The organism is Intrasporangium sp. DVR (assembly GCF_040365325.1).
Lineage (GTDB): Bacteria > Actinomycetota > Actinomycetes > Actinomycetales > Dermatophilaceae > Intrasporangium.
Map to the genome: position 1 here is coordinate 171,589 of NZ_BAABZW010000024.1, position 56,102 is coordinate 227,690.

Here is a 56,102-nt window from a genome sequence, read left to right on the forward strand (position 1 = left end):
CGCGGCTGGAGACCCAATGTCCGGCCGGCAACCGCACCTGCGGCTGGGGCATAACTGGGGCATAACTGGAGTCACGTCGCGGCCACTTCTGGCCAGCCCTCCGCCCCCCGCGGGCCGCACGTTGTTGCAGGTCAGGCCCTCTTTGGCCGCTCATGTCACGTTCTGCCTCGAGGCGCAGAAACTGTTTCAAATCGTGTCCCCCGACATATCGGAACAGGGCTCTGACCTGCGGAAACGCGGTCAGGGCCCTCTCCTTGGGCGCCGCAGATCACGGTCCCTTGTCACCAGTTCAGTCTCTCGAAAAGTCGCGAGCCGATGTGAGGTTGGCCAGCACGACGACGTCCGCGCGGTGGCGCGCGGTGAGCGGGTTGGTTTGTCAGGCGGATCCGAGACCTACGGACCTCCTGTGATGCCGTACGCGGTGAACTCATCATCGCCTGTCTTGACGTAAAGCCCCATCGCGCAGGGCACACCCAACTTCTCGCGTTGGGCCTCAGGAGTGACGGCGGCCACCATCTTCGCCCCGAGGACAGGTGGCGCCTTGCCGATGGGCACGACGGCGTACGGCTGATCGCCGGGCAACGCGGTCTGGCTCTCGCGTTGACGAACTTCCGCGAGGCTCAGGTGCGCCGTGACCGGGATGTACGTCCGGCCGCAGTAGGGGATGCGTGCTGGCGCCTGCCACCAAGTCCCGTACGCATAGCGGTAGGTCGCGGTCGTGACCATCAGCAGTGTGCCGACGAAAATCAACACGGCCCGGAGCCACCTGCGCATGCGGGCGATGCTAGACCTTGGCGCGAGAATCGTCACCGCGACCGGCGGCAGATGGAGAGGCCCTCGGATACAGGCTCATGGGTTGGCTGGATGTTTGTCGTGAGCCTGTTGGAGTTCTGTCCGACTACGGTCCGGGGCCGTTGTGGACCGAGGAGAAGATCCCAGTCGACGACGACGGCGACAGTGCTTGGCCAGTGGAGCACCGTCAGACCCGCGAGCTCAGCGGTGGCGGCGATGAGCAGGTTCGGGATCGATAGGGCACGGTGACGAACCCTGTCGGGCAGCAGCGGCGGGACCGCCTGCTGGTCCGGCCGGGTCTGGTGACCAGAGCTTGGCTAGAACCTGAAGCGGGTCAGTCCGCCCGGTTCCGTCGCCAGGACCACAGTGGCTGAACGTGGCTCGATGCGATAGACGTTCCACGGCGGCGCCCCTTGCGACGGCGCATTGAACGGCGCCGTGATGCCCGTCCCGGTCTCGTCGGGCTGCGCGGGCCAACCACTGTCCGCCCAGACCTTGGCGATGCGTGCCACGACCGCGGGGTCGGTCACCCGGGTTGCGTCACCCTCGATCACCACGTCCGCGTCACGGATGGACACCGCAACGGAGCACCGCGGATCACGCGCGACGTTGCGTCCCTTGCGTGTACCAGCACCCGTTTGGAACCAGAATGCGCCGTCCACCCAGACGGCACCGACAGCAGTGACGTGCGGGCTGCCGTCGTGGTTGATGGTGCACAACCACGTCGTGCGCGCGTTCGCTGCATCCGCAGCCGGCGCCGACCCCGCGTCGAGCTTCGCCGCAACGACGGTCCAATCCACCGGCGGCAACCCTTCTGCCTTTCCCAGATTGATGGTCTGCATCGTTTCAACGTACCTGCCCCCACTGCACTCCGGCAGGCCGCATTTGTGGCGGGAGGCCGGGCACTGCGGCGCAGGTCAGTGGCGCACCCGTGGGGCCCCTTGGGCAGGATGAACGGCCCTGACCCGCTCGCAGCACAGGCGACCAGGCTCCCAGAGCCCGCACCTCGCGACAGGAACGAAGCTGGTGTCGCGAGGTGCGGGAGGATGCTCGCGTGCCGATCGAGATGATCCGAGCGCCGAGACCGAAGCGGGCTTGGCGGACTTCCCGAAGGTCGAGGCCACGGCGCCACCGCGCCACGGCGCCACCGGGCCCTCGCGCCACGGCGCGAGGGCGCGAGGGCCCAGCGCCGGCGCCGCTTCGAATGCACGCCTACGGGGTATGACGAGAGTGTCGCCGACATCTGCAGACCACTGATGACACCGCTCCCATGGGGACGGTGCGAGGAGGTGCCTGATGGCGCGCAGCAACCGGATCTCCGAGCCCTGGGGGACGCGGACACCGTACGGCCGCGCAGAGCGCTGGCCCAAGCGGGTGGACTCGTACCTCGCAGACGGCCTGTCGGAGGCCGACGTCGACCGATGGGTGCAGAGCGCGGCGATCCTGCACTCGAACGGCGACGGGCTCGACATCGCCGTGAAGGACGGGCGGATCGTCGGGGTGCGCGGCCGCGCAGATGACCGGGTGAACCATGGCCGCCTGGATCCCAAGGACGCCTTCGGCTGGCAGGCCAACGCATCAGCCCACCGACTCACGAGACCACTGGTGCGCCGGGACGGTCGGCTCGTGGAGGCGAGCTGGGACGAGGCGATGGGCCGGATCGTGCAGCGCAGCAACGACCTCCTCGCGGAGCAGGGCCCGAGTGCCGTTGCCTTCTACACGTCAGGTCAGCTCTTCCTCGAGGAGTACTACACGCTTGCGGTTGTGGCACACGGCGGCATCGGGACGAACCACGTCGACGGCAACACGAGGCTCTGCACGGCGACGGCGGCCGAGGCGCTCAAGGAGTCCTTCGGGTGCGACGGCCAGCCCGGTTCGTACACCGACATCGACCATGCGGACGTCATCGCGCTCTGGGGCCACAACATGGCCGAGACCCAGGCCGTCCTGTGGAGCCGGCTCCTGGACCGGCTGGCAGGCCCGAACCCCCCGACGCTGATCTGCGTCGACCCTCGACTGACACCTGTCGCCGCCGCGGCGACCCTCCACCTCGCGCCGCGGCCGGGCACCAACGTGGCCCTGATGAACGGCATCCTCCACGAGCTGGTCGCCAACGACTGGGTCGACCACGCGTATGTCGACGCGCACTCCGTGGGCTTCGACGAGCTCGTTGCGCAGGTCAAGGACCACACCACGGCGGAGGCGGCACGCATCTGTGACGTGCCCGAGGACCAGATCCGGGAAGCCGCGCGGATCCTCGGGACGGCAGAGTCCCTGTTCTCCACGGTCCTGCAAGGGTTCTACCAGTCGAACCAGGCGACCGCGGCAGCCGTTCAGGTCAACAACATCCACCTGCTGCGCGGCATGCTGGGCAAGCCCGGCTGCGGACTCCTGCAGATGAACGGCCAGCCGACGGCGCAGAACACCCGTGAGTCCGGCGCTGACGGCGACATGGCGGCCTTCCGCAACTGGAACAACATGTCGCACGTGGAGGAGCTCGCCCGGATCTGGAACATCGAGCCGAGCCAGATCCCGCACGCCACCCCGCCGACCCATGCCATGCAGATGATGCGGTACGCCGAGGAGGGCTCCATCCGCATGCTGTGGGTCTCGGCGACCAACCCGGTCGTCTCACTGCCCGAGCTCGGACGCATCAGGTCGATCCTCGCCCAGGAGCGGCTCTTCCTCGTGGTGCAGGACATCTTCCTCACAGAGACCGCGCAGCTCGCCGACGTCGTCCTCCCCGCTGCCGCGTGGGCGGAGAAGACCGGGACCTACACGAACGCCGACCGCACGGTTCACCTCTCGGAGAAGGCCGTCGACCCGCCGGGTGAAGCGCGCCCCGACCTCGACATCTTCCTCGAGTACGCCCAGCGGATGGGCCTGAAGGACAAGGATGGTCAGCCGCTGGTCAAGTGGGGCGACCCGGAGTCGGCCTTCGAGGCCTGGAAGGAGTGCTCTCGCGGGCGTCTCTGTGACTACAGCGGACTCAGCTACGAGAAGCTGCGCGGGAACAGCGGCATCCAGTGGCCGTGCACAGCCGAGTCTCCCGACGGGACCGAGCGTCTCTACACGGACGGATCGTTCTGGGCCGCACCGGACGTCTGCGAGAACTACGGCCGTGACCTGCTGACCGGCGCCCCGATCGAGGCGGACGAGTACAAGGCGATGAACCCCGACGGCAAGGCCATGCTCAAGCCGGCGGAGTACTCGCCCCCACAGGAGATGCCCAGCGCGGAGTACCCGTTCCAGCTCATCACCGGTCGAACCGTCTACCACTTCCACACCCGGACCAAGACCGCTCGGGCACCGCAGCTCGACGCGGCGGCGCCGGACGTGTGGGTGGAGGTGTCCGAGCCGGACGCGGCCACCTTGGGCCTCGCCGAGGGTGACCTCACCGAGATCCGCACTCCCCGGGGACGGGTCCAGGCGAGGGCCCGAGTGAGCGGGATCCGCAAGGGTGTCGTCTTCCTGCCGTTCCACTACGGCTACTGGGACACCGACGCCGGGCACGAGCCGGACGGCGCCGGCCGCGCTGCCAACGAGCTGACCATCACCGCGTGGGACGCCGCGTCGAAGCAGCCGATCTACAAGACCGCGGCGGCGTCGGTGACGAGGCTCGCTCCTGCCGACGGCACGCCGTCGCCCGCCCCCACGACGACAGCCTCGGCGCCCGTCGCCGGCAGTCCTCCGCCGACGCAGGGCGGGGAGGACGCGTATGTGGAGGAGACCCCGGCGCCGGCCACAGGAGGTGTGAGGTGAAGATCGGGACCGTCCTTCGCGAGCTGCACGAGGCAGAGAACGACCTCGTCAAGAACCTGCTCACCGTGGCCGAGCGACACCGCGTCGACCACGACATCTTCCACCTCGGTCGCACGCTCGCCGAGTGGTCGCGGCGCCACGTGGGCGAGATCGCCGCCATCGCCCGCAAGTACGGCGAGCAGCTCGACCCCGAACCCCACGGCGAGCTCGGGCCGGTCGCCGCCCTCCGGGAGAAGGGCAGCGAGCTCCTGGGCCGGACACCCGACGCCGGGCTCCTCATGCTCCGCGATCTGCGTGACGTCTACCTCCACGCGGCTGCGGTGCTCGCCGACTGGGAGATGATCGGCCAAGCCGCTCAGGCGATCAAGGACGAGGAGCTCGTATCCCTCGCGCACCGGTGCCAGCAGGAGACGACGCGCCAGATGAAGTGGGCCAACTCCAAGATCAAGGAAGCGTCCACCCAGGTACTGGTTGCCTGAGCAGAGTGGGCGCCTCTGGCCCTGCCCCGCCGGGCGACCGTGGCCAGGGCCGCGCCGGAAGCCGTGGCCGGCCCGAACCGCGCTCCCCGACCTGACCCTTCGGCTGCAGCACGGGGGACGTGTCGCCGACAGGCCCGGGGTTCACCCCCGGGGCCGGACCGGCTCGATATGCCTCCTCCTGCGCCCGGCGCCACAGCGGGTTGCACATTCGTGGCTCACTCAGTCCGCTGAGCCGGCAGAGCCCATGGAACCGGCCGACAGCCGTGCCGCGCGGAGCGTGATCGAACGATCGACGTCATGTGCCCACGCTAGGAGCGGTCCGGGCGCGGCCGCTTCTCGATTCCTGACCGGTGGGGACGTCTCCGCGACGATGCCGTATGCCGCTGAGCTGGCTTCGCGGGTCACCTGCCCCGTGGAGCCCTCCCGCAGTGTTCCGGCGGCGCCGGTCAGAGGCTGGTGAAGAACTCGACGACGTCCCCCACGAGGGTGGTGGTGTCGTTGTGGGCGGCGTAGTGGCTCCCCCCGTCTCGGACGTTCCACCTGACGATGTTCGAGTGGTCGCGCTCGGCGAACCGGCGGATGGCCTGGAAGTCGTTCCGCCAGGACGACAAGGCTGTGGGCACGGTGGTCGGACTGGTGGGCCGGTGCTGGGCGAGGTGGTTCTCCCGATAGAGCCGCAGGGACGAGCCTGCGGTCCGGGTGAACCAGTAGGTGGCGACGTTGCCCACGACGAAGTCGTCGTGCTGGTCGAGCATGAGCTGGTAGTTCCACGCCAGCAGGCCGACGGGGGAGTCGGCGAGCGCGTGGGCGAGCGTCAGCGGTGCCTGCGAGTGGAGCACGTTGAAGGCGCCGATGTTCTCCCAGAACCACGTGAGTACGTCGAGGGCGGCCTGCTCGTCGGCGGTGAGCTCCGTGAGCTCGCTCGGGTCGCCGCTCGGGAAGGAGAAGAGCTGCGTCACGTGGACGCCGATGCAGTGCTCGGGGTCGAGGCGTCCGATCTCCGGCGAGATCATCGAGCCCGCGTCGTTGCCCATCGCCCCGTACCTCTCGTATCCAAGCCGACTCATCAGCTCGACCCATGCGCCGGCGATCCGGACGTTGTCCCAGCCGGGCTCGGTCGTCGGGCCGGAGAAGCCATAGCCCGGCAGGGACGGGATGACCAGATGGAAGCCGGCACTCGTGAGCGGCTCGATGACGTCGAGATACTCGAGCACGGAGCCGGGCCAGCCGTGCGTGAGGATGAGCGGGAGCGCGTGGTCGCGGTCGGAGCGGGCGTGGATGAAGTGGATGTTCTGGCCGTCGATCGTCGTCGTGAACTGCGGGTGCGCGTTGATCCGGGCCTCGAGGGCGCGCCAGTCGAAGCTGCCGAGCCAGTGGTCCGCGAGCTCACGAACCCTGGCCAGGGGCACGCCGTACGAAGGCTGCGTCGCGTCCATCTCGTCGGTCCAGCGGGTCCGCTGGAGTCGGTCTCGGAGGTCGTCGAGGTCGGACTGCGGCACCTCGACGCGGAAGGGGCGGATCTCAGTGGTGTCCATCAGGCTTCCTTTCAGAACGGAATGGATCGTTCCGTTCAAACGTACCGGAATGCTCCGTTCCGCGCAAGCTCTATGATGGCGTCCGTGAGCGAGACGCCGACCCTCCGCCTGCCGGGCCGCAAGGCCCAGGCGGCGCGCAACGACGCGCTGATCCTCGATGCCGCGCGGACGGTCTTCCTTCGTGACCCCTCCGCCCCCATCGCCGCCGTGGCAGTCGAGGCCGGCGTGGGCATCAGCGCTCTCTACCGGCGCTACGCCAACAAGGAGGGCATGATCGCGAGCCTCTGTGCGGAGGGGTTGGAGCGTTACATCGCAGCGGCAGAGCGCGCCTTGGCGAGCACCGCCCGTCCGTGGCAGCGCCTGCTCGGGTTCATCACCGAGGTCGTCGACGAGGACGTCCACTCCTTGACGGTCCGACTGGCCGGCACGTTCACGCCGACACGAGAGCTCGCCGAGCTCGCAGAGCGAGCGACGGCCCTGGGAGCCAAGGTCTTCGACGCGGCCCAGGAAGCCGGCGCACTGCGTCCCGGTCTCGTGTTCAACGACCTGGCGATGATCCTCGAACAGGCCACTGCCGTGCGTGTCTCCGACCCGGCTCGGACGCGGGTGCTCCGGCGCCGCTATCTCGCGCTCCAGCTCGATGCCCTGAGCGCCCGCAGGTCACGGGGCGCTCCGGCGGACCTTCCCGGACCGCCCCCATCGGACGCGGAGCTGGGCGAGCGCTGGATCCCGCGCGACTGACTCGTCGGTGCGTCGCTCGGCGTTGGGCGTGGAGGCCAGCACCGCCCGGGTCCGCTTCGAGCGGGTCCCCAGCCTGCCCGCGAACCGTGCCACGGTCCGCATTCTGCGCAACGATGCATCCATGGACCTCTCTTCCCGACTGGCTCGGTTGGACGCGAAGGTGGGGGACGGGCTCGAGGCGGTGCTGCGCCGGCATCACGTCCGGAGGCTGCGCCGGCTCGGCTGGTCCGACGCTCTCGGAGTTCCGGCGGAGCCCGCGTGGTGGTCGCCTCGGGTTCCGGTTCGCTCGGGGAACGCCTTCGACGTCCTCGTCGACGGTGCGGCCGCGCTGCCCGCGATCGAGGAGGCGGTGCGCGGCGCTCGCGACCACGTCCACATCGCCGGATGGCACTCCTCGCCGGACTTCCAGCTCTCTCGCGGGCCGGCTGCTCCCCGGCTCCGAGACCTGTTGGCCGAGGTCGCGGAACGGGTCCCTGTCCGGGTCCTGCTCTGGGCGGGGCCGCCGCTGCCCGTCTTCGAGCCGACGAGGACGATGGCCAGGGCGGCACGAGAGGGCTTCACTCGGGGCAGCAAGGTCGAGTGCGTGCTCGACCGGCGGGAGCGCACCCTGCACTGCCATCACGAGAAGATCGTCATCGTCGACGGCGAGGTGGCGTTCGTCGGCGGGATCGACCTCACGGCGCTTCAGGGGGACCGTCACGACGAGGACCGCCACCCGCCTCGTGACCCCCTCGGCTGGCATGACGTGGCAGTGCGACTCGCCGGTCCCGCCGTGGTCGACGTCGCCCGGCACTTCGTCCAGCGGTGGAACGACGTCACGGGCGACCAGCTGCCGGAGCCGGCGCCGCCTCCACCACCGTCGGAGGCTCCCCAGGGGGTCGAGGTGCAGGTGCTGCGGACCGTTCCCGAAGGGATCTACGGCTTCTCCCCTCACGGCGAGTTCACCATCCTCAGCGCCTACCTGCAGGCACTCTCCTCCGCGCAGGACTACATCTACCTGGAGAACCAGTTCCTCTGGTCCCCCGAGATCGTCGACGTGCTGTGCGACAAGTTGGAGCGTCCGCCTCGTGAGGAGTTCCGCGTGCTGCTGCTCCTGCCTGCCCGGCCGAACAACGGTGCGGACACAACCCGGGGCCAGCTGGCTCGGTTGCTCGAGGCCGACGGTGACGCGGGTCGGCTGCTGGCCACGACGATCTCGGCGCACGACGAGAGCACGTCCGCGCCGGTCTACGTGCATGCCAAGGTGGGCATCGTCGACGACCGCTGGCTCACGGTGGGCTCCGCCAACCTCAACGAGCACTCCCTCTTCAACGACACGGAGATGAACGTGCTCACGTGCGACCGGGAGCTCGCGCGATCGACGCGACTGCGCCTGTGGAGCGAGCACACCGAGCAGCCCGTCCAGGCCGTCGACGGCGACCCCCACACCGTGATCGACGCGGTCTGGCGGCCGATCGCCGAGGAGCAGGCCCGGCGCCACCGGGACGACCTGCCGCCGACCCATCGGCTCCGACTTCTCGAGCACGTCTCACGCCGAGCCGACCGGCTCCAAGGGCCGCTTCGCGGACTGCTCGTCGACGGGTAGTCGTGTGGGAGAGTTCCGGTCATGAACCCACCGCAACCCCCGGCGGCACCACCGGGGCCCTGGCAGGATCGGATGGGGCGGGCCGCGACCCGCAGCATCCAGGTGCTCGCCGTGCTCACGCTCGTCGTCATTGCCGTGTGGGTCGGGGTGCAGCTTCGGCTCGTCGTCGTTCCCCTGCTCATCGCCGTCCTCATCGCCGCAGCCGCCAGCCCCATCGTCGCGTGGCTGAACCGCCGCGGTCTGCCCCGTGCCCCGTCCGTCTGGATCACCCTCCTCGCGGGCTTCGCCATCCTGGGCGGACTGATCTGGGCCGTGGCCCGCGAGGCACAGGACCAGTGGGGCGAGCTCGCCGAGGGCGCCCGTCAGGGCGTGCAGGAGCTCGAGCGTTTCCTCGCGCAGTCGCCCTGGGGGCTGACCCCGGAGCGACTCGAGGAGCTCTGGAACCAGGCCGGCGAGGTGATGGCCGGCCCTCGAGGCCAAGGCGTGATCAGCGGCGCCACGTTGGTCATGGAGATCATCGCGGGGATCTTCCTGGGGCTCGTCCTGCTCTATTTCCTGCTCAAGGACGGCGAGCGCATCTGGAGCTTCCTGCGAGGCGAGCTGCTGCCCGATCGCCACTCCCAGCGCTTCGATCGGGTCGCGGAGGAGGCGGTGTCCACGCTCGGCGGCTACGTGCGGGGCACGGCCTTCATCGCCCTGGTCGAGGCGACGCTCATCGGTGGCACCGTCGCCGTTCTCGGTGTCCCCTTGGCGCTGCCCATCGCGATCGTGGTGTTCATCGGTGCGTTCGTCCCGTTGCTCGGCGCGACGACCGCCGGCACGCTGGCCGCGCTCATCGCGCTGGTCAGCAACGGCCTCGTGGCGGCACTGATCCTCGTGGCCGTCGTGATCGTCGTCAACCAGCTCGAGGGGGACGTGCTCGCTCCGTACGTCCTCGGCAAGACGCTCTCGCTGCACCCCCTGGTGGTCCTCCTGGCGCTGTCTGCCGGCACGATCTCCGCTGGCATCATCGGGGCGATCCTCGCCGTGCCCTTCGCCGCTGTCGCCTGGTCGGCGATCACCACGTGGCGCAGCGTCGAAGAGGCCGACACGACCACTGCGGCGCCGGACTCCGCCTGAGCCGCCTGCTGACACGGGCGGCCCCACGGGGCTGTACTGGAGGCTCCCCACGAAAGGTGACGACATGTCCCGCGACACCAAGGCGTTCAGCAGCTTCTCGGTCGATGACGTGGGCCGGGCCCGCGCCTTCTACGGCGACACCTTGGGACTCGAGGTGACCGACGAGAACGGCATGCTGACCCTCCACCTCGCCGGCGCCGGTCGGGTGCTCGTCTACCCCAAGGGCGACCATGCGCCGGCGACCTACACGGTCCTCAACTTCCCGGTCGACGACATCGAGCGAGCGGTCGACGACCTGGTGGCTGCCGGGGTCACGTTCGAGCGCTACGAGGGGACGCCGGTGGAGACCGACGCCAAGGGCATCTTCCGGGGTGGGGGCCCACTCATCGCCTGGTTCACCGACCCGGCGGGCAACATCCTGTCGGTCCTCGAGGCCCCGGGCCCGGACTGAGCAGGGCTCAGATCAGGACAGCAGGCGCCGCAGGTCGCGGCGGCGCAGCTTGCCGTTGCCGGTCCGCGGCAGCGTGTCGACGTAGACGACCTCGCGTGGGCGCTTGTAGGCGGCGAGGTGCTCAGCCGCGTGGGCCAGCAGGCCGGCAGCGTCGACGTGATCCGGGTCGTCGGCGTCGACCGGCACGACGAATGCCGCGATGATGCGCACCCCCGGCCGTACCTCGACCTCGGTCACGCCCACCTCCGCGACCGAGGGGTGACGCGCCAAGCAGTCCTCCACCTCGAGCGGGGAGACGCGGTAGCCCATCGCGTTCATCACGTCGTCGGCTCGGCCGTGGAACATCACGTAGCCATCGGTTCCGATGTCGACGAGGTCCCCGCCGACGAACCACTGACCGCGCAGGACCTGGGCCTCCTCGTCGGAGCGGCGCCAGTAGCCGAGCATCAGCCCCGGGTCGGTGCGATGCACCGCGAGCAGCCCGGTCTGCCCGTTCGGGAGGGGCTCGTCGCCACCGTCGACCGGCAGCACCGCCACGCACCGTCCGGGTTGCGGCTTCCCGGGACTGCCGGGCTTGACCGGCGTGCCCGGCCCGGACGAGATGAAGGTCGACACCTCGCTCATCCCGAGGGCTTCGTAGAGCTCCAGCCCGGTGCGCTCCCGCCACTCCTCGAGGAGCGCGGGGGGCAGCGCCTCCCCCGCTGTGACGCCGTGCCGGAGGGACGTGGTGTCGCTGGCCTCCAGTGCGCCGCTGCGCAGCAGCTGCCGGTACACGCCGGGCACAGCGGCGAAGATGGAGGCACCGTGCGCCTCGACGAGGCGCGCCCACACCCCCGGGTCCCGAGGGCCGTTGTAGATCAAGGCCGTTGCCCGGTTGGCCCACGGGTCGGTGAGGCCCACGCCGAGGGTGTAGGTCCAGTTGAACGCCCCGGCGTGCAGGAGCACGTCGCTCTCGCGGAGCCCGAGCCAGGCGTCGTGCATCGGCCTGCGCCCCCAGGCGGAGCGGTGTGCGTGGAGAACCCCCTTCGGTCGACCCGTCGTCCCGGACGTGTAGACGAGGAAGGCGGGGTCGTCCGCACCAGTGCTGCCGTATGCCGCTGGGCTCGCTTCCCCTCGCCAGCGGGCGACGTCCTGGGGCGAGACCCGCAACACCCCGGTGGGAAGGTCGACCGCGAGGGCGTCGCTCGTGGCGGCTGCTCGGGCGCCGCAGTCGGCCAGCAGGAAGGCGACCTCCTCGGCGGTGAGCTGGGGTGACGTCGGAACTGAGACGAGACCGGCCGCCATCGCGCCGAAGTGCAGGAGCGCGTAGTCGCTCGTGTTCCCCATGCGGATGAGCATCCGGTCGCCGGGCTCCAGGCCGCAGTCGAGCAGTCCGGCGCCGACGCGGCGGACGGCGCCGTCCAGCTCGGCGAAGGTCCATCGCTCGGCCTGCTCTGCCGGCGCACCGGCGTCCGTGACGACGACCAGCGCGTCTCGCCCGGGGGCCGCAGCCGCGGCCCGGCCGATGGTCAGCTCGGCGAGGTTGAGCTCACTCGGCGCCGGCTCACCGGTGTAGCCCGTCGAGGGGGACATGCCCGTCAGCGTAGACACCCCGACGCCACCTCGAGTGGGCACTCCGTGCCGGCACGAAGTGCCCACTCGAGTGGGAGAGCGGAAGGGCTGGGAGCGAGCGTGTCCCGGGGGGCGAGCTCAGCGGCATACGGCCGTCGCGCACCGAGCCCGTCCGGGTCGTCAGCTCGCCAGGGTCTCGCTCGGGGCCTCGCCGTAGGCGTCCCGGTAGTACGACGTGAACCGGCTCGACCCGCCGAAGCCCCACTTCGAGGCCACCTCGGTCACCGTCACGCCGTCGTCGGGGGCTGCGTTCTCGAGCTCCATGTGCACCCGCTCGAGACGAACCCGGCGCAGGTGCGCCATCGGCGTGGTGTCGAGATGGCGCCGGAAGGCGAGCTGGATCGCCCGAGGGGTGACACCGGCCGCCGCAGCGATGTCCGCCACGGTGAGGTCGTGGTCGGCGTGCTGCTCGATGTAGGCGACCGCCTCGCGCACCGTCTCGGCCGTGATCGGCAGGTCGGTGGCGCTGGTCGACCCGCGCGGGTGCGCCCGGCCGGCCGTCTCGGGGCCCTCGTCCCGCCCGGTCCCGTGTGCGGCCGAGCGGCGCACCGACTCCATGGTCGTGTTGGGGAAGGTCGCCAGAGCGACCGCGGCGAGGAACCGCGCCGACTCGCCGACGATGAGCCGTGTCACCGGGATCCCGGGCGCCCCGACGAGGGTGCGGCTGACGTGGTCGACCGTCTCCTGCCAGTGTCGCTCGGCGGCGCGGCTGACCGGCCGGCTGCCGGTGAAGACGACGTCGGCCACGCCGGTCGTCGCGGCGGCGATGTCCCGGATCAGAGCCAGGTCGAGCCGGACGCAGTGCGCCCGCGGCTCGTCGCCGGTCCAGTCAATTCGACGGGTCTCGGCGGCGCGGACGACGCAGGCTGACTCGCCGGGTCCGATCTGCTCGACGACGCCGGCCGCGTCGAGGGTGATGACCCCGCGCTCGCCGGTGACGAAGAGCGCCGACTCAGGGGCCCGATGCGACTCCTCGACGGCAGTGCCATCGTCGGTGCCCGGGTCGAGGATCGCCGACAGGCCGGCACCGGACAGCACGTCGATCGAGAACCGACCAGCGTCGGTGTGCGCCAGCGAGAAGTAATACTCGTCGGGGCAGCCGACCAGACGGAGAGGGACGCCGAGCTCCTCCGCGCAGATCCGCTCGATCTCGGCTGGATCGGTCGCCGTGAAGGTGACCTTGTGGGTGGTGCTCGGGGTGATGGTCGATAGGGACATGTTCAACTCCAAGGCTGACGTGTCCGAGGGCCGTGGTTTGACCCATCAGCAGCCGTCTCCGGCCACCGACTCTCCGACCTTATCCCAAGTTTCCACACGATGGGAGATACGCGGCGCGGCTCTTGCGGGACCCGGACAACGGTGAACGCGCCGACAACCCGTCGGCGCGTTCACTCGTGGTTCTGTCGGGGGGTCGCTCCGGTGGTTGCGGAGCGGCCCGTTCCGGTCAGGCGGCGGCGGCCCCGCTCGAGTCGTCGACCGTGACGCCCATCTGGGCGCGGAGCTTGTCGAGGACCGCCCGCACGAGGCGGGAGACCTGCATCTGGCTGACGCCGAGGGCCAGCCCGATCTCCTTCTGCGTCATCCCGTCGACGAACCGCATCTGGAGCAGCTCACGGTCCTTCGGCGACAGGGTGCTCAGGGCTGCCCCGAGCGAGACGCGATCGGCAGCCGACTCCAGCTCCTCCTGGGGCTCCGCGAGGCTCTCCGCGAGGGAGCGGGACTCGTCGTCGCCGAAGGTGAGGTCGAGCGAGAGCGGGTGGTAGCTGTGCTCAGCCGACAGGCACTCGGACACCTGGTCGGGGTCCACGCCGATCTCCTCGGCGAGGTCCCGCGCGGTCGGGGCCGTGCCGTGCTCCTGCTCCCAGTGCTCACGCGCCAGGCGCAGCACGGGGCCGAGCTCCTGGAGCCGGCGGGGCGGGCGAACCATCCACCCGTGGTCCCGGAAGTGCCGCTTCAGCTCTCCCGAGATGGTCGGGAGCGCGTAGCCGATGAACGACGTGCCGGGCCCGGGCTGGTAGCGCTTGATCGCGACGAGGAGCGCGAGCCGGGCGACCTGGACGAGGTCCTCGGTCGGGATGCTGCGACCGGCGTAGCGCGCTGCCACGCCATCGCACAGGTCGAGGTGGAGCCGGACGATCTCGTCGGTGAGCCTTTCGCGCTCCGCGCAGTTCTTTGTACGCGAGAGCGTGAGGAGCAGCTCCTCCGCCTTCCGGTCCCTCTCGACGAATCGGCCGCGACGGCGGCTGATCGGGGTGGGCATCGTGGTGGGGGTAACGGACTTCATGCGTGACATGACTCATCTCCTGCTTGTGCGGGTGACGGAGTCAGCTCGTGGTTGAACCGCTCGTGAAGTCCCCTCAACCTTCTCGGGGATGCGCCTCGGCTCACCACCACCAGAACGAACACTTTGCCGCCGTTGACCCCCGAAAACGAAGTTCGCGCCCGAATTGCCCGAGTTCGCTGGTGCCCTCCCCCACATTCGGGTAGACGCCGCTCGCAGGGCTCTCTGCAGTGCCGACCGATGGACGAGAGGAGTCACCGTGAGCGTGACGAGCTTCCAGGACCTGCCGCTGGCGGACCGGGACCGTGAGTGGGACGGTGATGCAGCGGAGCGTCGCGTCCGGGACTGGGCCGGCGCCGAGGACGGTCCCAACGAGAAGTACCGGGACGCGCACGTCTGGTACGACGCCGACAACAAGGACAACTTCACCGCGTACAAGCTGCTCATCGCTGATGTCGTCGACGGCCGGCTGAAGGCCGTGCCCCGGGGCGTCATGGCCGCTGCCGCGGTGATGCAGGGCTCGCGCGGGGGCGTCGACCTGCCGGACCAGGACCGGGATCGGGTCCGCAGCCACCTCGCGAAGTACTACGCGAAGTGGGGCGAGCAGGCCCCGTGGGAGCGTGACGAGTGAGGCGACCGTGAAGGGGTATGCCGCTGACCTCGCTCCGTGGCGAAAGGGCCTGCCGGCCCTCCCGAGGTCAGCCGCGGTCCAGCAGGGTCCTGGCCACGACAAGATCCTGCACCAGCGCGGCCCGGTCCACCTCACGCTGCCTCGAGCGCAGGACCGCCGACGGGTGCGCGGTCGCCACCGCGACGGGCATCGGATCGACTGACGCGGCCCTGCCCCGTGCATTGGGAGGGCGCGGCCAGTCGAGGGGTCGGCCACGGGAGGTGCCGACCCGGAAGCCCGGGCCGTAGATCGCCTGACCGGCGGTGCCACCGAGGATGACGACCACCTCGGGTTTGACGATCGCCAGCTCCGCGAGCAGCCACGGCTCGCAGGCGGCGACCTGCCATCGCACCGGCGACGTGTGGATCCGCTTGCCGCCCTTGTCGACGTGTCGGAAGTGCTTGACCACGTTGGTGCGGAAGGTGTCGGCCGGGTCGATGCCGGCCTCGGAGAGAACCTGGTCGAGCAGGCGGCCCGCAGGACCCACGAAGGGCACCCCGGCGAGGTCCTCCTTGTCGCCGGGCTGCTCGCCGACCAGCATGAGCCGCGCCCCCGCCGGGCCATCACCCATGACGCCCTGCGTGGCGTCCCGGTAGAGGTCACAGCCCCGGCAGCCGTCCACGGCCTCCTGCAGTCGTCGCAGGGTCGGCCGCTCGGGCACGAACGGCCCGGCGCCGGGGTAGTCGGCCCGGGCCTGCCGCGAGGCGGGTGGCGGCTCGGCCGGGGACGTCGGGGACGTCGGGGGCGTCGGGGGCGTCGCGGGCACCGTCAGTCCTCCTCCTCCTGACCAGCGGTCACCCGGACCGCTTGCGCAACGACGTCGATCAGCTGGCCGGTCCGCTCCATCGTGCGGGTCTGCAGCTGGGCACCATTGCCGCGCAGCCGAATCCGCTCCAGCCCCTCCTTCACCAGCTCCATGTCGCCGGAGTGCGACAGCGCGGGGCCGACGTGCTCGACGAGGTGGTCGATGACGTCCCAGGCGGGCCGTGGCCGCGAGGAGAACGGGTCGAGGAGACGCCCCGAGGTTCCCTCCCGGGCGGCCTGCCAGGTCCCGAGCCGGACCATCGTCGTCGGAACCTCCGGCACCGGCAGCGACCGGGCCCAGTCGCGCGCGGCCGTCTCGACGAGACCACGGCAGAGCGCCGCGATGAGGACCGCGTCACCGGCGCGGAGGCACACGTCGGCCGCCCGGATCTCGACCGTCGGGTAGTGCTGGCTCAGGCGCGCGTCGAAGTAGATCATCCCCTCGTCGAGGATGACCGACGACATCGTCATGTCGCGCACCATGCGGTGGTACGCCTCGGCCGAGCGGAAGATCTCGGTGGGGCCGTTCGACGGCCAGCGACCGAACGACTGGGAGCGCCAGCTCGCGAAGCCGGTCGCCTCGCCGTTCCAGAAGGGGGAGTTCGCGCTGAGGGCGAGCAACGAGGGCAGCCACACGCGGATCCGGTCGAGGACGCCGACCCCCTCCTCGTCGGACTCGATCGCCACGTGCACGTGCAGGCCACACGTCAGGTGCTGACGGGCGACGATCTGGTAGCGCTCGTGCATCCAGGCGTAGCGGCTCGACTCGACGGGGATGGGGGTGACGGGCAGCGGCGACGTCGCGAGGGCGGCGACGCTCGAGCCCAGCTGCCGGGCAGCGGAGTTCGCCTCTGACCTCCAGTGCCGGACCTCACGGTCGAGGTCGTCCAGCGACTCGACGGGTGACGTGTGGGTCTCGATCATCTGCTGCTGGAACTCGCCCTCGAGGGCGCCGTGGACACCGAGGCCCGCGACCGCCTGCTGCTGCATCGCGGCGCGCAGGACGAGCTGCCCGGACACCGACTTCGGCCGACCGTTGCGCACGTCGACGAGGAGCATCTCCTCCTCGACACCGACTGTCCTGACCATCCCTACCTCCAACCCACAGGGGGTCAGCCCACCATGAGCGCCGCCTCCGAGGGGGCCGGTCCACGATCGGCTTCGCCGTTTCGACATTACGCCTCGGGAACCCTCGGCGCCCGTGCGCTGGCAGCCAGCCCAGCGGCATACGACCTGGTTCGGCTAGAACACCGCTCCCCCGCCCGTGACGCCGAGGACGGTGCCGGAGACGTAGCTGGCGTCCGACGGCGACGCGAGGAACACGAACGCCGGGGCCACCTCACCGGGCTGACCGGCACGCCCCAACGGGGTGTCGGAGCCGAACGTCTCGATCTTCTCCGTCTCCCGGGTCGCCGGTTGCAGCGGCGTCCAGATCGGGCCCGGTGCCACCGCGTTGACGCGAATCCCCTTGGGACCCAGCGACTGAGCGAGGTTCACGGTGAGGTTGTTCAGGGCTGCCTTGGTCGCCGCGTAGTCGAGGAGAGCGGGCGACGGGTCGTACGCCTGGATCGAGGTCGTGTTGATGATCGACGACCCCTCCCCCAGGTGCGGGAGCGCGGTGCGGCACAGCCAGAGCACCGCGTGGAGGTTCGTGCGCATGACCCGCTCGATGTTCTCGTCCGTCAGCCCTTCGAGCCCCTCGCCCGGCCCCTTGTCCCAGTGGAAGCCGGCGTTGTTGACGAGGATGTCGAGGCCGCCGAGGCCCTCGACCGCCACGGCGACGACACGGTCGCAGGTCGCGCGCTCCGTGAGGTCACCGGGCACGAGGACGGCCGCGCGGTCGGCCTTGCGGACCCAGGACGCGGTGTCCTCGGCGTCGGACTGCTCGTCCGCGAGGTAGTTGATCGCCACGTCGGCCCCCTCCCGGGCGAAGGCGATGGCGACGGCACGGCCGATCCCCGAGTCGCCGCCCGTGATGAGTGCCTTGAGCCCCTCCAGCCGACCGTGACCGACGTAGGTCTCCTCGCCGTGGTCCGGCACCGGATCCATCCGCTTCGTCAGGCCGGGCGGGTCCTGCTGCTGGGGCGGGAACCCGCCCTTGTCGTCCTTGCGGACCATCGAGGCTGCGTGCTCGCCGATGCTGCTGGTCACGACGTGCTCCTTCCGGACAGGTTTGCGGTGGTGAACTGCGGGAGCACCCCGGCGCCGAAAGCCTCGATGAAGGGCGACTGGTCGGTGCCGACGAAGTGCACCATGACCGCGTCGAAGCCGTCGTCGAAGGCCTGTCGGATCCGGGCCGCATGCGACTCGAGGTCCGCCGAGACGTGCACGGACCGCCGGACGTCCTCCTCGGTCGCGTGCCGCCCGAGCTCGTCGAAGGCCTCCACGGAGTCGGTGTCCCACGCCACCGGTGAGCCGAAGACGTTGCTGCGCCACTGCCGCATCGCGATGTCGAGGGCCTCGTCCTCGGACGGCGCCCAGCTGACGTGCAGCTGGAGCCGGGCCGGGCCGCGACCGCCGTGCTCGCGGTACGCCTCGACCGCGCGGCGGTCAGCGCCCTCCTGCTGGTTGACCGTGATGAGGCCGTCCGCCCAGGTCGCGGCCCGAACCGCCGTCTGCGTGCTCACGGCCGCCGCGACGAGGCCCGGCCGCGTGCTCGGACGGGACCACACCTTGGCGCGGTCGACCGTGATGAGCCCGTCGTGGGAGACACGCTCCCCGTCGAGCAGCCGGCGGATGACGTCCGCGCACTCGACGAGCCGCTGGTCGCGCAGCTCCTTGCGCGGCCAGCCGTCGCCGGTCACGTGCTCGTTGACCGCCTCGCCCGAGCCCAGCGCAGCCCAGAACCGGCCGGGGAACATCTCACCGAGGGTGCCGATCGCCTGCGCGGTGATGGCGGGGTGGTAGCGCTGGCCGGGCGCCGTGACGACACCGAACGGCAGCCGCGTCGCGTTCAGCGCGGCGCCGAGCCACGACCAGGCATAGCCCGACTGACCCTGGTCGGTGCTCCACGGCTCGAGGTGGTCGGAGCACATCGCGGCCGTGAAACCCGCCGCCTCGGCGTGCTTCACGTCCTCGAGGAGCTGAGAGGGGGCAATCTGTTCGTGGGAGCAGTGGAAGCCGATGATGGCCATCCGGGTCCGTCCTTGGTCGAGGTCGTCGAGGTCGTCGAGGTCGTCAGCTTCGCCAGCGTCGTCGGCATCGAGCCGTCGTCACCGTGCAGCACCCGTCTACCCGCGGCACCTCGGGCAAAACCTCGAACGCCGCGGGCAAAGCGGTGGGTCACACACCATTCGTGGGTAACCGGCAGCCATGAGGATGAGCCAGACGGGTGACCTGTGGTGGAAGACGGCGGTGCTCTACTGCGCCGACGTCCAGACCTTCTACGACTCCGACAGTGACGGGATCGGCGACCTGAGGGGGATGACGGAGCAGGTCGAGTACCTCGCCGACCTCGGCATCACCTGCCTCTGGCTCATGCCCTTCTACCCCACGCCCTCGAAGGACGACGGCTACGACATCGTCGACTTCTACGGCGTCGACAAGCGGCTCGGCACGCACGGCGACTTCGTCGAGCTCGTGCGCACCGCCCGAGCCCACGGCGTCCGGGTCATCGTCGACTTCGTCATGAACCACACCTCCAACCAGCACCCCTGGTTCAAGTCCGCGCGCCGCAGCAAGGACGACCCGTACCGGGACTACTTCGTGTGGAGCCCGACCAAGCCGAGGACCAACCCGAAGGACATCGTCTTTCCCGACCAGGAGGACAGCATCTGGGAGCTCGAACCCCGGACCGGCGAGTACTACCTCCATCACTTCTACAAGCACCAGCCCGACCTCAACGTGCTCAACCCTGCGGTCCAGGAGGAGATCGCGCGGACGATCGGCTTCTGGCTCGAGCTCGGTGTGTCCGGGTTCCGGGTGGATGCGGTGCCGTTCCTCTTCACCCCGGACACCGTGCCGGCCGACCACCACCACATCCCCTTCGACCCGAAGCGCTACCTCGGTGACGTGCGGAAGTACGTCACCCGGCGGGTCGGCGACGCGCTGCTCCTCGGCGAGGTCAACCTGCCCTACCAGCAGCAGAAGACCTACTTCGGCGGCGCGGACGGCGACGGGCTCAACATGCAGTTCGACTTCGCCGCGATGCAGGCGCTCTACCTCGCCCTCGCCCGCGAGGACGCCCGGCCGATCGAAGGGGCACTCCGGCGGCGGCCAGACCTCGATGTCACCAGCCAGTGGGCCAACTTCGTCCGCAACCACGACGAGCTCACCCTCGACCAGTTGACCGACGACGAACGCCAGGAGGTCTTCGACGCCTTCGGCCCCGACCCCGGCATGCAGCTCTTCGGCCGCGGGCTGCGCCGGCGGCTCCCCTCGATGCTCGGCGGGGACGGCCGGCGCCTGCGCCTGGTCTACTCGATCATGTTCTCCCTGCCCGGGACGCCCGTCCTCTTCTACGGTGAGGAGATCGGGATGGGAGAGAACCTCGACGTGCCCGGCCGGCTCGCCGTGCGCACGCCGATGCAGTGGGGTGACGACCGGACCGGTGGCTTCACCGATGCCCCACCGCGCAAGCTGACCCGGCCGATGCCGGACGGGCTCTACTCCCCTGAGCGCGTCAACGTCGCGAGCCAGCGCCACGACCACGACTCCCTGTGGTGGTTCATCCGCAACCTCATCCGGCTGCGACGGCAGTACCCGCAGATCGGCTGGTCGACGGTGGAGGTGCCGCGGACCAAGCCGCGCAGCGTGCTCGCCCACATCGCCAGGGAGGCGGACGGCTGGACGATGCTCGCCCTGCACAACCTCTCCCCCGAGAGCGCCCTGGTCGACGTGTCGATCGGTGAGGTGGAGCCGGGCTCCTCGCTCTTCGACCTCATCAACGACCGCACTGAGCACCCAGTCTCGAAGCAGGGTGACGCCCAGCTGGAGGTGGAGGGCTACGGCTACCGCTGGCTGCTCCTGCACCGACCGGGTGACCGACCGCCGAAGTGACGGCGAGCCGGGGCCCCGGGTGGGTAGGGGAACGGGGTGGAGACCATTGACACCTTCGACGAGGTGGTCGAGCTCGCCCGGCTGCGAGCCCCCCTCTACGTCCGGCTCTCAGCCGGACCCGGCCCTGACTCCGAGCAGCCCAGCCGTGACGTCGAGGCGGACGTGGCCCTGCCCGGCCTCCCGGTCGCGAGCCTGACCCCGGAGCCGTGGTGGACCCGGCCCGACGAGGACTGGGTGGCCCGACGGCTCTGCACCTATCTCGACCTCATGGGCCAGGCAGGTTCGACCGAGGGGCACCGGCCGTGGTTGCTCACCGGAGTGATCGTCGGCTCGGGCGCCGACCACGAGCCGCTCGTCGCCGCCACCGAGCCGGTCGGGTGGGTCGGTCCGGAGGCGATCGAGACGGCCACGGAGATCTACCGGGCCCGCTTCCACGGCGTCGGGGACCCGACGAGCCCGAGACGCGAGACCGCGTAGCCGGCTGCGCCCGGCGCGACGACGCCCTTCAGCAGCGGGCTCGAGGCGGCCGCGGTGAGGTTGGGCGAGCAGACGACTCAGGACCCCCACCGGCCCGAACCGGGCCAGAGGAGAACAGGCATGCTGCAGACTGACCACTTCATCCGCTTCGAGCAGGTCACATCGGTCGAGCCGAGCCCACGTGGGCTGGTGGCGACGCTCCACTCCGAGCAGCTGCGCATCGACGTGGTCCGCGACGACGTCGTCCGGCTGAAGATCAGTCGTGGCGGCGTCTTCGAGGAGGAACCCACGCACGCCGTCTGTGTCGACCCTCTGGCTCAACCAGTCGAGCTCGAGGTCGACCAGGACCACGAGCGCGTCCGTCTGGTCACCTCGGCAGTGGTCGTGTCCCTCTGGCTCGACCCCTTCCGGATCGACGTGCATCGCACGGACGGCACCCCTGTCGTCGAGAGCGCCGCCGACGAGGAGGGCCGCTACTGGACCTACGCCACCCTCAACGACACGTTCACCGTCCGTCGCCGATGTGGCGGCGCCGACCGGATCTTCGGCCTCGGCGAGAAGGGCGGCCGGCACGACCGCAAGGGCCGGGACTTCACCCTGTGGAACAACGACGTCCTCAGCGAGGTCGGCTCCCAGGAGTTCACGGCCGGCAAGGCCCCCGGCGACCCTCGGGGGGACCGCACGAGCACCGAGTTCGACCCCTACTACGTCTCGGTGCCGTTCTTCTACCACCAGCTCTACCCCCACGGGCAGATGAGCGCATCCTTCCTCGACAACGGGTACCGCGGCCACTACGAGTTCTCCGCGCCGAACGAGTACCGCATCACGTTCGAGGGCGGGCAGTACACCGAGTACATCTTCGCCGGCCCACACATGCCTGCCATCCTCAGCGCGTACACCGAGCTCACCGGGCGGATGTCCCTACCGCCGATCTGGGCTCTCGGCTACCAACAGTGCAGGTGGCACAAGTACGACCAGGCGGCCGTGGAAGCCCTCGGGCAGCGGCACCGCGACGACGACTTCCCCTGCGACGCGCTCTGGCTCGACATCGACTACATGGACGGTTACCGCGTCTTCACTTGGGACGCCGAGTCCTTCCCCGACGGGCCGGGCATGGTCAAACGCCTCGGCGAGCACGGTTTCCGGGTCATCACCATCATCGACCCCGGGGTGAAGTACGAACCGGGCTACTGGGTGTTCGACCAAGGGTTGGAGCGCGACCTCTTCTGCCGGACCGCGGGAGGCGACATCTACATCGGGCAGGTGTGGCCGGGCAACACCGCGTTCCCCGACTTCGCCACCGAGGAGGCGCGGGCCTGGTGGGGTGAGCTCAACGCGGCCCACGTCCAGTCCGGGCTGGCGGGGATCTGGAACGACATGAACGAGCCGGCGACCGGCGTCATCTCCTCCACCCCGATGCGGTTCGGCCACGGCGAGCACGCCCACGAGCGCTTCCACAACCAGTACGCCCTGCTCATGGCGATGGGAACGACCGAGGGGCTCCTCGATGCCATGCCGGACCGGCGCACGTTCATCCTCTCGCGCGCCGGCTTCGCCGGCATCCAGCGCTACGCCGCGAACTGGATGGGCGACAACCAGTCCCGGTGGGACCACCTCTGGCTGAGCATCACCATGGGGTGCGGCTTCGGCGTCTCCGGGCAGCCGTTCGTCGGCGCCGACATCGGTGGCTTCCAGGGCAACGCGAACGCCGAGCTGTTCCTCCGCTGGATGCAGTACGGCGCCCTGACGCCGTTCTGCCGCAACCACTCGGAGACCGGCTACATCGACCAGTACGCCTGGGCCTTCGGCGAGGTCGTGCACGACCTGGTCCGTGACGCGGTCCGGCTCCGCTACCGCCTCATGCCCTACATCTACGCCGCCTTCGTGCGTGCGTCCGAGACGGGTGAGCCGGTGCAGCGGCCGCTCGTCTTCGACTTCCAGTACGAGTCGGCCGCCGCGGACATCGACGACGAGTACCTTTTCGGCCGGGACCTGCTCGTCGCCCCGGTCGACGAGCCCGGCATGACGGCCCGCCAGGTCTACCTGCCGGCCGGCGGCTGGTACGACTGGTTCAGCGACGAGCCGCACGTCGGACGCCGCTACGTCATCGCCCCCACCCCCATGGACCGGATCCCGGTCTACGCGCGGGCCGGCTCGGTCATCCCGATGTGGCCCGAGGCCCCGCCGTCCACCGACGGCTACCACCCGGAGGTGGTCGACCTGCACCTGTTCGTCCCGCTGGGCGACGGGCGGTACGAGTCCCGGCTGGTCGAGGACGACGGCCTGAGCTTCGCCTCCAGGGACGGCGCGCACCGGACGACGACCTTCACCGTCACCCGCACCGGCGACGAGGTCACCCTCACCGGTGCGGTCACGGGCGACGGCTACCCCGAGTTCCGGCGCACCGCCTTCCGGCTCGTCCTCCACGGCGCCGGTCCGGAGAGCGTCCGGCACGACGGCACCGAGGTCCCGCCTGCGGAGGGCGGGTTCCTGCTCCGCAACGACGGCACCGACTTCCGGGTCGACCTCACCCTCTGACACCTGTCGGCCCGGCCCGAAAGACAGTGCCCGCCTGCCCCGGCCCCCGTGCCTGGCACCTCGCACGGCACGGGCCCGGCGTGGGCGCGGACGAGCCCAGCGGCATACGGCCGACAGGAGACGCGCCGGAGGTCAGCCGGGCGCGGGGCCGTGGGAGCGGCGCAGACGGAGCCACCGGAAGCCGTACGGGCCCACGTCCAGGCGCGTCGGGTCGAGCTCGCCGTCGTAGGGGTGGTCCGAGAACACCTCGACCGGTGGCTGCTCGCCCAGCGGGACGTCGTCGATCTCGAGGTGCTGCGGAGTGTCGCCGAGGTTGTGGACGAACATGACGAGCCCGGTGGGCCCCTCCGCAACGTGGACGAGGACCGATGGCGGCGTGCCGACGATGATGCGGTGCGTCCCTGCGCCGATCTCCTCACACTCCCGCAGGGTGTGGAGCATCCGCTCGAACCACGTCAGCATCGAGTTCGGTTCGAGCCGCTGGTCGGTGACGTTGACCTCCTTGAAACCGTAGGGAGGCACGCCGACGAGGGGCCGGATCAGCCGGTCCTGCGGCGCGGTGGAGAAGCCGCCGTTCTCGGTGCCCGACCACTGCATCGGCGTCCGGATGGCGTCCCGCTCGGGCAGCGCGAGGTCCTCCCCCATCCCGATCTCGTCGCCGTAGCGCAGCACCGGAGTCCCCGGCATGGTGAACTGCAGGCTGTAGGCGAGCCGCAGCCGCGCCTCGTCCCCGCCCAGCATCGGAGCGAGCCGGCGGCGGATGCCGCGCTCGTAGAGCTGGTGCTCCGGCTCCGGGCCGAAGGCGGCGAGCACGTCGGCCCGCTCCTCCTCGGTCAGCTGGGACAGGTCCACCTCGTCATGGTTGCGCAGAAAGGTCGCCCAGGCCGCGTTCCGCGGCAGCGGGGGAAGCCCGGTCAGGGCGTCCTCGATGGCGCCGGCCTCCCTGCGTGCGAGCGCCAGCATGAGTGCCTCGTTGAGCCGGAAGGCGAAGAGCATCTGGACCCGGCTCGCCGCTCCGTCGGCGTCGCCGAAGAACTCGAGCAGCTCGTCGTTCGGCACGTGGGCCTCGGCGAGGAAGACCGCGTCACCGCGCAGCCAGGACAGCCAGTCACGCAGCTCGACGAGGAAGCCGTGGTCCCGCCCGGCGCCGCCCTCGACAGTGGTCTTCTCGATGAGGAACGGCGCCCCGTCGAGCCGGAACCCGCTGACCCCCAGCCGTTCCCAGAAGGTGAGGATCTTCTTCATCTCCGAGCGGACCTGGGGGTTGAGCACGTTGAGGTCGGGCTGGAAGGAGTAGAAGCGGTGGTGGTACCAGGCGCCGGCCGTCTCGTCGAACGTCCAGGTCGCCTCCTGCACCCCGGGGAAGACCATCCCCTGGTCGCGGTTCGGGGGCTCCTCGTCGGACCAGACGTACCAGTCGCGGTACGGCGACTCCGGGTCGGACCGCGCGGCCCGGAACCACGGGTGCTCGTCGCTCGTGTGGTTGAGGACGAGGTCGAGCATGACCCGGATGCCGCGCTCGTCGCACTCGGCCATGAGCTCCGCGAAGTCACCGAGGTTGCCCAGCGCGGGGTCGACGTCGTAGTAGTTCGCGACGTCGTAGCCGCCGTCGCGGAACGGGCTGGGATGGATCGGGTTGAGCCAGAGGATGCTGACGCCGAGGCGGCTCAAGTGGTCGAGCCGGCTGGTGAGGCCTGCGAAGTCGCCGACCCCGTCGCCGTTCGAGTCCTGGAACAGGCGCACGTCGAGGCTGTAGATCACCCCGCTGCGGTACCACCGTGCTGTCATGACCGACGTCTACCCGACGTCGATCGGCTTGACGGCGGGCCCGGCGAGAACGGCTCCGTCTGAGGCGAACCGGGAGCCGTGGCAGTGGCAGTCCCACGTCTCCTCGGCCTCGTTCCAGCGAAGCCGGCAGCCCATGTGTGAGCACCGGGGCGCCTCGCGTCTCAGCTCGCCGGTGACGAGCTCGGCCGCCACCTTGGCGTTGCCGCCGACGAGGGCCGGCACGGACCGCACGCCCTCGATGCGCCCGGCGTCGAAGACCGGCAGCCACGGGCTCTCGTGGCCGGCGACCAGGTTGCTCGTGATCAGGGCGGCGGCAGTGCCGTTGGCGAGCCCCCACTTGCCGAACCCGGTTGCGACGTAGACGTTCTGGTGCAGCGGGGGCCGCCCGATGTAGGGCACGCGGTCCGGGGTGACGTAGTCGTGGGCGCTCCACCGGTGCGTGACCTCGGCGACGTCGAACGTGTCGCGGGCCCACTGCTCGAGCTGGCTGTAGCGTGCCTCCGTGTCGACGTCGGCGCCGACCTCGTGACCGCTGCCGACGACGATGAGCCCCTCCGGGCCGGCGTCCGGCCAGGGCCTCGTGGAGCGGACGGGGTCGTCGACGGAGATCGTCATGGCGCTGGGGGCTTCCGTCCGCAGCCGCATCGCGAGCCCGTAGGAGAGGCTGGGTCTGGTCCGGGCGAAGTACCCGCCGATGAGTCCCATCGGCAGGAGGGTCGCGATGACGACGCTGGTCGCCGAGACCCGTCCTCCGTCGGTGTCCACGACGACGTGTCCGCGCTCCTCGGCCACGCCGGTGACGCGGGTGCTCTCGTGGATGACCCCACCCGCGGCCACGAGCGCGTCGGCGAGCCCGTCGAGGTAGCGACGCGGATGGAGGTGCACCTGGTCGGTGAAGCGCACTCCGGCGGTGATCGGGAAGGGGAGGTCGGAGCTGCTGACGAGGGAGGCCGGCAGGCCCAGCCTCCGCGCGGCCACCGCCTCGTCCTCCATGGCGCGGATCGTGTGGGACTCCTCCGAGGTCGTGTAGACGAGGGCGTCGGCGCGGGTCAGTGAGCAGTCGATGCCGAGCTCCCCCACCAGCTCGGCGACGAGGTCGATCCCGGCCCGGTTGGCGTCGGCGTACTGGCGCGCACGCTCGGTCCCAGCCCAGTCGACGAGGTGGGCGTAGATGAGCGAGTGCTGCGCGGTCACCTTGCCGGTCGTGTAGCCGGTCGTGCCGTCGCCGATGTGGCGAGCCTCGAGGAGGAGGACCCGGTTGCCGTCCCGGGCGGCGAGCAGGGCCGTGGTGAGCCCGGTGATGCCGGCCCCCACGACGACGACGTCTGCTTCGGCCTCTCCCTCGAGCGGCGGCGCCGGCTCGCGCCGCCGGGTGGGGTCGTCGAGCCAGACGCTGCCGTGCGTGCCTTCGTGGGTGCTCATGTCGCTGCCTTTCGAGGTGGTGGGCGTGAGGCCGTATGCCGCTGGGCTCGGTCCCCGGGTCAGGGTGCGTCGGTGTCGTGGTGGGGGTGCCGCCGGTCGGCCCGCGTCGAGACGACGACCCGGCTCGGCTCGTCCCGGATCTCGGTGATGTCCGCGACCGGGACGAGCAGGTCGCGGCGCTGCAACCGGCGGAAGGCCCACTTGAGCAGCGCCGGCCCCTGGTGCGGGTCGGCGTGGTAGCCGAGCTCGGTCCCCAGTGCCGAGCGGGTGACCTGCAGGTGGGTGACCGTCCAGCGCCGTGGGCCCGACCTGCAGTGCACCTCGATGAGGTCGCCGAGGTGGTGGCCATCTTCGTCGAGCACCGGGGCGCCGAGGAGCGCGCTGAGCCATCGGGCCCCGGGCCGGGGTGGCCGGGTGGGTGGGTCGGTCGGGCGGGCGGAGGCCTCCGGTCCGGGTGCCGGGGAAGCCGTGGCATCGGACCCGGAGGCCGCGCCGGCCTCCGTCTCCTGCTCGCCGCCCTTCGCCCCGGGGATGCGTGACACGACGTGACGACGGAGCCACCGCTCGAGGCCGAAGGATGCCTGGAGCGCCTCGGCGACGCGCTCGCCGAGCACGATGGCCGAGCCCAGGTCGGCGACGTGGACGACGGGCACCACGACCGGCTGTGGGTCCGAGCTGCTCGACAGCCGCCGCCACACCGCCCCGACCCAGGCGCCGAGCCGACCGGGCAGCCGCTGGCTCAGCCCTCCCGGCCCGACGGCGAAGCCGGTGACGGCGAGGTCGGTGCCGGGTCCGGTGAGCTCGAGGTCGTCGACCTTGCCCACGATCTCCCGCTCGGGGCCCACGACCTGGTGGTCGAGGACCCGGAGGACGATGTCCAGGTGGTCGGACGTCATGTCACTGCCCTGCCTTCGTCAGGACCATCAGCGGGATGGCTGCGACCGCTGCGACTCCCACGATGAACAGGTAGATGGTCCCCAGGGTGTTGGCCAGCCGCCCGTTCGCGTGCTCCCCCATGTAGGTCCGGTCGTTCGCGACGACGAGGATCGGGAAGTAGGTCAGCGGCAGCGCCACCGCGCTGAACACGATGGAGTACTCGGTGAGGATGATCGGGTCCACCGTCGTCAGCAGCACGCCGACCGCGATGATGGTGCTCACCAGCAGGACCGTGTGGAACCGGGCGGCGCGGAGCGGCTCGACGAACTTGCCCCACTGCCACCCGAAGTACTGGGAGATGCTGTAGCCGACGGAGAGCCCCGTCTCGCAGGCTGCCCCGAACGTCGCGGCGAAGAAGCCGAGGAGGAGGAAGGCCAGGCCCAGCTTGCCGAGCGCGAGGCCGACCGGCAGGCCGAGCTGGCCCAGGGTGTCGACCTCGATGCCTTGGGGGAAGAACGTCACTGCCGCGGAGGCGGCGATGGCGATGGACAGCAGTCCTCCGAGCGGGAAGCCGATGAAGACGTTCGCGCGCATGACGCCGAGGTCCTTCGCCGTCCAGCCCTCCTCGACTCCTCCGCTGGAGAAGAAGAACACCTCGTAGGGGGTCATGGCCGCTCCGAACAGCGCGATCGCGTAGTAGAAGTACACGGCACGGCTCTCCCCCTCCGCCAGCGACGGGCGGCTCGCCGACTCCCAGAGCGCCGACCAGTCCGGCCCGAGCTGCCACAGCGCGACGGCGAAGACGACGAGCGCCAGGCCGGCGAGGCCGAAGGCGTTCTCGAGGACGGAGAACCGCACCCGCCAGAGGACGAGCCAGACGGCCGCCCCGACCACCGGGACCCAGAGGTAGGGGTTGACGCTGGTCGCCAGCTCCAGGGCGAGCGCCACGCCGCCGATCTCGGCGGTGAAGGTGAGCAGTGTGACCGCCATCGAGGCGGCGAGGTTGAGCAGCCCGACGCGGGGGCCGAGCCGTTCCCGGATGAGGTCGAACGTCGCCCGTCCGCTGACGGCGGCGACCCGGCCGCTCATCTCGGCGAAGACGCAGATGCCGACGATGCCGACGATGACCACCCAGGCGAGCGAGAGCCCGAAGCGTGCGCCGACGAGGCCGTTGGCGACGAGGTCCCCGATGTCGACGAAGCCGCCGATCGCCGTGAGGATCCCGAGGGCGATGGCGAAGAACTTCTTCACGACAGGTCCTCGGCGCGCTGCTCCATCCCGTCGGCCACCGTGCGCAGCTCGTCCGCGAGGGAGGCCATGGCTTCGGAGTCCCCCCGACGCACGGCCGTCCGGGCCTCGGCCAGCAGGTCCCCGGCGTCGGCGAGCTGGTCGAGCACCTCGGCGCGGAGGGCGTCGAGGGCTCGGTCCGGAGGATCGACGACACCGAAGCTCGCCTCGATCGGGTCGATGGCGTCCTCGGCCTCCGTGACGACGGTGTTGGCGTAGGCGTGGGTGACGCGCTCCTCCGCCCGCGCGTCGAGGGCCAGGGCCGCGACCCGCGTGGTGGACACGGCGGACTCCAGCGCGGCGAGGGCGTTCTGCTCGAAGGCGCCGGTGTCGACGGCTGGGGCCACGCAGCCGGAGAGCAGGAGGGTGGCTGCAACGGCCCACCCGGGCGACCTCATCGGCGGCCGCTCAGGAGCGTGTGCGCGAGGAACCCGAGGAGACCGAGGAAGACGAGCCAGCCCAGGCCGAGCGCGACGCCCTCGGTCATGACCATTGGCGTTCCCCGTCAGTGGTTCCGCAGGGCCTTGATCAGCTCGCCCTTGTCCATCTTGGACCGGCCCTCGATGCCGATCTCGCGGGCGCGTCTGAGCAGGCGTTCCTTCGTCCAGTCCTCGTAGTCACCCGAGGTTCCGCCCTTGCGGCCGACGGAGCTGCGCGAGGACTTGGCTGCCGCGTTCGCGATACGGGCGGCCTTCTCCTTGCTCGCTCCGTCATCGCGGAGGGACTCGTAGAGCTTCTTGTCCTTGACTGACGGACCCGGATCACGGCGAGGCATGATCGTTCCTTTCTCGGATCTGCTGGTCGGCGACGTGTCATCCCGTACCCACGCAACCGTCCCGGGAACAGCACGAACGCCGGAACGCCCCGACCCGGGGGTCAGGGCGTTCCGTGCTGTCGGCTTCGGCGTTCGGCGACGCCGGCGACGCGGGCGGCGCCAGGTCAGAGGCCCGGTCAGACGTCGGTCAGCGGTCCGGTCAGGCGTCCGGTCAGGCGTCAGGTCAGGCGCCGGGCGAGCCGGCCCGGAGGGACTGGAGCGCCTCCTCCTTGGCTGCGGTGAACTGCTCGCCGAGCTCGCTCAGCTGCTGGTTGGTCGCCGCGTCACCGAAGGCGGGCAGGATCTGCTCCTCCTCCTCCTCGACGTGATGGCGGACCTCGCCGATCAACGCGGCGATGAGCCCGTCCACCCCCGGGGCCTCCGGGTCGGACGCGAGCAGCTGCTCGAGCGTCGCCTCGACGTGCTGGTGCTCCTGGAGCCCGTCGTCGACATCCGACGACTCGTCCGGGGTGATCGACTTGATCGCCGGGTACACCACCTTCTCCTCGGCCTTGGAGTGCGGCACGAGCAGTTCCTGGACCTGACGGAGCAGGTCGGGGATCTGTGCGGGTTCGGCCTTCTCGAGCTTCTTGAACACCGACTCGAGCTTCTGGTGGTCTTCCTTGATGAGGGTGATGACTCCGGACATGCGTGGTTCCCTTCAGTGGTGCGACTCCTGCCGCGATGCGCTGGGCGCGCGGCGACGGGGGGTCGGCATGGAGCGGACTTGTCCTACGACTTCCCTACCCGGTTGTCGCGCCGAGTCTCAGCCAGCTTGCGTTCGGCCAGGAACGCCAGCCGGCGCAGCGCCTCAGCGTTCCGGGCGTCGAGGACCGGGTCGCGGACGAGGCGGGGGATGAGCGTGGCGGGTCCGTTCGTCGCGTCCTCGGTCATGACGACCCGAGTGCCGCCCTCCTCGACCGTGCAGTCGAGGCGGACCCTGCCCTCCCCCGTGGGCCAGGCGCGAACCTTCAGCTCGATGGCATGCGGGCGGTCGAGCTGCAGGACCGAGGTGGTGTCGTCGATGAGGAGCGGCCACAGGCCGACCGAGTGGTGGATCCGGCTGCCCGGCCGGGGCCAGGTGTCGTCGACCTCACGGATGCGCGCAGCACCGACGACCCAGGACGCGAAGCTCCAGCCGTCCGCGAGGATCTCGAAGACGTCGTCAGGAGTGCAGCTCATGAATCGGCTCGTGCGGCTCATGGTCGTCTCTTACCCAAGGAGCCCACTCGAGCCACCGCGGCGGGGAGCAGGCGTCGGCTCGTGACGCGCTCGAACCGGTCGTGGGCCAAGGCGGCGCGGGCCGCGTTCGACCCGCACGCGCCGTGGACGCCGCCTCCGGGATGGGCGGACGCCGACGCGAGGTAGAGACCCTGGATCGGGGTCTCCGGTCGCCCCAGTCCCGGGACCGGGCGCCAGAAGAGCTGCTGGTGGATCGCCGCGGTCCCGCCGTTGAGTGCTCCGCCGACCAGGTTCTCGTCCCGGCGCTCGAGCTCCGCCGGCCCGAGGACCCGGCGGTCGAGCACGCGGTCGCGGAAGCCGGGTGCGAACTCCTCGATCCGGCCTTCCACCTGGTTCGCGGCCTGCTCGGCGCGCTGCTCGTCGACGATCTCCGGGTGCGGCTGGTCCGCCACGGCGACACGTTGCGGGACGTGGACGTAGGCCCAGACGGACTCGCTGCCCACCGGCGCACGGGTGGGGTCGGTCGCGGCCATCTGGCCGAGGATGACCAGCCCCCGCTCGGGGACGCGGCCCGCCGAGAGCTGTGCTCCAGCGATGGCCAGGTCCGCGACGCTGTCAGCGAGGTGGACGGTGCCGGGCGTGAGCTCCGGCGTCGCGGCCCAGGGGATCGGGCCGTTCAGCGCCCAGTCGACCTTGATCGTCCCGGCGTCCCACTCGAACGAGCGCATCCGCCGTCTCAGCCGGTCAGGCAGGTCGGACCACGGGACGAGGCCCCCGAAGAGCGCGGGCGCGCTGACGTCGGCCAGCACGGCGCGACCGGCAGCGATCGACTCGCCACTGTCCAGCGTCACGCCGACCGCCCGACCGGAGCGGACGACGACCGCCCGGACGTGGGCGTCGGTGCGGACCTCGCCGCCGACCGACTCCAAGCGGGCGACCAGGGCAGCGGTGAGTCGCCCGGCACCGCCGCGGGGGACGGGAAAGCCGTGGGTCTGCCCGAGCATCGCGAGGAGCAGCCCCATCAGGCCGGAGCCGGGGGCATCCATGGCGATGTCGGCGTGAGCGGCGTTCCCGGCGAGCAGCAGCTTGGGCGCGTCACCGCCGAACCACTCGTCACCGAGCCGGCGCACGGGGAGCAACAGGTCGCGCACGAAGGCGAGTCCGCCGACTCGGGGCGCCAGGGCAGCGAGCCGCGCGCCAGCCCGGACCGGCGGGAACGGGCTGAGGAGTGCCGTGATGAGGTCATCGCCGACCCGGTCCCACAGGGCGCAGGCGCGCAGCCAGGCGTCCCCGTCACCCGGATGCAGCCGGTCGAGCGAGGCCGCCGTGTCCTCACGTCGGGGGTGGACCACGGCCCAGCGGCCACCGGGGAGCGGATGCCCCAGGGATGCCGGCGCCCGTATCCACTCGAGGCCGAAGCGCTCGAGACCCAGCCCCTGGATCGTCGGCGATGCCGCGGCGAGGGGATAGAACGAGCTGAACGTGTCGTGGACCCAGCCGGCCCGCACGTCCTCGTCGCTGCGGACCGCACCGCCCGGGGCGGACTGCGCCTCGAGCACGAGCACTCGCCACCCGGCGTCAGCGAGGAGGTTCGCCGCGACGAGGCCGTTGGGTCCCGCACCGATGACCACGGCGTCGTGGGGGTTCGAGTCCGGGCGCACGGCTTCCTGGGAGTCCACGAACGCCCTCTACCCACCCGTGGGGTAGGTGCCCGGACATCGGAGAGGGGATGACGGCCAGGTGGCCCCCCGTGGGACCCGCACCTGACGGGCTCGGCCCGGTGCGGCGCCACCGGGCGCGTGCCCCACCTCCGATGACCGGGCCGGCCCGGTCCTCAGCCGGGCCCGTCCCGCACCGACCCCGGGTCGGACGGGTCCGGCACCGGCTCGGGCCCCGGGTTGGGCGGCGCCGGGTTGGGCGGCGTCGGGTGGGGTGGCGTCGGATAGGGCTCGGGGAAGGGCGGGGGCCCGGGGGTCGGGTCCGGCCCGGGGAACGGGCCGGGCGACGGGGGTCCGGGTGTCGGCGGGCCCGGCGGGTGCGGGCCCGGGCCCGGGCCCGGCTCCGGAGGCGGCATGGGCCGCTCCGGTGGCTCGGGGATCGTGTCCAGGCGCGGCATGCGCGTCCCTGTCTCGAGCAGCTGCATCGAGTGCGCGGTGGGGTGCGTGCTCATGGGCGGCGCCTACCCTCGGCGAGCGGCGCCTAACCTCGCGCTCCCCACCTCAGGAGAGGAGCCGCACGAGCGCACGCTCCAGCGCGGCTCGGCCGGTGACCTCGGCGAGGTCACCACGACGCAACCGCCTGAGATCTGCCGCGGACGCCCGAGCGAGGGCCCGAGCGATCGTGCGCCCAGCGGCATACTCATCGACCACGCGGCTGTCGACGTAGGAGCGACGCGCGACCGCAGGCGTGTTCCCCAGGTGCTCCGAGACCGTCGTCATGACCTCGCGCTCGATCTTCTTGCGCTCGCGCTCCGACGTCGGCGGCTCCCCATCGGCGCGGTCGGCGAAGGCTGCCGCCGCGAGCAGCGTCGCCGCCCAGGTGCGCAGGTCCTTGACGGTGTACTCGTCACCGACGAGCTCCTTGAAGTCCTTGTTGATCTCCGTGGACGTCAGCTCGCACCACTGGCCACCATCGGTCCGGTACTGGAGCAGCCGGTCGCTCGGACCGCGGCTCCGCTTGAGCGACGCCACGGCCTTGGCGAGCGAGGCGTCGCGCACCTCGGCCTCGCGCTCGACACCGGACTTGGCGGGGAAGCAGAACGACACCACGTCGCCCTGGACCCGCACGTGGTCCTTGAGCAGGGTGGCGACGCCGTGGCTGCCGTTCTCGTTCTCGTACTCCTCCCCTCCCGTCCGGAAGAGTCCCGCATCGAGGAGGCGCAGGGCCACCGCCCCCACGCGCTCGCGCCCCAGGCCGGATCGACGCAGCCGCCGACCGACCTCAGCACGGGCCTCGGGGAGGCGTCGGGCCAGCGTGACGACCCGCTCGTGCTTGGTGCGGTCTCGGGACGCGTGCCACGCCGGGTGGTAGAGGTACTGCCGGCGACCGGCGGCATCGGTGCCCACGGCCTGGATGTGGCCGTTCGGCCACGGGCACACCCAGACGTCCTCCCACGCCGGGGGGATGACCAGGGCCTTGACCCGCTCCCTGGTCTCCGCGTCCGCCGGACGGCCCTCGGCGTCGACGACGGCGAAACCCTTGCCCCGGCGCACCCGCCGCAGACCCGGCTTGGCCGGATCACTCCTTCTCAGACGCATGGTCACCACCTCCACCCTCGACGTCCCCAAGATGACGTCCCCAAGATGACGTCCCCGAGATGACGTCCCCGACATCCCGTGGCCACCCCGCCCGGGCGTCGGACCGCGGCCGTCCGTCGTGAGAGAGGTGCAAGGGCACGGTTACCCACTCCGGGGCTGGGTACCTGCCTGCTGAGCTCACACAAACCGCAAGGAACCCATGTCGCCCCCGCAGAGCCTGCTTCGCGTGCTGCAGCGCCAGCACGCACACATCGCCTCGCTCACGTCCCGGGTCATGGAGTCCGTCGGGCGGGAGCGGCAGGGGGCGGTGACGGACCTGCTCCAGTACGTTGCCCTGCACGAGTCCGCGGAGCAGACGTTCATGCACCCCGTCGCGATCAGGTCCGTCGGCGACATGTCAGCGGTGCAGGGCCGCGTCGCCGAGGAGCGCGAGATCGAGGCCGTCATCACCCATCTGGAGGGGCTCAACCCGGACTCGGTGGACTTCATGATCTACTTCGGCCTCCTCGAGGAGGCCCTGAGCGGGCACACCCGCGCCGAGGAGGAAGTGGAGGCGCCGGTTCTCGGAGCCGTGGTCCCCGACCAGGAGATCGAGCACATGGCCCGCGGCCTCGAGCTCGTCGACGTGTGGATGGACCCGGCGACCCGCTCCATCGACGGATCGATGGCTCGCCTGCCGTTGCTGCCGGGGCCCGCAGGACAGGTCGGTTTCGGCGAGCTGCAGCGCCGAAGTCTCGAGGCGTTCGACGCGGTCTTCCGGCTTCGCTGACTCGATCCGGGTGAGAGACTGGGCTTGCCACGGGCCTGCGTCCGTGTCAGTGTTCGCAAGAGGGCGAACCCAGTGGAGCACACACGCTGATACGTCGCCGACAGCGAAGGCAAACACACATGACCGCACCACCCCGTTCGCCGGGACGGGAGCTCAGCCCAGAGCACCCGGGAGAGCTCGGCGCGCGGTTTGCCGCCATCGACTGGTCGCTCACTCCGCTCGGCCCGATCGCCGGTTGGCCAGAGGCGTTGCGCAGCGCCGTCAGCATCTGCCTCACGTCGCGGTTCCCCATGCTGGTCTGGTGGGGCCACGAGTACGTCATGATCTACAACGACGGCTACCGGCCCATGCTCGGGACGCTGAAGCACCCTGCCGCCCTTGGTCGCCCGGGCAAGGAGGTGTGGCCCGAGATCTGGGACACCATCGGCCCGATGCTCGACAGCGTCATGGACACCGGGGTGGCCACGTGGTCGCGGGACCAGAAGCTCATCGCCGAGCGCAACGGCTATCCCGAGGAGTGCTACTTCACCTTCTCCTACAGCCCGATCACCACCGCGGGTGGCGAGGTCGGCGGCATCTTCACCGCGGTCACCGAGACCACCGACCACGTGCTCAGCGAACGACGGATGGGCACGCTGGGTGTGCTCGCCCGGCGCCTCGGTGAGGCGACCGATGCAGAGCACGTCCGGCGGCTCGCCGCGGCCGTGCTCCTGTCCAACCCGCAGGACCACCCTCTCGTCGCGATGGCCGACGCGAGCATGTTGCCCGACGACCCTCGCGACCTCGACGTCCCCGAGGAGCTGCGCGCCGACGTGCTCGCGGCAGCGACCCAGGCGGCGACGATGCGCCGCCAGGTCCACCACGACCTGCCGGTGCCGGTCCCGCTCGAGCGCGGCCTGTCCGTGGCTGGGCTGCACGCCATGCCGATCACGCTGCCGGGCGACGAGGAGATGTCGGAGGTCCTCGTCATCGGCCGGTCCTCGCAACGCCGCTGGGACCCGGCGATCGCCACCTATGTCGCCCTCTGCGTCACTCACCTCGGGACGGCCCTGAGCGCCATCCGCGTGCTCGACACGGAGCGGCAGCGGGCCGAGACCCTCGAGGCCCTCGACAGCGCGAAGAGCGCCTTCTTCACCAACGTCAGCCACGAGCTGCGCACGCCGCTCACGTTGATCGGCGGTCCGGTCACCGAGGCCCTCGCCGACCACCGGCTCACGCCCGACCAGCGCGAGCGGCTCGAGCTCGTCGACCGCAACACCGTGCGGCTGGCCCGCATGGTCGACGCGATGCTCGACTTCGGCCGGATGGCCGCCAACAAGGTCCAGCCCCGTCTCGAGCCCCTCGACGTGCCCCTCCAGACCCGGACCATGGCGGAGTCCTTCGCCCGGGCGTTCGACCGGGCCGGGCTCGACTTCACCATCGACTGCGACGCGACGGAGCAGCTCGCCTACCTCGACCGCGACATGTACGAGCGGGTCGTCCTCAACCTGCTGAGCAACGCCCTGAAGTACACCCCGACGGGGACCGTCGCGCTCCGGCTGGAGTGTGCTTCGGAGGGCTTCGCCGTCTCCGTCGCCGACACCGGCATCGGGATCCGCAGGCGCGACCTGGCGCGGGTCTTCGAGCGGTTCGAGCAGCTGCCCAAGCGCGGCAAGGCCCGGTTCCACGGTGGGGCGGGGATCGGCCTGGCCATGGTGAAGCAGCTGACCGAGCTCATGGGTGGCACCGTCGAGGTCGAGTCGTCCCTCGGTCGCGGGTCGACCTTCACCGTCCGGCTCCCCTGGGGCAGCCCTCCTCAGGAGCCGGTCGAGGACCGGTCGATCACCCCGCGCAACGTCGACGCCTTCCTCGCCGAGACCGAGGAATGGTCCCAGCCGTATGCCGCTGGGTCGGCTTCCGACACCACCGGACCGGACGCTGCGGCTGAGGCCGCCCCCGGCTCAGAGCACGCTGAGCCCGCCCCGCCCGGCGGTCGTCCCCGGCTGCTCGTCGCCGAGGACAACCCCGACATGCGCACCTACCTGCGCGGGGCCCTCCAGGCGGACTACGACCTCGAGATCGTCCCCGACGGCACCGCGGCCCTCAAGCAGGCCGTGGCCTCGCGCCCGGACATCGTCCTCGCCGACGCCATGATGCCCGGCCTCGACGGCTTCGCCCTGACCCGGGCGATCCGCCGCAACTCCGCGCTGCGGGACGTGCCGATCCTGATCCTCTCGGCCCGCGCCGCTGAGAGCGACACGGCCGAGGGCCTCACCTCGGGCGCGGACGACTACGTCTCCAAGCCCTTCTCGGTCGCCGAGCTCAAGGCCCGGCTGGCGAGCAACCTCGAGCGTTCCCGCGCCCGCCTGCGCGACGCCGCCTGGCGCCGGGCGGTCATGGAGTCCTTCCAGGACGCGCTGCTCATCACTGACGCCGAGGGCAACGTCGTCGAAGTGAATGACGCGTTCACGCAGCTCCTCGGCTACTCCTCCGTCGACGGCCCGTTCGCCGTGCCCCACCCGTGGTGGCCGGCCGAGGAGCCGGACGGCCCGACGGACGGCCAGCTGACTGATCGCGAGCACGTCGAGCAGACCCTCCTGCGCGCGCTGCGCCGATCGACGATCACCGGTCTGGAGTGCCGCCTCGTCACGAAGGACGGGCGCGACGTCTGGGTCCGGCTCAGCACGCGTGAGGTGGAGAGCATCGGCGACCAGCCCAACTACGTCGTGATGACCCTGCAGGACGTGACCCGCGAGCACGCCGCTCGGCAGCGTCGGCAGGCGGCGGCCACGCTCTCCGCAGAGTTCGGTGGCGCTGACGACCTCGAGCAGGTGCTCGAGGCCGCCGTGACCGGCTTCGCGGAGCTGTTCGACGGCGACTCCACCGTCCGAGCCCTCGCCGGGCCGGAGGAGCACGTCTTCACGGCTGCCGGTCCCGTGCATCGGGCCGACCTGGACGACACCCTGTGGGACCTGCTGACGGCCGCTGAACCCGAGGTGCCCGCGCCGAACGAACGCGTGGCCGGGCTGCTCATCAGCCCGCAGAACCACCCGTCCTCGGAGTGTCGGGTCTGGGTGCAGTTCCGCCGGCCGCGGCTCGTGGCCACCGATGAGCGGATCGTCGGCGACCTGCTCGGTCAGGCGTTCGCGCTCGCCGTCGACCGCGTCGTCGCCGCGACGGCCTTCGCGGACCGGGAGTCGCACCTGTCCCGGGCGATCGAGAGCCACCGGATGATCGGCCAGGCCATCGGCATCCTCATCGAACGGCACCGCGTCACGCCCGCCCAGGCCTTCACCATGCTCAAGACGGCCTCCCAGGAGCGCAACATCAAGCTGCGCGAGATCGCGTCACGCGTCATCGAGACCGGGGCCGAGCCCAACGAGGCGGACTGAGCGTCAGTCGTCCGCGGACGTCTCGTCGTGCGGCATGCCGACGGGCTTCGACTCCGGAGAGCCACGCTCCCGCAGGTAGATCGAGAAGATCGCCATGCTGGCGATGGCCAGCATCTCGGACTGCCAGTTCTGGAAGGTCCTGCCCCAGAAGTCCGGCGACGCGATGTACTGCCCGAGGGTCAACGGCTCGAGCAGGTCGCGCATCCGGTCCTCGTTGTTGGCGACCCGGCCGGCGACCGCCTGGGCCGTCCACGCGAGGACGAAGATCGTCGTCATCGTGAAAATCAGCGAGTGGGAGTAGACCGTCGTGCGCCAACCGCCGGCGCGGGCCCACGGGGGCGAGTCCTCCCGGGCATACCGACCCACCAGCTGCTTCTTGTCCGTCTCACGACCCTCGTCGCCCGGCTTCTTCGACTCCGACGACCCGCGCTGGACGAGCCAGATGGTGAGGAAGATGAAGACGGCGAACTGGAGGTACTCCGACTGCCAGTTCTCCGCCGTGTCCACGGCGAAGCGCGACGACGTGACGTAGCGCCAGACCGAGATCTCCTGCAGGCTCGAGATCCGCGCCTGCTCGTTGTACTCCGCAACGCCCGAGAGTGCCTGTCCCGCAAGGCTGAAGAGAAGCAGGACGAGGAAGGCCAGGGACAGCGCGTTGTCCTTGAGGAACGCCCTTCGTGGCTGCCCGGTCATCGCTGCAACAGCCCCATCGCGATCTGGAAGCACAGGCCTGATGCGATGAACGCGACGAGGGCCCAGAACATCGCGCGCATGTCAGTCCCCTTCCAGCGCGCAGTCGTAAGGCGTCGACGTGTCCTCCGACGCGCGAGTGCACCCAGCGGCAAGGACCTTCCAGCCGTCCTCGAACAGCGACAGGAAGACCGTCTGACCTCCGGTGGCGACCTTGGCCGTGTGCCCCGCGATCTCGGGCTCCACGTCCGGTCCGTCCGTCGCGGCCGAGGCGAGCTGGGAGCGCAGCCCCTCCGCGCAGCTACCCTTTGCTTCCTCGGTGACCTTCTCCCGGGTCCTGGGAGCGAGGAGCTCGCACGCTGCCGCCGGGTCGTCCGCAGCGAGGCGGACGAAGCGTGAGGCGGCCGACGCTGCCGAGGCCGCCTCGGGCGAACCGCAGCCTCCCAGCGCGAACGCCACCGGCGCGGCCAGCACGAGCGCGCTCAGCGAGCCCAGCGGCATACGGGACCGCTTGCCCGACAGGAGACCACACCCTGGGAGCGAATGACTGTTCACGCGGAGGGCTCGCCCGCCGGCGGCTCCGATCCGGCGTGCACCTCGTCCGCCGGTTCGTCCGCCGGTTCGTCCGCCGACTCGTCCTGGCCCTCGGCACCCGACCCGATGACGAGGTCCGGAACGACGATCTCTTCCTGACCGGGCGGCGGCGGGGGGTCCGGGGTCACCGGCGGGAAGACACGACCGTCTGGCAGCAGCTTCGGTTGATCGGCAGTCATGCCCTTCTCCTACCCAGCCGCCGCTGGCGGTCACCGGGTGACGGTGGCACCTTAGGCTCAGGTGAGCCCGCCCGCCCCGTGCCTTCCGCCACGAGGAGACGTTCATGACGGAACAGTCACACCCACCCGCCGGGTGGTATCCCGTCGGCGACAGCGAGCGGTTCTGGGACGGACGGGCCTGGACCGGCCGGGTCCGGGCGCCCGCACCTGCCTCCGGCGAGTCACCGCCGCCGACCGACGTGCACGGTTTCCGGCATGAGCCGCAGCACGGCGGCGCGACTCACGCACACCCGCAACCGTTCCGCGACCAGCAGCCCGCGCCCGACTCGCGCATCCCCTCCTGGCCCGCCCCGCAGCCGCACACGATCCAACCCCCACCGTGGGGCCGCCCGATCGCTCCCGGCGCCTGGGTGCCGCGGTCGGGCTTCGCGGCCCACGGTCTCGTGGCCCCGAAGAACCCGGCCCTGTCGCTCGTCGCCTCGTTCCTCGTGCCCGGCCTCGGATCGATGCTGAACGGCGATGTCGCGCGCGGCCTCAGGATCCTCGTCGGCTACGCGGTCAGCTGGCTGCTGATCATCGTCTTCGTGGGGATCTTCGGTGTCCTGGGGTTCTGGATCTGGGGCATGGTCGACGCCTACCAGGGGGCCCACGCGTGGAACGCCCGGCACGGCTTCAGCACAAGGCTGCCGACCTGAGGCGACAGCCGGCCCCGTCAGCGGCCGGTGCCGCCGTAGACGATCGCGTCCTCGGTCGAGTCCAGACCGAAGGCGGTGTGTACCGCACGGACTGCGTCGTCGAGCTGGTCCGCTCGCGTCACGGCCGAGACCCGGATCTCGGAGGTCGAGATCATCTCGATGTTGATGCCGGCCTCGGCGAGGGCGCCGAAGAACTTCGCGGAGACCCCCGGATGGGACTTCATCCCCGCGCCGACGAGGGCGATCTTGCCGATGGCGTCGTCGAAGCGCAGGTCTCCGTACTCGACATCGTTCTTGATGCCCTGAAGCACCGCCACTGCCTTGGGTCCGTCTCCCTTCGGAAGGGTGAAGGAGATGTCCGTCTTCGCCGTCTCGGCAGCAGAGACGTTCTGGACGATCATGTCGATGTTGATGCCGGCCTCCGCGACCGCGCCGAAGATCTTTGCCGCGATGCCGACCCGGTCCGGCACGCCGACGATGGTGATCTTGCCCTCGCTGCGGTCGTGGGCGATGCCGGCGATGATCGGAGCTTCCACAGCGCCTTCTCCTTCGTAGGGGTTGTCCTTGATCCACGTGCCCGGTCGCTGCGACCAGGACGAGCGGACGTGGATCGGAATACCGTAACGCCGCGCGTACTCGACGCAGCGCAGGTGCAGGATCTTGGAGCCGTTGGCGGCCAGGTCGAGCATCTCCTCCATGGAGATGACATCGAGCTTCCGGGCGCTCGGCAGGATGCGCGGATCGGCGGTGAACACGCCGTCGACGTCGGTGTAGATCTCGCACACATCGGCGGCGAGGGCGGCAGCCAGCGCGACCGCGGTCGTGTCCGAGCCGCCGCGCCCCAGCGTGGTGATGTCCTTGGTGGTCTGGCTCACCCCCTGGAACCCGGCGACGATCGCGATGTGGCCGGCATCGAGCGCGCTCTGGATGCGACCGGGCGTGACGTCGATGATCCTCGCTGCCCCGTGCGCATCATCGGTGATGACCCCGGCCTGGCTGCCCGTGAAGGAGCGGGCCTCCTCGCCGAGCTGGGCGATCGCCATGGCGACGAGGGCCATCGAGATGCGTTCACCCGAGGTGAGGAGCATGTCGAGCTCGCGGGCCGGCGGTGCTGCCGAGACCTGCTCCGCGAGGTCGAGGAGCTCGTCGGTCGTGTCACCCATGGCGGAGACGACGACACAGACCCGGTGGCCCTGCCTCTTGGTCTCGACGATGCGGCGAGCGACCCGCTTGATCGACTCGGCGTCGGCGACGGAGGAGCCGCCATACTTCTGGACGACGATGCTCACTGTTGCTCCCGGGGTCCTGGAGTGCGGACTTCGCAGTCTAGGGCGCGGCTCGGAGGTCCCACGAGGGAGTCGGAATCCTGAGACACGTGCAGCCGACCGAGCGTGGCCATCGCACCGGAGAGAGGCTCGCACTGGCAGAGGCACTCGGGCGCGCACGCTGTGCCGAGCCAACACTCCGTCTCGCACTCGCAGTCCAGATGAGCCGACGCGTCCTCCGAGCCCGGTGCGGGTGGCCGCGGACCGTAGAGCTGGCGCCTCCGGCGCGCCTCGAGCTCGGTCCGCGTCGGATGGTCCGGGAGGTCGGTGGCTCCATCACGGACCCGGTCACGTTCCTCCCGCATCCGATACCACGCCTTCACGGGCTCGCGACCCTTCTCGGGACAGACCGACCGATACCAGGGCCGCCGGTCGGGCGGGTCGGCGTCGAGGTGAGCCGGCAGGCGCCTTCCCCCGTTGTCGCGCACCGTGTCGGGGGACACCGGGGCGACCACCTGGCCAGCTGAGTCGACAACGGCCAGGCGCAGCCCACCAGCGGCGAGGATGCGGCGGAAGAGCGAGAGCGCTGGATCACGGGCCCCGGCCTCGAGGGCGGCGACGGTCGACTGCGAGACCCCCACGGCGGCGGCCAGCTCCCGTTGGCTCAGGTCACCGTGCCGTCGAGCGCGCAGTATCAGGCCCCCGACGTCCATGGCCTGGCTGGACTCTGCGCCCTCGAAGGATCGGCGAAACGCATTGGCAGATGGCATGGTTCACCCTTCTCTGCCCCGCAGAAACCATGCCACGCCCCACCGACACCGCCCCGGCCCTGCCCCCTGTTTGCGCCGCACCCGGACCCGAGGCCCTGCTCACACACCGACCCGCCGGACGGGTCACACACCGACCCGAGGCCCTGTTCACACACTGACCCGAGGCCCTGCTCACACACTGACCCGCCGGACGGGTCAGTGCGTGAGTCGCGGCGCGGCTCATGCCGCGACCGTCGACCGAACAACAACCCGCACTGATTCGTGGGACGGGTCAGTGCGGCAGGGGTTGAGAGGACCGGTGGGCGCTCAGGGGTGGAGCGCGTCGAACTCCGCCTCGGAGACGCGCTCCTCGTCGGCGTCCAGCCGGAGGTGGGAAAGGATCGAGTGCAGGGCCCGCATCGCCGCGAGCGCGCGGTCGCCCCAGGACGACAGGTAGCTGAACTGCCACCACCAGAGCGCCTCGACCGTGCGCCCGCTCGCGTAGTGCTTGAGGCCATGGGTCAGGGCCAGGGCGATGTCCGCGAGGTCGTTCGTGATCGAGCCGTCCACCCGCTCGGGCGACGTCACGGGGTCGACGACGTAGACGTAGTCGTCGATGCCCACCAGCAGGTTGGCGAGCCCGTCACGCAGCGGGTCCGGGTCGTCGTCAGGGCCCGGGTCCGCCTCGAAGCGTTCCTCGAGGACGACGTCCTGGATCGCACCGAGCCGCGCCCCTGCCCCGAGGATCTGGGAGAGCGCGAGCGTCAGCAGCGGGATGGCCGTGTCGGGAGAGTTCCCGGAGGCGACCTCGGTGACGGCCGTGAGGAAGGCGCTCGCCTCGTGGGCCGTGAGGTCGGCGAGACTGCTCAGCTCGTCGTGCGCGGTGCTCACCTCGTCCGTCGCACTGGCGTCGGCCTCGCCGCGCACGGTGTCCTCGTGGGCGGTGTCGTCGGTCGTCATGTGGTCAGCCCCCTGCCGGTAATGGCGTGTCGTATGCCGCTGAGCTGGGTCTCGCTCGCGGGTCCAGTCTGCCGGGTGGCCGGGTCAGGCGTCGACCCGCCGGCGACCCTCAAACGCGCGGCCCAGAGTCACCTCGTCGGCGTACTCCAGGTCGCCGCCGACCGGCAGCCCGGAGGCGAGCCGCGTGACCGTGACCCCCACGTCGCGCAGCAGCCGCGAGAGGTAGGTGGCCGTGGCCTCTCCCTCGAGGTTCGGGTCCGTGGCGATGATGACCTCCTGGACCTCCCCCGAGGCAAGCCGCTGCATCAGCTCGCGCACCCGCAGGTCGTCGGGGCCGATGCCGTCGATGGGGCTGATCGCGCCGCCGAGCACGTGGTACCGACCGCGGAACTCGCGAGTGCGCTCGATCGCGACGACGTCCTTGGGCTCCTCGACGACGCAGATCGCGGTGTGGTCCCGGCGAGAGTCGGCACAGATCCGGCAGCGCTCCGCCTCCGCGACGTTGCCGCACTCCTCGCAGAAGCGCACCCTGGCCTTGACCTCGGTCAGCGCCGTGACGAGCCTGGTGACCTCGTCCATGTCCGCCTGGAGCAGGTGAAAGGCGATGCGTTGCGCGCTCTTGGGACCCACGCCGGGAAGTCGGCCGAGCTCGTCGATCAGGTCCTGGACCGCGCCTTCGTACACCCCTGCAGCCTATGCCCCAGGACCGACCGCTCCCGTGCAGGAGCGGAACGCGGCCGCGCCGCTCAGTCCTCGGCTGCGCCGCCGGGCACCTCGTTGTAGGCGTCGACCCGCTCCTGGCCGGTGAGCGACGCGATGGCGTCCATGACGTCGTCGGTCAGCCGCCGGCGAGCCCGCCCCGCCGGCATTCCCTGGTATGCCTCGACCCCGATCGGCGTCCCGAAGCGGACGGTCACCTTCGCGAGCGTCGGGAAGCTGGCCCCGACCGGCTGGATGTTCTGCGTGCCGATGAGCCCGACGGGCACGACGGGCACCTGGGCGTTCAACGCGAGCCAGGCCACGCCCGTGCGACCGCGGTAGAGCCGACCGTCCCGCGAGCGGGTCCCTTCCGGGTAGATGCCGAAGGCGTCCCCGGCCCGAAGCACCTCGAGGCCCTTGTCGAGACTCTCCTGGGCCGCGGTCGGCGAGTGCCGGTTCACGGGAACCATGCCGACGGCGTCGAAGAAGGCCCGCTGCAGCGCCCCCGTGACGCCGTTGCCCGTCCAGTAGTCCTCCTTGGCCAGGAAGCGGACCTGGCGAGGCGACACGAGCGGGATGGCGAAGGAGTCGATGAAGGACAGGTGGTTGCTCGCCAGGATGACGCCGCCCTTGCGGGGAACGTTGTCCTTGCCTTCGATGGTCGGCCGGTAGAGCGCGTGACTGAGCGGCACGAGCACCCCTCGACCGAGGCTGTAGAACATGGCGCTCACTTTAGGGGTCAGCCGGGGATGTCGTTCTTCGTGCCCACCTCAGACTGTTCCGCACGCAGCCCACGCCGTGGCCTCGAGCTCGAACGGCGACTCGGGGAGCAGCTGCCGGCATCGCTCCCGGAGGGCGACGCGCGCGTGCTCCGGGAGGGACGCGACATACGCGCCGGCCGGGCCGACGCCGTAGGTGTAGGGCTCCCACCACTCGTCGAAGCTCTGGTGGGCGAGCCGCACGACGAGCTCCCCCGATCGCACCCCGGTCAGGTTCGCGCCTTCGAGCAGACGCTCGAGGTCGCCGGCGCGGGCGCCGCTCAGGTCGCCCTCGGTCCGCGCCTCCGGGTCGAGGTCAGTCGCAGCGTGCCAGAAGGTGGACAGTGGGGCGCGACCGCCCGCGAAGTCCCAGACGCAGGCCGACACGGAACCGCCGGGACGGGTCACGCGGGCCATCTGCCCGATGCCGGCCACGGGGTCCCCCATGAAGTGGACGACGAGCTGCGCCAGCGCATGGTCGAAGGTGTCGTCGGCGAAGGGCAGCTGCTCGGCAGCTCCAGCTCTCACGTCGAGGCCGGGGAGTCGCGCCCGAACTGCGTCGAGGAACGGCGGTGACGGGTCGACTGCGGACACCGCCGCCGTCCCGAGCCGGTCGACGAGTCGCGCCGCCAGCGCGCCGGGACCGCAGCCGACATCGAGCGCCCGCTCCCCCGGGCGCACCCCGACCCAGTCGACGAACTGCTCCGCAAGAGGCTCCGAGTAGCGCCCCATGAAGCGTCCGTAGGCGTCAGCGGCGACGTCGAACACGGTCCGACGCTACGCCGGGCAGGGGTCAGTCGTCGATCTCCGAGATGACTCGTCCGCCGAGGACCTTCTCGATGACGGCCCGGCCGACGTCGCCCGACAGCTCGATGTCCTCGTCGTCGTCGCTGACGGCCGCGTCGTCGGTCACCCGGCCGAGCGCGACCGCCTTGGCCGGCGGCTCGCCCGGTGACCTGAGACCGCCGCGCCGAGCCGCGCCGAGGGACTCGCGGACGGCGCTCGCCCCGGGCGCTGTCGCGGACCTCACAGGTGGCGGACCCTCTCGCTCTGACTGGGTCGCGGCGCCGGTCGATGGTCGCGTCGCCCATTCGGGGGCGGGGGCGCTCACGCTGCCCCAGCCGGCGTTGTCCTCGAGGGAGCGGCCAGCCGGTGCGGGCCCACCGGCGGGCGGCCGGCTCGTTGGACGCGTCGGTGGACGGGCCGGTGGAGGCGCCGACGACTCCCGCGAGTCTGCCGAACCGCCCACCGCGGGCGGGGGGCCGGAGTCCGCAGGGTCTGCCGGTGCGCCGGCGCCACGGGGATCCTCGGGGTCCGGGCGGGGTCCGGGCGGACCGGATCCTTCGGGCGGGGCGCCGGGGGACGACGCGTGGCCGGCCCCCCCGACATCGGCGACATGGACCCCGTCGACGACGGCATCGACGCCGAGCTCGTCGATGAGCGCTTGGCGGACGATCTCGGCGTGGTTGCCGGATCGGAACGTGTTGGTCAACCCGGCCGTCGCGATGCCCAGAGTCAGGGTCGTGCCGTCGTAGCCCATCACCTGCGCGTGCTGAGAGACGAACGTCCACGTGATGCGGCGGCGCGAGAAGATCCGGCCGAGGACCTCCGGCCAGGCTCGGCGGATCGCATCGGTGTCCATCCCACCGGGAGCCGACGACGGCGCGTTCTGCACACTCGAGTCGGCGGGGGCCGGCGCGTTCTGCACACTCGAGTCGGCAGGGGCCGGCGCGTTCTGCACACTCGACTCGGCGGGGTCCGGCGGCGCTGGGACGGGGGGTGCCTGTGGGGGCGAGCTCAGCGGCATACGGGCTGGGGCTGGGCCGTGGGACGGAGCCGCGGCGCTCGGGACCCCGCCGACCTCGAGCCGGCGCTCGAGCCGGTCGAGGCGGGCGCCGTAGCCGGCCTCACCGGACGACGCGGGGAGCAGCACGCGGGCGCAGATCAGCTCGAGCTGCATGCGGGGCGCGGTCGCGCCGGTCATCTCGGTGAGCCCGGCGTTGACGATGTCGGCCGCCCGGGACAACGCACCGGGACCGAATGCCGCCTGCTGCACCCGCATCCGCTCGAGCTGGTCCTCCGGGACGCCGCGCAGGACCTGCCCAGCCTCCGGCACCGCCGCGACGATGATGAGGTCGCGGAGCCGCTCGAGGAGGTCCTCGATGAACCGTCGCGGGTCGAGACCGGACTCGATGACCCGGTCGATCTGCCGGAACGTCGCCGCCCCGTCGCCCGCGGCGAGCGCGTCGACCGTGGCGTCGAGCAGCTCACCGTCGGTGAACCCGAGGAGCGAGACGGCGCTCTCGTAGGTGAGCCCCTCGGGGCCGGAGCCGGCGATGAGCTGGTCGAGGACGGACAGCGAGTCGCGCACCGACCCTCCGCCGGCCCGCACGACGAAGGACAGCACGCCGGGGGCCACGGCCACGCCCTCCTGCTCGAGCAGGCTCTCCATGTAGGCGGTCAGCTTGGCCGGGGGCACGAGCCGGAAGGGGTAGTGGTGGGTGCGCGACCGGATCGTCCCGATGACCTTCTCCGGCTCGGTCGTCGCGAAGACGAACTTCACGTGCTCGGGCGGCTCCTCGACGATCTTGAGCAGGGCGTTGAAGCCCTGCGTCGTCACCATGTGCGCCTCGTCGATGATGTAGATCTTGAAGCGGCTCTGGGCGGGACCGTAGGAGGCGCGTTCGCGCAGGTCACGCGCGTCGTCGACGCCTCCGTGGCTCGCCGCGTCGATCTCGATGACGTCGACGCTGCCCGCCCCGCCACGGGCCAGGGCGACACACGAATCGCAGACCCCGCACGGGTCCGGCGTCGGCCCCTGCTCGCAGTTGAGGCACCGGGCGAGGATCCGCGCGCTCGTGGTCTTGCCGCACCCGCGGGGACCGCTGAACAGGTAGGCGTGGTTGACGCGGCCGGTGCGAAGGGCCTGCATGAGCGGCTCCGTCACGTGCTCCTGTCCGATCACCTCGGCGAAGCTCTCGGGCCGGTAGCGGCGGTACAGGGCGGTGGCCATGGACGAAACCCTAACCGCCCTCACCGACGATGTCGTATGCCGCTGAGCCGGCTTGTGGACGCCCGCTCGCTCCCCGCCCTCCCGCCCTTCGCCCGCCCCGCAACACACCCGCTCACCGTCTGCCGGCACCTGGTGCAGCCGGGGTGATTTGTCGATGAGCGGGTGTGTTGCCGAGGATGGGGTGCCGCTGCTACGACACCTGGTAGGAGACCCATGTCGCCCCGCACCCTGTACCGCCGAATCGCGCTCGCCGAGATGGTGACCTGGGCCCTGCTGCTGGTGGGAATGGTCCTCAAGTACGTCACCGGCACGACTGACCTGGGCGTGCGCGTCTTCGGGTTGGTGCACGGGGTCGTCTTCATCGGCTTCGCCCTGGTCACCCTCCTGCTCTGGGTCAACCAGCGGTGGACGATGCGCGAGCTGGTCCTCGGCCTGGTCCTCGCTGTCCCGCCGTTCCTCACCGTGTGGTGGGAGCGCCGGCTCGAGCGGGCCTGCCGCCTCGAGGGCGGTTGGCGCCTCAGCCACGCCGCCGACGCCCCGGCCACGCCGGCGGAGCGGCTCGTCGCCTCTCTGGTGGCTCGCCCGGCCGTCGCCGTGACCGTCGGCCTCCTCGCGGTCGCCGCGCTCGCGGGGCTGGCTCTCGTCGTGGGCCCACCGGTGGGCAGCGAGGGCTGACCTCGCTCGTAGAGTGACGACGGGGATGGTCCGGGTCATCACCGCGGACGTCCGCGCCGCCGGTTGTGCGCATCCAGGGCGGCCTCCCTCTTCGAGCAGGTGGGCCATCGCACTCTGGTCGGGTCGAGCCGAGGAGGTCCGGGCCCTAGAGTCCCGGGGGTGAGCCACCTGCGGATCCGAGACGTCACCGAAGCCGACCTGCCTGCCGCCCTCGCCATCCGGCGGCGGTCCTTCGGCCCGCTCGGCACGGGCGGGCAGGCTTGGTGGGACGGTCTGGCCAAGGAGGTCCTCCCCGACCGGATGCTTGCCGTCGTCGACGAGGCGGACACGATGCTCGCCACGGGCCGGGCGCTGCCCTTCGAGCAGGCGTGGGGCGGCCGTCACCTGCGCATGGGCGGGGTCGCGGGGGTCTACGCCGAGCCCAGCGCGCGCGGCCAGGGCGTCGCCTCGCTGCTCATGCGTGGCCTCATCACCCGCATGGTCGAGCTCGGTGACGTCGTCTCGTGCCTGTTCCCGACCGCCCCGGAGCTCTACCGTGGCGTCGGCTTCGAGGTGGGCGGGGTCCAACCCCGCTACTCGTATGCCGCTCACGACGTCCGCGCTGTCCGTTCCCGCAGTGGTGGGTTGCGTCCGAGGCCAGCCCGGCCCGGCGACGCCGAGCTCGTCCACTCCCTGCTCCGGGACCATCACGCGCGGCACGCGCTGAGCGGCCCGATGCTGCCCACGGTGGACACGTGCCGCGATTACCTCGAGGACGAGGAGCAGATCAGCTACGTGCTCGATGCGGCCGGTGGGCCGAGGGGTTTCGTCTCGTACTCCCTCGCGGACGAGGTCCTCACGGTCGAGGAGATCGTCGGCGAGTCACCCGAGGCCACCGCCGCGCTGTGGGCGGTGGTCGGGTCCGGCTCGTCCGCTGCGCCGACGGTGCGCGGCCACCTCGACCCGCGGGATCCTGGCCGCCTCCTCCTCGGCAACGTGCCTGAGCTCGACGTGCGCGAGCACGTCTGGATGCTCCGGGTGCTCGACCTCCGGGGCGCCATGGCAGCGCGTGGCTTCTCACCGCACGTGACGGCGTCGGCCGAGGTCGTCGTGGAGGATCCCGAGGTCCCGGCCAACTCCGGCACGTGGACGATCTCGGTCGACGCCGGCTCCGGTCGAGCAGACCGGGTCGGCGAGCCCGACGGCACCGGTCGGGCGGGAGCGAGCCCAGCGGCATACGACTCCGATCACGAGCCGACCCGGCTGGGAGCACGCGGACTGGCGGGCCTGTGGTGCGGGTGGAGCGTCTCACGCCTCCGGCTGGCCGGGCTGGTCAGCGGTGGTCGGCCCGAGACCGACCGGGCCCTCGACGCGATGTTCGCCGGCAAACCTTATCTGACGGAGTACTTCTGAGGCTCACCTGCCTGCGGCCCGCGCACACCTGACGCCGGGTCAGGAGTGGCTCGGCTCGCGCACAGCGGGGAGCGCGGCCAGAGCCAGCACGGCCATCGCCCCGACGACCACGAGCGACCGCAGGACACCGACGTGGTCACCGAGGAAGCCGAGCAGCGGCGGGCCGGCGATGAAGGCCGTGTAGCCGATGGTCGACACGACACTCATCCGGGCGGGTGCGCGACGGGGCTCGTCGGCCGCGGCACTCATCCCGACCGGGAACCCGAGGCTGGCCCCGACCCCCCAGATGGCGGCGCCGATGAAGGCCACGACCGGGCCACCGAAGACGACGAGGATGCTGCCGGCCACGGCCGCGACGAAGAGGACCCGCAACACCGGCAGGCGGCCCCGCTCGTCGAGGAGCCGGGTGCCGAGGATCCGGCCCCCCGTCATCGCGGACAGGAACACGGCGAACCCGAGGACGCCGGCCCACCGGGGCAGGTCGTAGCCGTCGGACAACGCGACGCCGATCCAGTCGTTGGCCGTGCCCTCCGTGAAGGCGGCGGCGAAGACGACGACACCGATGAGCAGCGTGCGCGGCTCCCGCCAGGCTGCGGCGATACCGGCCTTGCCGCGACCCGCGTTCGCGCTCGCCTCGCCCGTCCGCTCGCCGGACTGGTCGTCCTCCGCATCACGGGGCAGGAAGGCGCGCAGGAACCATGGGGTCACGGCGAGGAGCAGCACCACCGTGCCGATGACGTGCACGAGCACGGACACGTGCAGGAACGAGAGGCCCGCGCCGATGATCGCGGAGACGACCGTCCCGCCGCTGAACGCCGCGTGGAAGTGCGGCATGATCGACCGGCCGAGGAGGCGTTCGACCGAGGCGCCCTCGAGGTTCATCGCGACGTCGAAGACCCCCGTGCCGACGCCGACGAGAACCAGCCCGGCCATCGCGACACCGCGGCTCGCCAGGGCCGTCACCCCGATGCCGACCGCGACCAGGCCGATGCTCTGCACGAGCGCCGCGCCGAGCGTGGAGCGGGCCGCCCCGAAGCGGTGGACGAACCACCCCGACAGGGGCAGGCCGACGACGGCCCCGATCGACAGGGCGAACAGCGTGAGGCCGAGCTCGCCGGCGGTGAGGCCGAGCTCGTGCTTGATGTCCGGCACGCGCGAGGCGAACGCCGCGAAGGCGGCACCGTTGACGGCGAACGCCGTGAAGACAGCGTTGCGTGCCGTGCGGACCGCGGGGGTCGGCGGTGCGATCGCAGACATGGGTCAAACCTCTCGGGGGAGACGACCGGGGGACGCAGCGGAGCGGCATCCGACCCCGTCGCCACCGGGGAAACAGGGACACCCCGCGTACCTGGAAGAGCTCTCCTACCCTTGCTGCATTCCTGCCCTGGGGGAGTTCGGGGAGGTACCACCACGCGGGGTGCCGACGGTCAGTGTATGCCGCTGGGCTCGTCAACCTGAAATGGGGCTTCCGCCGTGGTCGGCTCCACCACGGCGCGCCGCAGACCGTTGACGTGCGCGGGCAGCCGACGCTCGGCGGCGAGCGCCACGACGACGAGGAAGGCGATGGAGCGGGCACCCAGGTCACGGCTGATGAGACCCTGAAGGACCCACTGGTCCGGGGGGCCGCGGATTTCATCGAAGCGGCCCGACTCCGGTAGCCTGCCCGACGGAGGATTCGCATAGTGGCCTAGTGCGCACGATTGGAAATCGTGTTGGGATAAAACCCTCGGGGGTTCAAATCCCCCATCCTCCGCCACCGAGTGGGCCCCCCGTGCGAGCGCACGGGGGGCCTTCGTGCTCATCCCGGTCGCCTTGTCGGCACGTTGGTCACACTCGGTGAGATTCCTTTGCCCGCCCGCCTGATGGGCTGGAAGCATCAGGTCATGACCCTCGCTGCACTCTCCGGCCTCGGCACGCTCCGCGGGCTCCACGGCCGGAACGTCCTCAAGGAGACCGACCTCACGCCGGACGAGTTCCGCTCCCTGCTCGACCTCGCGGCTGAGCTCAAGGCGGCCAAGCGGGAGCGTCGTGAGGAGCGACGCCTCGAGGGGCGCAACATCGCGCTCCTCTTCGAGAAGACCTCGACGCGGACGCGATGCGCCTTCGAGGTGGCGGCGGCGGACCAGGGGGCGAGCACCACCTATCTCGACCCAGCGGGCTCGCAGATGGGGCACAAGGAGTCGATCAAGGACACCGCGAGGGTGCTCGGCCGCTACTACGACGGCATCGAGTACCGCGGCGCCGGGCACGACGTCGTCGAGACGCTCGGGGCGTGGGCCGGAGTCCCCGTCTGGAACGGCCTGACCGACGACTGGCACCCGACCCAGTCGCTCTGCGACGCGCTGACGATGCGGGAGCACGCGGCCAAGCCGGACAGCGAGGTCGCCTTCGCCTACGTCGGCGACGCGCGTTTCAACATGGGCAACTCGCTCCTCGTCATGGGGGCGATGCTCGGCATGGACGTGCGGATCGTGGCGCCACGCTCGCTGTGGCCCTCCGACGCCGTCGTGGCACAGGCGAGGTCGTATGCCGCTGAGTGTGGTTCCAGGGTCACCCTCACCGAGGACGTGGCTGAGGGTGTGAAGGGCGTCGACTTCGTCCACACCGACGTGTGGGTGTCCATGGGCGAACCGAAGGAGGTCTGGGCCGAGCGCATCGACCTGCTGGCCCCCTACCAGGTCAATGCCGAGCTGCTGCAGCTGACCGGCACCCCCGGAGTGCGGTTCATGCACTGCCTGCCCGCCTTCCACGACCTGGAGACGAAGGTCGGGAGGGACGTGCACGAGCAGTTCGGGCTCAAGGAGCTCGAGGTCACCGACGACGTCTTCGAGTCCGAGGCCTCGATCGTCTTCGACCAGGCGGAGAACCGGATGCACACGATCAAGGCCCTCCTCGTCGCCACCCTCGCCGATCTCTGAGCACTCGGAAGGAACCGGCGCGTGATCCCGTCGGGGTCACGCGCCGGTCATTTTCCGTGTCGGCGGAACGTCAGCGCGTCCGGACCGGACGGAGCTCCGCGGCCGCGGCGAAGTCCAGACCGTTCACTGCGCTGAGCGCCTCCAGCCGGACGTAGCGCGCGCTGTGCGGGGCGAACCGGACCTCCTCCTCTCCCTTGGACGAGGCGAACCTGCCGGTGGCCACCTGCGTCCAGCTCGTGTTGTCCCGGCTGACGGAGACCGCGTAGTCGGCGATGTCGCCGTTCGTGCCCACGGCACGACGCAGGTAACGGAGGGCGGTGAGCGGCTGCTCCTCGCCGAGGTCGAGCGTGATCTGGTGCGGGTACTGGGCGGGCGTCCCCGTCCACCTGGAGTGCCAGATGGTCGCCGGGTTGCCGTCGACGGCGTTGACGGCTCGGCCGTCCTCGCCGAGGGTCTCCTCGCTCGAGACCGAGGCGATGGAGATGCCGGAGGCCGGCACGAGCTCCTCGCCCGACCGCAGGTCGTTGGAGACCTCGACGCCGTGGATGGTGCCGACGAAGCCCCAGCGGTTGTTCGGGGCGGCCGGTCCGCCGTTGACGGAGAAGTGTCCGCGGTTCATTCCGAGGGTGAGGTTGGGCTTTCCGCTCGGGTTGAGGGTGTGCGGCCGCGTGAGCGCCGTGACGTCGGCGAAGAAGCCCTGGCCGCTGGCCTGGGCGATGACGTCGCCGTCGAGGATCAGGGACGTCACGCCGGCGTTGCTGGCCGCGATCAGCTCGTGCACCTGGCCGTCGGCCACGTCGACGTTGCTCTGGAGCCGGACGGGATAGACGCTCGTTGCGGTGCGCACCTCGACGTAGGGCCGACCGCCGTTGAGCGAGACGATGACATCCCGCACGGCGCTGATCGGGTCGGCGAGCGACAGGAGCGTCCCCACCGCCGGCCGGGACGTCGTGCTGAACCGCACCGTCACGGCACCTCCCGTGAGGTCCTTCACGGCGTCGACCTGGTCGGTCAGGTCGGTGATGGTCGCGCCGTCGTAGCTGCGCTGCGTCGTGTCGCTGAGCACGAGGTTGCCGCCCTTGACGACGATGCTGCCGCTGCCGTGCGAGGACCCCTTGTCGCTGACGAACGTGACCGTGTAGGGGTAGGCGTTCGTCGCGACGCCCTCGGGCACCTGGACCGGGACGCGGACGGTGGCCTTCGCTCCGCGCTCGAGCTTCGCGACCGGCACCTCGGGCGCCGTGAACCCGGGCGGCAGGTCGAGGACGACCCGGCCTCCGTCGATGGCTCCGGTCTCCTGGCTCGTCACCGTGACCTCGACCTCGGCGGTCCCTCCGGGCTCGCCCGGGGCCTGCGTGCGGCTCGTGACGGGCGCGCACACGCCGTCGATCCAGTCGTCGCCGAAGCGGGCGAAGCTGATGTGCTGGTAGCCGCCCCGCTCGTAGAGGAGGCCGAACTGCCCGTCACCCAGGGGCGTCAGGGTGGAGTACTCGGCGGCACCGGGCTCCACGACCTTGCGGATCGGCCACGTGACGCCGTTGTCACAGGACTGGCGGATGGTGAGGTTGCGTCGCCCGCTCTGGGTCGCCGTGTTGCTGAAGAGGAGCTTGCTCGCATCAGGTGAGCTCGGGGCTGCTTCGGCGTCATAGCGGATGATCGACCCGTTGTTCTGCGGGTCGATCAGCTCGTCGTCGGCGTGCAGGCCGGACCAGGTCTCACCACCGTCGTTCGAGAAGGCGACCTTGCGGTAGCCGCCCGCGGCCCGAGAGTTGAGCATGAGTCGACCGTCGGACAGCTCGACGACCTTGTTCTCGTCCATCCCGGGCCCCAGCAGCTTGCCGAAACGCCACGTCTCCCCGTGGTCGTCGCTGATCAGGCTGGCCGCCCAGTTGCCGCCCTGGTAGCGGACCGCGTACTGCTGGACGAGGCGGCCGCGGTGCGGACCCCGGGTGATCTGGATGCCCTCGCCCGAGGCGGCGAAGAGCCCGGCCCACCGCGGGTCCTTGACCTCGCTCGTCAGGCGCCGGTGCTCCCAGGTCAGGCCATCGTCGTCGGACCAGCTGACGTCTGCGTGCAGGACGTTCGGGTCGGAGTCGTCGTTGCCGGTGCTCGAGCCGAAGTACCCCTGGTTGATCGAGGCTGCGTGGAAGAGCCAGATCCGCCCCGTCTGCCGGTCGGTGACGAGACTCGGGTCCCCGAACCCGGGCTTGCCGGGCTCGTAGCGGACCACCTGCCGGTCCTGCCAGGTGGTGCCGTTGTCCGTGCTCCGGCGCAGGACGAGGGCGATGTTGTTCGGGACGTCGCCGTAGTTGGGCCGCCCGTCGTAGGCGGCGAGCAGCGTCCCCTCGGTCGATGTCGTCAGGGCGGGGATGCGGTAGACCGGGTACCCGTCGCCCGTGTGGTCGAGGTCGGTCCGAAAGATCCCGGGCTCCTCTGCCGCCGTGGCGACAGTCGGAGCGACCACTGCGGGTGTCGCCAGACAGAGAGCGAGGCCGGCCAGGGCCGCGCGACGTACATGCATGAACTGCTCCTCCACGTTGAAGATCAGGACCTCATCGCGTCATCCGACATACGATGTCCGATGACCTTAATGATCCGTATGTCCCCAGGCAAGGGTGAGTCCACGGGCGGACCACGATTCCGCGCCCGCGGGACGGGAGCGGTCGCGCGTGGGTGACACGAGAGGGGCCACGAGAGGGAGCCGGCGCCGTGCTGCGGCGCGGCTGGCGGTCCGGTCGCTCAGCCCTCGATGGTCACTGTGGGGCACGGCGGCAGGGCCGGCCCGGTCGCCGTCGCCGTCGGGGCGGGACCGAACTGCTTCCACGCGTTGCCGAGGACGAGGTCGACCGTGTCCCCCTTGCGCTTGTCACGAGCGAGGACGGCGCCCTTGACGTGCTGGGCGAGCA

Annotated in this window: 51 protein-coding genes, 1 tRNA gene and 1 other RNA gene (1 of these 53 running past the window's edge); 18 read left to right on the top strand and 35 right to left on the bottom strand. The window is 70.9% G+C overall.

All coding sequences use genetic code 11. The features are described 5' to 3' along the window. Nucleotides 1-393: 393 nt before the first annotated feature. Nucleotides 394-774: a hypothetical protein gene (locus ABWV20_RS17190; protein ID WP_353357306.1), complete on the bottom strand. Its 381-nt coding sequence runs from the start codon at nt 772-774 to the stop codon at nt 394-396. A 335-nt stretch (nt 775-1,109) separates the two neighbouring features. Then, on the bottom strand, nt 1,110-1,634 hold the full coding sequence (locus ABWV20_RS17195) for a pyridoxamine 5'-phosphate oxidase family protein (RefSeq protein ID WP_353357308.1): 525 nt from the start codon (nt 1,632-1,634) through the stop codon (nt 1,110-1,112). A gap of 454 nt (nt 1,635-2,088) precedes the next feature. On the opposite strand from ABWV20_RS17195, the gene ABWV20_RS17200 reads away from it, so the two are divergent. Beyond that, nucleotides 2,089-4,554: a molybdopterin oxidoreductase family protein gene (locus tag ABWV20_RS17200; protein ID WP_353357310.1), complete on the top strand. Its 2,466-nt coding sequence runs from the start codon at nt 2,089-2,091 to the stop codon at nt 4,552-4,554. Beyond that, nucleotides 4,551-5,033 carry a hypothetical protein gene (locus ABWV20_RS17205; protein ID WP_353357312.1) on the top strand — a complete coding sequence of 161 codons (483 nt, stop codon included), beginning with the start codon at nt 4,551-4,553 and terminating at the stop codon, nt 5,031-5,033. Before ABWV20_RS17200 ends, ABWV20_RS17205 begins: the two co-directional genes overlap by 4 nt. 446 nt (nt 5,034-5,479) lie before the next feature. On the opposite strand, the gene ABWV20_RS17210 is transcribed toward ABWV20_RS17205, so the two are convergent. After that, the gene (locus tag ABWV20_RS17210) at nt 5,480-6,568 is read right to left on the bottom strand and encodes an epoxide hydrolase family protein (protein ID WP_353357314.1); all 1,089 of its coding nucleotides are present in this window, start codon (nt 6,566-6,568) and stop codon (nt 5,480-5,482) included. 84 nt (nt 6,569-6,652) lie between these two features. On the opposite strand from ABWV20_RS17210, the gene ABWV20_RS17215 reads away from it, so the two are divergent. The 4 genes from ABWV20_RS17215 (at nt 6,653) to ABWV20_RS17230 (ending at nt 10,464) form a co-directional block, all read left to right on the top strand. Next, entirely contained in the window at nt 6,653-7,309 is a 657-nt protein-coding gene (locus tag ABWV20_RS17215; RefSeq protein ID WP_353357316.1) for a TetR/AcrR family transcriptional regulator, read from the top strand. 121 nt (nt 7,310-7,430) lie between these two features. Beyond that, nucleotides 7,431-8,894, top strand: a complete 1,464-nt coding sequence (locus ABWV20_RS17220) for a phospholipase D-like domain-containing protein (protein ID WP_353357318.1) — start codon at nt 7,431-7,433, stop codon at nt 8,892-8,894. A gap of 21 nt (nt 8,895-8,915) precedes the next feature. After that, entirely contained in the window at nt 8,916-10,013 is a 1,098-nt protein-coding gene (locus ABWV20_RS17225; protein ID WP_353357320.1) for an AI-2E family transporter, read from the top strand. A 64-nt stretch (nt 10,014-10,077) separates the two neighbouring features. After that, nucleotides 10,078-10,464 carry a VOC family protein gene (locus ABWV20_RS17230; protein WP_353357322.1) on the top strand — a complete coding sequence of 129 codons (387 nt, stop codon included), beginning with the start codon at nt 10,078-10,080 and terminating at the stop codon, nt 10,462-10,464. Nucleotides 10,465-10,476: 12 nt separating this feature from the next. Here the strand turns inward: ABWV20_RS17230 and ABWV20_RS17235 are convergent, their stop codons facing one another. From ABWV20_RS17235 to ABWV20_RS17245, 3 genes are all read right to left on the bottom strand, one after another. Then, nucleotides 10,477-12,036 carry an acetate--CoA ligase gene (locus tag ABWV20_RS17235; protein ID WP_353357324.1) on the bottom strand — a complete coding sequence of 520 codons (1,560 nt, stop codon included), beginning with the start codon at nt 12,034-12,036 and terminating at the stop codon, nt 10,477-10,479. Nucleotides 12,037-12,195: 159 nt separating this feature from the next. Then, nucleotides 12,196-13,293 carry a helix-turn-helix transcriptional regulator gene (locus tag ABWV20_RS17240; RefSeq protein WP_353357326.1) on the bottom strand — a complete coding sequence of 366 codons (1,098 nt, stop codon included), beginning with the start codon at nt 13,291-13,293 and terminating at the stop codon, nt 12,196-12,198. 226 nt (nt 13,294-13,519) lie between these two features. Then, nucleotides 13,520-14,335, bottom strand: coding sequence for a sigma-70 family RNA polymerase sigma factor (locus ABWV20_RS17245; RefSeq protein ID WP_353357328.1), 816 nt, complete (start codon nt 14,333-14,335; stop codon nt 13,520-13,522). Nucleotides 14,336-14,615: 280 nt separating this feature from the next. Here ABWV20_RS17245 and ABWV20_RS17250 point away from each other — a divergent pair, with 280 nt between their 5' ends. Beyond that, complete coding sequence (locus ABWV20_RS17250; protein ID WP_353357330.1) at nt 14,616-14,987, top strand: hypothetical protein; 372 nt, start codon at nt 14,616-14,618, stop codon at nt 14,985-14,987. A 67-nt stretch (nt 14,988-15,054) separates the two neighbouring features. Here the strand turns inward: ABWV20_RS17250 and ABWV20_RS17255 are convergent, their stop codons facing one another. From ABWV20_RS17255 to ABWV20_RS17270, 4 genes are all read right to left on the bottom strand, one after another. Continuing rightward, nucleotides 15,055-15,792, bottom strand: coding sequence for a UdgX family uracil-DNA binding protein (locus ABWV20_RS17255; protein WP_353357332.1), 738 nt, complete (start codon nt 15,790-15,792; stop codon nt 15,055-15,057). A 2-nt stretch (nt 15,793-15,794) separates the two neighbouring features. Then, nucleotides 15,795-16,919, bottom strand: a complete 1,125-nt coding sequence (locus ABWV20_RS17260) for a carboxylate-amine ligase (RefSeq protein WP_353357334.1) — start codon at nt 16,917-16,919, stop codon at nt 15,795-15,797. Between the two features lie 153 nt (nt 16,920-17,072). Beyond that, nucleotides 17,073-17,948, bottom strand: coding sequence for an SDR family oxidoreductase (locus tag ABWV20_RS17265; RefSeq protein WP_353357428.1), 876 nt, complete (start codon nt 17,946-17,948; stop codon nt 17,073-17,075). A 29-nt stretch (nt 17,949-17,977) separates the two neighbouring features. Next, on the bottom strand, nt 17,978-18,964 hold the full coding sequence (locus ABWV20_RS17270) for a TIGR03885 family FMN-dependent LLM class oxidoreductase (protein WP_353357336.1): 987 nt from the start codon (nt 18,962-18,964) through the stop codon (nt 17,978-17,980). A gap of 178 nt (nt 18,965-19,142) precedes the next feature. Between ABWV20_RS17270 and ABWV20_RS17275 the strand changes: the two genes are divergently transcribed. The 3 genes from ABWV20_RS17275 (at nt 19,143) to ABWV20_RS17285 (ending at nt 23,843) form a co-directional block, all read left to right on the top strand. Continuing rightward, nucleotides 19,143-20,828, top strand: a complete 1,686-nt coding sequence (locus ABWV20_RS17275; protein WP_353357338.1) for an alpha-amylase family protein — start codon at nt 19,143-19,145, stop codon at nt 20,826-20,828. Between the two features lie 36 nt (nt 20,829-20,864). Next, nucleotides 20,865-21,305 (top strand): DUF6098 family protein, encoded by a 441-nt coding sequence (locus ABWV20_RS17280; RefSeq protein ID WP_353357340.1) that lies wholly within the window; start codon nt 20,865-20,867, stop codon nt 21,303-21,305. Nucleotides 21,306-21,425: 120 nt separating this feature from the next. Beyond that, a complete protein-coding gene (locus tag ABWV20_RS17285; RefSeq protein ID WP_353357342.1) occupies nt 21,426-23,843 on the top strand; it encodes a glycoside hydrolase family 31 protein in 2,418 nt (805 codons plus the stop codon). A gap of 132 nt (nt 23,844-23,975) precedes the next feature. Here the strand turns inward: ABWV20_RS17285 and ABWV20_RS17290 are convergent, their stop codons facing one another. The 11 genes from ABWV20_RS17290 to ABWV20_RS17340 all read right to left on the bottom strand — a co-directional run bounded on the left by ABWV20_RS17290 (nt 23,976) and on the right by ABWV20_RS17340 (nt 34,469). Then, entirely contained in the window at nt 23,976-25,631 is a 1,656-nt protein-coding gene (locus ABWV20_RS17290) for an alpha-amylase family protein (protein ID WP_353357344.1), read from the bottom strand. A 9-nt stretch (nt 25,632-25,640) separates the two neighbouring features. Then, nucleotides 25,641-27,053, bottom strand: a complete 1,413-nt coding sequence (locus tag ABWV20_RS17295; RefSeq protein WP_353357346.1) for an FAD-dependent oxidoreductase — start codon at nt 27,051-27,053, stop codon at nt 25,641-25,643. Between the two features lie 59 nt (nt 27,054-27,112). Beyond that, nucleotides 27,113-27,949, bottom strand: coding sequence for a hypothetical protein (locus ABWV20_RS17300; protein ID WP_353357348.1), 837 nt, complete (start codon nt 27,947-27,949; stop codon nt 27,113-27,115). A 1-nt stretch (nt 27,950) separates the two neighbouring features. After that, a complete protein-coding gene (locus ABWV20_RS17305) occupies nt 27,951-29,180 on the bottom strand; it encodes an NRAMP family divalent metal transporter (protein ID WP_353357350.1) in 1,230 nt (409 codons plus the stop codon). Further along, nucleotides 29,177-29,614 carry a hypothetical protein gene (locus ABWV20_RS17310; RefSeq protein ID WP_353357352.1) on the bottom strand — a complete coding sequence of 146 codons (438 nt, stop codon included), beginning with the start codon at nt 29,612-29,614 and terminating at the stop codon, nt 29,177-29,179. Before ABWV20_RS17310 ends, ABWV20_RS17305 begins: the two co-directional genes overlap by 4 nt. 107 nt (nt 29,615-29,721) lie before the next feature. After that, a complete protein-coding gene (locus ABWV20_RS17315; protein WP_353357354.1) occupies nt 29,722-29,991 on the bottom strand; it encodes a DUF7218 family protein in 270 nt (89 codons plus the stop codon). Between the two features lie 223 nt (nt 29,992-30,214). Continuing rightward, nucleotides 30,215-30,679: a hemerythrin domain-containing protein gene (locus tag ABWV20_RS17320; RefSeq protein WP_353357356.1), complete on the bottom strand. Its 465-nt coding sequence runs from the start codon at nt 30,677-30,679 to the stop codon at nt 30,215-30,217. Between the two features lie 83 nt (nt 30,680-30,762). Further along, nucleotides 30,763-31,233, bottom strand: a complete 471-nt coding sequence (locus ABWV20_RS17325) for an SRPBCC family protein (protein WP_353357358.1) — start codon at nt 31,231-31,233, stop codon at nt 30,763-30,765. Further along, a complete protein-coding gene (locus ABWV20_RS17330; protein WP_353357360.1) occupies nt 31,230-32,891 on the bottom strand; it encodes a phytoene desaturase family protein in 1,662 nt (553 codons plus the stop codon). Before ABWV20_RS17330 ends, ABWV20_RS17325 begins: the two co-directional genes overlap by 4 nt. 155 nt (nt 32,892-33,046) lie before the next feature. Beyond that, entirely contained in the window at nt 33,047-33,382 is a 336-nt protein-coding gene (locus ABWV20_RS17335; protein WP_353357362.1) for a hypothetical protein, read from the bottom strand. Between the two features lie 49 nt (nt 33,383-33,431). After that, nucleotides 33,432-34,469 (bottom strand): DNA topoisomerase IB, encoded by a 1,038-nt coding sequence (locus ABWV20_RS17340; protein WP_353357430.1) that lies wholly within the window; start codon nt 34,467-34,469, stop codon nt 33,432-33,434. A gap of 199 nt (nt 34,470-34,668) precedes the next feature. Between ABWV20_RS17340 and ABWV20_RS17345 the strand changes: the two genes are divergently transcribed. Further along, nucleotides 34,669-35,238 carry a hemerythrin domain-containing protein gene (locus ABWV20_RS17345; protein ID WP_353357364.1) on the top strand — a complete coding sequence of 190 codons (570 nt, stop codon included), beginning with the start codon at nt 34,669-34,671 and terminating at the stop codon, nt 35,236-35,238. Between the two features lie 119 nt (nt 35,239-35,357). Beyond that, nucleotides 35,358-38,609 carry an ATP-binding protein gene (locus tag ABWV20_RS17350; protein WP_353357366.1) on the top strand — a complete coding sequence of 1,084 codons (3,252 nt, stop codon included), beginning with the start codon at nt 35,358-35,360 and terminating at the stop codon, nt 38,607-38,609. A gap of 3 nt (nt 38,610-38,612) precedes the next feature. Here the strand turns inward: ABWV20_RS17350 and ABWV20_RS17355 are convergent, their stop codons facing one another. The 3 genes from ABWV20_RS17355 to ABWV20_RS17365 form a co-directional block, all read right to left on the bottom strand. Beyond that, nucleotides 38,613-39,302 (bottom strand): DUF6766 family protein, encoded by a 690-nt coding sequence (locus tag ABWV20_RS17355; protein ID WP_353357368.1) that lies wholly within the window; start codon nt 39,300-39,302, stop codon nt 38,613-38,615. An 81-nt stretch (nt 39,303-39,383) separates the two neighbouring features. After that, nucleotides 39,384-39,800, bottom strand: a complete 417-nt coding sequence (locus ABWV20_RS17360; protein WP_353357370.1) for a hypothetical protein — start codon at nt 39,798-39,800, stop codon at nt 39,384-39,386. A gap of 50 nt (nt 39,801-39,850) precedes the next feature. Next, entirely contained in the window at nt 39,851-40,072 is a 222-nt protein-coding gene (locus tag ABWV20_RS17365; protein ID WP_353357372.1) for a hypothetical protein, read from the bottom strand. 104 nt (nt 40,073-40,176) lie between these two features. On the opposite strand from ABWV20_RS17365, the gene ABWV20_RS17370 reads away from it, so the two are divergent. After that, a complete protein-coding gene (locus tag ABWV20_RS17370; protein WP_353357374.1) occupies nt 40,177-40,767 on the top strand; it encodes a DUF2510 domain-containing protein in 591 nt (196 codons plus the stop codon). A gap of 17 nt (nt 40,768-40,784) precedes the next feature. On the opposite strand, the gene ABWV20_RS17375 is transcribed toward ABWV20_RS17370, so the two are convergent. The 7 genes from ABWV20_RS17375 to ABWV20_RS17405 all read right to left on the bottom strand — a co-directional run bounded on the left by ABWV20_RS17375 (nt 40,785) and on the right by ABWV20_RS17405 (nt 48,211). After that, nucleotides 40,785-42,056 carry an aspartate kinase gene (locus ABWV20_RS17375; RefSeq protein WP_353357377.1) on the bottom strand — a complete coding sequence of 424 codons (1,272 nt, stop codon included), beginning with the start codon at nt 42,054-42,056 and terminating at the stop codon, nt 40,785-40,787. Next, nucleotides 42,053-42,802: a helix-turn-helix domain-containing protein gene (locus ABWV20_RS17380; RefSeq protein ID WP_353357379.1), complete on the bottom strand. Its 750-nt coding sequence runs from the start codon at nt 42,800-42,802 to the stop codon at nt 42,053-42,055. The genes ABWV20_RS17375 and ABWV20_RS17380 overlap by 4 nt, the downstream gene beginning before the upstream one ends. 306 nt (nt 42,803-43,108) lie before the next feature. After that, complete coding sequence (locus tag ABWV20_RS17385; protein ID WP_353357381.1) at nt 43,109-43,741, bottom strand: DUF5063 domain-containing protein; 633 nt, start codon at nt 43,739-43,741, stop codon at nt 43,109-43,111. Nucleotides 43,742-43,825: 84 nt separating this feature from the next. Further along, the gene (gene recR / locus ABWV20_RS17390; RefSeq protein WP_353357383.1) at nt 43,826-44,425 is read right to left on the bottom strand and encodes a recombination mediator RecR; all 600 of its coding nucleotides are present in this window, start codon (nt 44,423-44,425) and stop codon (nt 43,826-43,828) included. Between the two features lie 62 nt (nt 44,426-44,487). Beyond that, entirely contained in the window at nt 44,488-45,162 is a 675-nt protein-coding gene (locus ABWV20_RS17395) for a lysophospholipid acyltransferase family protein (protein ID WP_353357385.1), read from the bottom strand. Between the two features lie 48 nt (nt 45,163-45,210). Then, complete coding sequence (locus ABWV20_RS17400; protein ID WP_353357387.1) at nt 45,211-45,966, bottom strand: class I SAM-dependent methyltransferase; 756 nt, start codon at nt 45,964-45,966, stop codon at nt 45,211-45,213. A gap of 25 nt (nt 45,967-45,991) precedes the next feature. Next, on the bottom strand, nt 45,992-48,211 hold the full coding sequence (locus tag ABWV20_RS17405) for a DNA polymerase III subunit gamma and tau (protein WP_353357389.1): 2,220 nt from the start codon (nt 48,209-48,211) through the stop codon (nt 45,992-45,994). 213 nt (nt 48,212-48,424) lie between these two features. On the opposite strand from ABWV20_RS17405, the gene ABWV20_RS17410 reads away from it, so the two are divergent. Together ABWV20_RS17410 and ABWV20_RS17415 are read left to right on the top strand one after the other, a co-directional pair. Continuing rightward, nucleotides 48,425-48,886, top strand: a complete 462-nt coding sequence (locus ABWV20_RS17410; RefSeq protein WP_353357391.1) for a DUF3817 domain-containing protein — start codon at nt 48,425-48,427, stop codon at nt 48,884-48,886. Nucleotides 48,887-49,045: 159 nt separating this feature from the next. Then, nucleotides 49,046-50,278, top strand: a complete 1,233-nt coding sequence (locus ABWV20_RS17415) for a GNAT family N-acetyltransferase (RefSeq protein ID WP_353357393.1) — start codon at nt 49,046-49,048, stop codon at nt 50,276-50,278. A gap of 39 nt (nt 50,279-50,317) precedes the next feature. Here ABWV20_RS17415 and ABWV20_RS17420 read toward each other — a convergent pair whose 3' ends face one another. Together ABWV20_RS17420 and ffs are read right to left on the bottom strand one after the other, a co-directional pair. Beyond that, on the bottom strand, nt 50,318-51,535 hold the full coding sequence (locus ABWV20_RS17420; protein ID WP_353357395.1) for an MFS transporter: 1,218 nt from the start codon (nt 51,533-51,535) through the stop codon (nt 50,318-50,320). A 69-nt stretch (nt 51,536-51,604) separates the two neighbouring features. Then, nucleotides 51,605-51,703: signal recognition particle sRNA small type (gene ffs, locus ABWV20_RS17425), an RNA gene on the bottom strand. 5 nt (nt 51,704-51,708) lie between these two features. Here ffs and ABWV20_RS17430 point away from each other — a divergent pair. The 3 genes from ABWV20_RS17430 to argF all read left to right on the top strand — a co-directional run bounded on the left by ABWV20_RS17430 (nt 51,709) and on the right by argF (nt 53,196). Further along, nucleotides 51,709-51,936 carry a hypothetical protein gene (locus ABWV20_RS17430; protein ID WP_353357397.1) on the top strand — a complete coding sequence of 76 codons (228 nt, stop codon included), beginning with the start codon at nt 51,709-51,711 and terminating at the stop codon, nt 51,934-51,936. A 10-nt stretch (nt 51,937-51,946) separates the two neighbouring features. After that, nucleotides 51,947-52,034, top strand: a tRNA-Ser gene (locus ABWV20_RS17435). A gap of 127 nt (nt 52,035-52,161) precedes the next feature. Then, nucleotides 52,162-53,196: an ornithine carbamoyltransferase gene (gene argF / locus ABWV20_RS17440; RefSeq protein ID WP_353357399.1), complete on the top strand. Its 1,035-nt coding sequence runs from the start codon at nt 52,162-52,164 to the stop codon at nt 53,194-53,196. Between the two features lie 70 nt (nt 53,197-53,266). On the opposite strand, the gene ABWV20_RS17445 is transcribed toward argF, so the two are convergent. Together ABWV20_RS17445 and ABWV20_RS17450 are read right to left on the bottom strand one after the other, a co-directional pair. After that, nucleotides 53,267-55,717 carry an exo-alpha-sialidase gene (locus ABWV20_RS17445; protein WP_353357401.1) on the bottom strand — a complete coding sequence of 817 codons (2,451 nt, stop codon included), beginning with the start codon at nt 55,715-55,717 and terminating at the stop codon, nt 53,267-53,269. A 218-nt stretch (nt 55,718-55,935) separates the two neighbouring features. Then, nucleotides 55,936-56,102, bottom strand: the end of a protein-coding gene (locus tag ABWV20_RS17450) for a LytR C-terminal domain-containing protein (protein WP_353357403.1). 370 nt of this gene lie beyond the right edge of the window; the window shows 167 of its 537 coding nt (coding positions 371-537); its start codon lies beyond the right edge, outside the window; it ends in the stop codon at nt 55,936-55,938.

Bases quoted from the DNA above. Each gene is read 5' to 3' on its own strand.
- ABWV20_RS17190 (WP_353357306.1), bottom strand. From the start codon at position 774: ATGCGCAGGTGGCTCCGGGCCGTGTTGATTTTCGTCGGCACACTGCTG.
- ABWV20_RS17195 (WP_353357308.1), bottom strand. From the start codon at position 1,634: ATGCAGACCATCAATCTGGGAAAGGCAGAAGGGTTGCCGCCGGTGGAT.
- ABWV20_RS17200 (WP_353357310.1), top strand. From the start codon at position 2,089: ATGGCGCGCAGCAACCGGATCTCCGAGCCCTGGGGGACGCGGACACCG.
- ABWV20_RS17210 (WP_353357314.1), bottom strand. From the start codon at position 6,568: ATGGACACCACTGAGATCCGCCCCTTCCGCGTCGAGGTGCCGCAGTCC.
- ABWV20_RS17220 (WP_353357318.1), top strand. From the start codon at position 7,431: ATGGACCTCTCTTCCCGACTGGCTCGGTTGGACGCGAAGGTGGGGGAC.
- ABWV20_RS17225 (WP_353357320.1), top strand. From the start codon at position 8,916: ATGAACCCACCGCAACCCCCGGCGGCACCACCGGGGCCCTGGCAGGAT.
- ABWV20_RS17230 (WP_353357322.1), top strand. From the start codon at position 10,078: ATGTCCCGCGACACCAAGGCGTTCAGCAGCTTCTCGGTCGATGACGTG.
- ABWV20_RS17235 (WP_353357324.1), bottom strand. From the start codon at position 12,036: ATGTCCCCCTCGACGGGCTACACCGGTGAGCCGGCGCCGAGTGAGCTC.
- ABWV20_RS17240 (WP_353357326.1), bottom strand. From the start codon at position 13,293: ATGTCCCTATCGACCATCACCCCGAGCACCACCCACAAGGTCACCTTC.
- ABWV20_RS17245 (WP_353357328.1), bottom strand. From the start codon at position 14,335: ATGCCCACCCCGATCAGCCGCCGTCGCGGCCGATTCGTCGAGAGGGAC.
- ABWV20_RS17260 (WP_353357334.1), bottom strand. From the start codon at position 16,919: ATGGTCAGGACAGTCGGTGTCGAGGAGGAGATGCTCCTCGTCGACGTG.
- ABWV20_RS17265 (WP_353357428.1), bottom strand. From the start codon at position 17,948: ATGGTCCGCAAGGACGACAAGGGCGGGTTCCCGCCCCAGCAGCAGGAC.
- ABWV20_RS17270 (WP_353357336.1), bottom strand. From the start codon at position 18,964: ATGGCCATCATCGGCTTCCACTGCTCCCACGAACAGATTGCCCCCTCT.
- ABWV20_RS17275 (WP_353357338.1), top strand. From the start codon at position 19,143: ATGAGGATGAGCCAGACGGGTGACCTGTGGTGGAAGACGGCGGTGCTC.
- ABWV20_RS17285 (WP_353357342.1), top strand. From the start codon at position 21,426: ATGCTGCAGACTGACCACTTCATCCGCTTCGAGCAGGTCACATCGGTC.
- ABWV20_RS17290 (WP_353357344.1), bottom strand. From the start codon at position 25,631: ATGACAGCACGGTGGTACCGCAGCGGGGTGATCTACAGCCTCGACGTG.
- ABWV20_RS17295 (WP_353357346.1), bottom strand. From the start codon at position 27,053: ATGAGCACCCACGAAGGCACGCACGGCAGCGTCTGGCTCGACGACCCC.
- ABWV20_RS17300 (WP_353357348.1), bottom strand. From the start codon at position 27,949: ATGACGTCCGACCACCTGGACATCGTCCTCCGGGTCCTCGACCACCAG.
- ABWV20_RS17310 (WP_353357352.1), bottom strand. From the start codon at position 29,614: ATGAGGTCGCCCGGGTGGGCCGTTGCAGCCACCCTCCTGCTCTCCGGC.
- ABWV20_RS17315 (WP_353357354.1), bottom strand. From the start codon at position 29,991: ATGCCTCGCCGTGATCCGGGTCCGTCAGTCAAGGACAAGAAGCTCTAC.
- ABWV20_RS17320 (WP_353357356.1), bottom strand. From the start codon at position 30,679: ATGTCCGGAGTCATCACCCTCATCAAGGAAGACCACCAGAAGCTCGAG.
- ABWV20_RS17325 (WP_353357358.1), bottom strand. From the start codon at position 31,233: ATGAGCCGCACGAGCCGATTCATGAGCTGCACTCCTGACGACGTCTTC.
- ABWV20_RS17335 (WP_353357362.1), bottom strand. From the start codon at position 33,382: ATGAGCACGCACCCCACCGCGCACTCGATGCAGCTGCTCGAGACAGGG.
- ABWV20_RS17340 (WP_353357430.1), bottom strand. From the start codon at position 34,469: ATGCGTCTGAGAAGGAGTGATCCGGCCAAGCCGGGTCTGCGGCGGGTG.
- ABWV20_RS17345 (WP_353357364.1), top strand. From the start codon at position 34,669: ATGTCGCCCCCGCAGAGCCTGCTTCGCGTGCTGCAGCGCCAGCACGCA.
- ABWV20_RS17350 (WP_353357366.1), top strand. From the start codon at position 35,358: ATGACCGCACCACCCCGTTCGCCGGGACGGGAGCTCAGCCCAGAGCAC.
- ABWV20_RS17355 (WP_353357368.1), bottom strand. From the start codon at position 39,302: ATGACCGGGCAGCCACGAAGGGCGTTCCTCAAGGACAACGCGCTGTCC.
- ABWV20_RS17360 (WP_353357370.1), bottom strand. From the start codon at position 39,800: ATGCCGCTGGGCTCGCTGAGCGCGCTCGTGCTGGCCGCGCCGGTGGCG.
- ABWV20_RS17365 (WP_353357372.1), bottom strand. From the start codon at position 40,072: ATGACTGCCGATCAACCGAAGCTGCTGCCAGACGGTCGTGTCTTCCCG.
- ABWV20_RS17370 (WP_353357374.1), top strand. From the start codon at position 40,177: ATGACGGAACAGTCACACCCACCCGCCGGGTGGTATCCCGTCGGCGAC.
- ABWV20_RS17380 (WP_353357379.1), bottom strand. From the start codon at position 42,802: ATGCCATCTGCCAATGCGTTTCGCCGATCCTTCGAGGGCGCAGAGTCC.
- ABWV20_RS17385 (WP_353357381.1), bottom strand. From the start codon at position 43,741: ATGACGACCGACGACACCGCCCACGAGGACACCGTGCGCGGCGAGGCC.
- ABWV20_RS17395 (WP_353357385.1), bottom strand. From the start codon at position 45,162: ATGTTCTACAGCCTCGGTCGAGGGGTGCTCGTGCCGCTCAGTCACGCG.
- ABWV20_RS17405 (WP_353357389.1), bottom strand. From the start codon at position 48,211: ATGGCCACCGCCCTGTACCGCCGCTACCGGCCCGAGAGCTTCGCCGAG.
- ABWV20_RS17410 (WP_353357391.1), top strand. From the start codon at position 48,425: ATGTCGCCCCGCACCCTGTACCGCCGAATCGCGCTCGCCGAGATGGTG.
- ABWV20_RS17420 (WP_353357395.1), bottom strand. From the start codon at position 51,535: ATGTCTGCGATCGCACCGCCGACCCCCGCGGTCCGCACGGCACGCAAC.
- argF (WP_353357399.1), top strand. From the start codon at position 52,162: ATGACCCTCGCTGCACTCTCCGGCCTCGGCACGCTCCGCGGGCTCCAC.
- ABWV20_RS17445 (WP_353357401.1), bottom strand. From the start codon at position 55,717: ATGCATGTACGTCGCGCGGCCCTGGCCGGCCTCGCTCTCTGTCTGGCG.